Here is a 57671-nt window from a genome sequence, read left to right on the forward strand (position 1 = left end):
ATCGCCGTACCAGTTACCTGTGGTCGAGGTTCCGACCGTTGAGTAATAAGTTTTATCGAACACGTTATTGAGGTTATAGGCCAACGTCCAATTTTCATCCAGACGATATTCAGCCATGGCATTCCAAACGGCGTAACCCGATTGTTTGTAGTCGAAAGGAATCGACAGGTTGTTACCGTTTCCGTCCTGGACGGGGTTACCGTCGCTGCCTATCACTCCCGCAGTGCCGCTGACGAAAGTCGCACTCTGCAGATTAACCCCACCCCCCAGTTTCACATCGTTGAGCACTCCCGGCAGACGGTAGGTGCTCCAGAGCTTGACCATATGCTTGGGGGTAATGGTGCTGAACGCGGAGTTTTTGGTACGGTTCTTGTTGTTGTTATAGGTATAACCAGCAATCAACATCCAGTCGGGCATCACTTCACCCGATATCTCCATGTCGAAGCCTTTGCTGATGACTTTACCTTGCGGCAAGTAGCAGCAGTTGCCACCAAACTGCACCTGGCCCAGTGGATAGCGGGGATCTTCTACGGCCTCATTTTCCCGTTCGGTGTAGTAGATCGCGAAGGAGGTATTAACTGCTCCGCCAAACAGTTCGCCCTTGAGCCCGGTTTCATAGGTACGACCTTCCATCGCCTCGATAGCCGACCCCGGCTGCGGCCCCTGCAGTTTTTGCTGCTGCGGGCGATATTGCTCGGAATAACTGACATAGGTCGACCATTCATCGGTCAAGTCATAGACCAGACCGCCATAAGGTGTGACCTTGGTTGATTCCCGCGTCGACACGTCGGACTCAACCTCCCAGTTCCCGACCTCTGCCCAGTCCGCCGTGTAGAGCTGGTCGAACTTGAAGCGTTGAGCGCGCGCGCCCACTATCAAATGCAGCGGTTCGGCCAGTTGTAGGCGCAGGGTCGAGTACAGCCCGTACTGAACCTGGGAGTTGGGGTTGTAGTCACGGAAGTAATCTTTTCGCGTCGGTGGCTGAGGCCAGGGCGTGGAGTCAGGATCAAACACATCGACATCACCGAGCGCACCTAAACTTCGTTGGGTACCGCGCCAGCGACTGTTGATCTTCTGATGGTCCATACCGAGCAAAAACTCATGGCGCAAACCAAACGCATCAAACTTGCCCGACAGGTTGATATCTGCCGACCCCTGTTCGCTGCGATAAGCCGTAGTATTCCCCTGCCAGTAAGTACCTTTGCCAGTGACCGGGTTTACGCCGTTCAGAGCAAAAGCACTTTTTGAGAGTCCAGATTCAAGGGTCTTGGTGTAAGTCGCGTTTATCTTCCAGTCATCGTTGAGTTCGTGGTCGATCTTGGCAAACAACTCCTGCGAGCGCCCGTCTTGATAGGCCCAACCCTGCGTGAGGCTGGTACGCCTGGATAGACCCAGGTCCTTGCCGTTGCTGTAGCGAGGCAAACCTACGCCTGAGCCATTCACATGAATACGCTCGGAGCGGCCACCGAAGGTCAGCCGTGTGCTGGGCAGGACGTCAGCTTCCAAAACGCCGTAGACCGTGGGTTTTTCGTCGCTCACATGATCCTGGAAAGAACCGTTTTTGCTGTAAGCCGTGACCAAACGCCCGCGTAACTTGCCGTCAAACCCCAGCGGCCCCGTGACATCAAGCTGGGTACGGTAACGATCCCAAGAGCCCGCTGAGGTGTCTATTTTCAACTGGTAGGCATCCAACGGACGCTTACGCACAAGGTTAATCATCCCGCCTGGGTCGCCCGTACCGCCGAACAGACCGGAAGCACCACGCAGAACCTCAACGTGGTCAAACTCCACCAGATCGTAGTTTTTGTTGGAGTAAAAACTCCCTGAGGAGTTACCCAGAGCCATAGGCGCAGCGCCGTCGATCTGAATGTTCTGGATCATGAAGCCGCGAGAGAAGAAGTCTGAGGTACGCACGCTGGTTTTCTGCAAGGTGATCCCGGGTGCTAGCTTCAACGCGTCGTTCAGGTCCACTGCTCTCGTGTCCTGAATCGCCTGTGACGTCACCACCGACACCGACTGTGGCGTCTGCCGCAGACTGGTCGGGGTTTTCGAGCCGATACTGGTCAAGCCAGTGGTGTAGGAGCCGGAGTTTTCCGTCATTTCCCCCATACCCTGGCCCTGGATGGTAGTGGCGCCCAGCTCAATAGTTGAACTCGCACCATTGTCGGGGCCAAGGATGACGGTATTGTTTTCAATCCGGAAAGTCAGCCCCGCGCCTTTGAGCAATGCTTCAAGAGCTGCCTCGGGCTCCAGGGTGCCTTTAACGGCGGTGGACTTCTTGCCAGCAACCATATCCGGCCCGAAAAGCACTTGCAGGCCAGTCTGCTTACCCAGCTCGGTCAGGGCCTTGTCCAGGGACTGGGCTGGCACATTCACCTGCATGGGCTGGGCGAAAGCCCCGCCGCTGACACTGAGGGCCAACCCCAGGACCGCCACCGACACGCAGCTGCGGCAGGACGCCAGGGGGGTGTTGAAGAGTTTTTGCCTGAACCTTTTGCTCTCGCGTTTCATTGTTTGGTTAAGCCCCAGATATGTCATTAATGTCGAAGGCCTTCCACTCTTGAGGCGGAATGACCTGAATTTAGTTAAACCGTCCGGACTCCACTCCCTGTTGCAGAGGGACGGTTTTGGCTTGAATCGGTGTCGAGCCATTAATGAACGTTCGGGATAAAAATAATTTAGAAGGATTCTCAATCACTTTGTAACAGTCGCAAAACCTTTGCCTTAGGTCCACACCTCATCTTGTCAGGCACGCAGGGGAGCACTCACCTCTAAATCATTGGCGAGCTTGGCGCACGCAAAAAAAATCACCTCAGGTGAGGTGATTTTCTACGACGAAAGGAAAGCCTAGAACGTACCCCGCACAGTTAGCATGTAGTTGCGCGGTTCACCGTAGTAATTGCCGTACTCGGAAGTCTTCAGGGTCTCGAAGTACTTGCGGTCAAACAGGTTGTTGCCGTTGAGGGCAACGGTCCAGTTTTCGTCGACTTTGTATTCGACCATCGCGTCCCATACGGCGTAGCCGCCTTGAGCGAAGTCAAAAGGCGTCTCACGGGAAACATCGTAGTAGTTGCCTGTAGGATTTTTTCCATCAACCCGATAAGCAGTTCCGCTGGCATAGCTGGCGCTCTGGATGTTGACGCCACCACCTACTTTCCAGTCAGAAAGGCGATCAGGCAATGTGTAAACGGTCCACAGTTTCGCCAAATGCTTGGGTGTAACCGTAGTGAGGAAAGTGTCCTTGGTACCATTGTCTGTGAGGTTCAAGGTGTAGCCGCCCATCACCATCCACCCAGGCAACACCTCACCACTGGCTTCTAGTTCAAGACCCTTGCTGATGATTTCGCCTTGAGCCAGATAGCAGCAACTGCCGCCATACAAGACTGATTCCGCCACGTACCGCGGATCTTGAATCGCCTCTTTCTCGCGCTTGGTATAGAACAGCGCCGCCGAAACGTTCAGCGTTCCGCCATAGAGCTCACCCTTAATACCGGTTTCGTAAGTCTTGCCAACCATGGGTTCCAGGGCTTTTCCAGAAGTACTTGGGCCTTGCAGTTGCTGGGCCTGGGGCTTGAAGATTTCCGAATAGCTGGCGTACGCCGACCATTCATCATCGAGGGCGTAAACCAAACCACCGAAGGGAACTAACTTGGTCGGTTCACGATGATTGCTCTGGGACTCAATGCCCCATGCACCTGTATCAGCCTTTACGGCCATGTAGGTCTGTTCGAACTTATAGCGCTGCACCCTGGCGCCGATGATCAATTTGAGCGGATCTGTCAGTTGTAAACGCAAGGTCGAGTACAGACCATACTGCTTACGGGTATTGGGGCTGTAATCACGCTCAAGCTTGTTGCCAATGCTGTCAGAAGGTAGAGGCGTGAGGTCTGGATTGTAGACATCAACAGGATAGAAGCCCTGCATAGCTTTCGTTGAGCGCCAACGGCTGTTCACCTTCTGTGCATCAGCACCGATCAGCAGTTCATGCTCACGATTGAACGCCGTAAATTTTCCGGAAACGTTGGCATCGAACAGCGTCTGTTCGCTCCAGTTTCTAATGTAACTCCCTCCCCAGGTAGCACCTTCAAGCGTTACCGGATCAGGTGAGCCCCACAGGAACGCACCTTTGGTCTCGGTTTTATCGAAGGTATTGGTCAAGGAAACGTTCAACTTCCAGTCGTCAGCCAATTCCTGGTCGTACTTGGCGAAGATTTCCTGGGAGCTGTTATCGCTATAAGCCCAGTTCGGTGAGTACCAAGTGCGACGACTGAGCTTCAAGTCCCGCCCGGTGCTGAAGCGTGGCAAACCGTCGCCAGTGCCGTTTTCATGAATTTTCTCGTAGCGCCCTCCGACGGTAACCCGCGCCGTGTCTGTTACATCAGCCTCCAACACGCCGTAAATGAAAGGTTTCTCGGTGCTACGGTTATCCATGAAGTACTGGCGATCGGTATTGGCGACCACCACACGCCCGCGCAATTTACCGTCAAAGGCCATTGGCCCCGTCACGTCGACCTCAGTACGGTAATTGTCCCAGGAACCTGCCGATGTATTGAACTTGAGCTGGAAGTAGTCCAGCGGACGTTTACGCACGGCGTTGATGATGCCACCCGGATCACCAGTACCGCCGAACAGGCCGGACGCCCCCTTCAACACTTCGATATGGTCGAACTCAGCCATGTCATAGGTTTTGTTGGCGTAGAAGGTACCGATACCAGAGCCGATGTCCATCGGCGAGGCACCATCAATCTGAATGTTATCGATACGGAAACCACGAGAAATGAACTGCGGCAGGCGGTAGTTGGCGTTTTTGACGGTGATGCCCGGCGTGCGCCGCATGGCATCGGATAGATCAACAATGCGCCGGTCTTGCAGGACCTGTTGGGTGATGACAGACACCGACTGCGGTGTGTCCCTCAGACTGGTAGGCGTTTTTGAACCGGCGCTGACAAGTCCGGTGGTGTAGGAGCCGGAGTTCTCCGTCATCTCCCCCATCCCCTGCCCCTGAATGGTGGTAGCCCCCAACTCCACCGCCCCTCCCTGCGCCGGTTTTTTTTCAATCAGGATCACATCATCACTGACCCGGGCGCTCAAGCCGCTGCGCAGTAGCAACCGATCAAGCCCCTGCTGCACCGGATAATTTCCCTTGAGCCCGTCCGACTGCTGACCAGCGACCAACTCGCTGACGACCATCAACCGCAACCCGGACTGCTCGGCAAAGCGCGTCAGTACCTGATCCAGTTGGCCGGCTTCGATGTCGTAGGTCCGGATGTCGGTCTTCTGCTGCTGCGCCGCCTGTGCCGGCAGGCTCATTGCCACGGCACTGGCCGTGGCAAGTGCCAGGCTCAAGGCGGTGTGCCTGATCAGATGCTGCATAACGCTCCCCCTGCTGAAATCAGCCAAATAAAAATCAATCTCAACAAGAAAGACGTCAGCCTTCCGAACACCGACAGTGGCGATAGGTATTTATTTTTCGCCACAAACTGCGTTCATGGCGCCCCATCACAGTCAGCCAACGCTGGCATGCGCTCATTAAAAAGCCCGCAATCACGCGGGCTCTTTTTTATCTGCGACTTACCAGAAAGTACCGCGCAAGGTCACCATATGGTTGCGTTCATCGCCATACCAGTTGCCCGAGGACGGTGTCCCCAGTTTGCTGTAGTAGTGCTTGTCGAACAGGTTATTGATGTTGTAAAGCACGCTCCAGTTCTCATCCAACTGATACTCGGCCATGGCGTCCCAAACGGCGTATCCGGACTGGCTGTATTTAAAATCGTAAGACCGCTGATGAGCGTTGAACCAGGTCGTCCCGCTGACATCTGTAGCACTCTGTAGATTAACGCCGCCACCCACCTTCAGGTCGTTGAACAAACCGGGCATACGGTAGGTAGACCAAAGCTTGACCTGATGCTTGGGTGTCACACTGCTGAATACTTTTGCTGCGGTGCGATTGCGGTTGTGGTTATAGGTGTATCCGGCCAATACGTTCCAGTCCGGCAATAGTTCGCCGGTGAACTCCATATCAACACCCTTGCTCGTTACCTCGCCTTGAGGTAGGTAGCAGCAGTTACCGCCGTGCAGCACACTGGACTCTTCGTAGCGGGGATCAAGGACTGCCTCGTTTTTACGGCTGGTGTAGTAAAGCGCAAATGACGTATTGACGGCCCCGCCCCACAGTTCTCCCTTGACTCCCGTTTCATAGGTCTTGCCCGTCATGGATTCGATAGGGCTACCCGGGTACGGCCCCATCAGTTTGGTTTGCTGTGGTTTGAAAATCTCGGAATAACTGGCGTATGTCGACCATTCATCCGTGAGGTCATAGACGATGCCGCCGTATGGCACCACCTTCGTGGGTTCGCGCACAGAAACATCTGAATCAGTACCCCAGACCCCCTTGTCGCGGGAACGATAGAGTTGATCGAATTTATAACGCTGCGCACGAGCACCGATAATCAGATGCAACGGCGCGGCCAATTGCAAACGCAGGGTGGAGTACAGGCCGTACTGCACTTGGGTGTTGGGGCTAAAACGGTGGAAGAAATCTTTGTCGGTGTCGGGCTGTGGCCATGGTGCTGGATTAAAGACATCGATTGGTACACCCGATCCAGTGGCCTGGGCAGTCCCCGCCCATGAACTGGTGATTTTCTGGTGATCCATCCCCACAAGAAGTTCGTGCTGCAACCCCATTGCCTCGAATTTGCCGGCGAGATTCACATCAAACAGCTTTTGATCGCTGCGGTATTTGTTATTGGAGCCCCCGGTGTTGGGCCCTGTCATGGTCGCAGGATCAACCGCGCCAAATGAGAACGCGCTTTTGGAAAACCCTGAGTCCAGGGTCTGGGTATAGGAAACGTTGCCCTTCCAGTTCTCGTTGAACTCATGATCGATCTTGCCAAATATTTCCTGGGAGCGACCATCCAGGTACGCCCAGTTCTGCGTCAGGCTGGCGCTTCGCGATAGGCCTAGATCCCGGCCATCAAGGTAACGCGGCAAGCCGGTGCCTGACCCCGTCTCATGGATGCGTTCAGAACGCCCACCCAGGGTAAGTCGTGTGTCATCCGTGATATCCGCTTCCAACACCCCGTAGAAAATCGGCTTTTCCAGAGCGCGATCATCAGCCATGTATTGGCGATCCGTGTAGGCAGCCACCATGCGCCCACGCAGCTTGCCGTCAAACCCCAAAGGTCCGGTGACATCCATCTGCGTGCGGTAGTTGTCCCAGCTCCCCGCCGAGACATCGATCTTTAACTGGTAGGCATCCAACGGGCGCTTGCGTACCAGGTTGATCATGCCGCCTGGGTCACCTGTGCCACCGAACAAACCGGACGCACCCCGCAAGACTTCAACGTGGTCGTACTCCACCAGGTCGTAGCTCTTGTTGGAATAGAAGCTGCCCGACGTGGTACCCAGGGCCATGGGAGCGGCACCGTCGATTTGGATGTTCTCGATTTTGAAACCTCGAGAGGAGAAATCTGACAACCGGAAGTTATTGTTGGTGACCGTAATGCCTGGTGTGGTTTTCATCGCTTCGGCCAGGTCGGTCATGCGCTTTTCTTCAATAACCTTCGCTGTCACCACTGACACCGACTGCGGCGTCTGTCGCAAGCTGGTCGGAGTCTTCGAACCGATACTGGTGAGGCCGGTAGTGTAGGAGCCGGAGTTCTCCGTCATCTCCCCCATCCCCTGCCCCTGAATGGTCGTAGCCCCCAACTCCACCGCCCCTCCCTGCGCCGGTGTCTTTTCAATCAGGATCACATCATCACTGACCCGGGCGCTCAAGCCGCTGCGCAGTAGCAACCGATCAAGCCCCTGCTGCACCGGATAATTTCCCTTGAGCCCGTCCGACTGCTGACCAGCGACCAACTCGCTGACGACCATCAATCGCAACCCGGACTGCTCGGCAAAGCGCGTCAGTACCTGGTCCAGTTGGCCGGCTTCGATGTCGTAGGTCCGGGTGTCGGTCTTCTGCTGCTGCGCGGCCTGTCCCGGCAGGCTCGTTGCCACGGCACTGGCCGTGGCAAGTGCCAGGCTCAAGGCGGTGTGCCTGATCAGATGCTGCATAACGCTCCCCCTGCTGAAATCAGCCAAATAAAAATCAATCTCAACAGGAAAGACGTCAGCCTTCTGAAACCCGACAGCGGCAGCCAGCGTATTTTTTAAGCCCGGGGTTACTGGCGCGGTGAGTCGTCGCGTTCGATCACGGTCAGCCATGGCAGCAGGCGCACGCGTAATGGCAGCGTGCGTTGCAGCAGTTTCAGTTGGGCGTCAGTGTCGTCGGTGGCGATGATGCCGGTCACGGGCAGATCGCGCAGGCTGTTGTCGCGAACCCAGATTACGCCACGGTGGTAGCGGCCGAGTTGTTCCAGCACCTCGCCCAGGGGTTGGCGGTTGAAGACCAGTTTGTCGCGGCGCCAGGCGGTAGCGGTGGCGACGTCAACCGGTTGGCTGCGCGAGAGGCCGTCCGGGCCGTATTGCACGGCCTGCCCGGCTTCCACATCGGTGGTCTGCGGGTCGCCGTCCAATGTCACGCGCACGGTGTGTTCGGTGACGACCATGCGCACTTGCTCGCCCTCGCGCCGCACGTCGAAGCCGGTGCCCAGCGCGCGCAGGCTGCCACGGCCGGCGCGTACTTCGAATGGGCGCTGGGTGTCGGGGGCGACCTGGACGAACAGTTCGCCGCTATATAAATGCAACACCCGGCGACCCGCTTGCATGTCGATATCCACGCGGGTGCGCGGCGCCAGCTCCAGGTGCGAGCCGTCGGCCAGTGTCACGCGGCGGTGCTCGCCCAGGCCTGTCACTTGGTCCGCCATCCAGCCTTGGTGCTCTGCCTGCCAGGACAAACCGCCGGCCAGGCCCAATGCGACGACCAGCCCCAGTTGCAGCAAGCGGCGTGATGAGCCGGGTGGACGCTCCAGTGCGCTGCCCAGGCTCTCCCACAAGCGTTCCGCCGCGTGGGCGGCACGCTGGTGTTCGGGCGAGGTTTCGCACCACTGCAGGTAGGCGTCCCAGGTAGGTGCCTCGGCGGTGCCCGAATGCAGGTCGACCAACCATTGCAATGCTTGCTCGGTGAGCAGCGGCGAAGGTTTATCCGGAGCAGGCTCGCGCGTCACTCGGTCATCCCAAGACGCCGGGCGCAATGCAGCACCGCGCTCATGATGTATTTGCTGACCATGCTGGGAGACACCCCGAGTTGCTTGGCAATCGCCGCATGGCCCAAGCCGTCGAGGCGGTTGAGCAGCAAAGCCTGGCGGCTGTTATCGGACAATTCTCCCAACGCCTGTTGCAACAGCTGCAACTGCTGGCGCATCTCCACCAGTGCGGCAGGGCCCGGGCATGGGTCGAGCAGCTCGTGCTGCACATCTTCCAGCGAATCCATAGGCCCACGCCGCGTACGGCTGCGGCCCAGGTCGATGATCAGGTTGCGCATGACGCGAATCAGGAAGAACCGCGGATTGGTGATGGTATGGGTGCGCTGCTGCCGGTCGAGGCCGACATAACGTACGAACGCGTCCTGCATCAGGTCTGCCGCCATTTCCCGGTCACCCAGGCGCCGGTAGGCAATCTGCTGCAGTTCGCGATGATAGAGGCGAAACAACCGATCCAGATGATCCAACGCACACTCCATGAGCATCCGTGTGCAGGGCACACATAGGGGGCGCTAGACTACAATTTATGAGAATCGTTCGCAACAGCATAAAATTAGCGGGCGCTGATTGACCGCCAGCGCCCGCCACTGCCTTAGCTCTGCACCGCCGCCTGTTGGCGCGCCCTTTCCAGCAATGCGGCCTTCTCTTCTGGGCTCAATGCATCCAGGCGCAAACGTGCCTGGGCCAGTTTCTCCAGTTGGCCTGGACTGTCTTCCTGGGCACGCAGGGCCTGGGCCAGTGCCCCGGGGCTTGGGTGGTCGAACACGATGCCTGGGTGGACTTCGCAGTGCAGCAGTTTGCGAATCCCCGCCACCAACTTGATCACCAGCAGCGAATGGCCGCCAGCGGCAAAGAAGTCGCGGTCGCGGCTCAGGCGTTCGCGGCCCAGCAACTGGGCCATGCGGCTGGCCAGCAGGGCCTCGAGGGCGTCCAGGGGTTCGACGAAGCTGTCGTCTTCTTCGATCAGCTCCAGGCGCTGCAAGGCCTGGCGGTCGACTTTGCCATTGCCCAGGCGGGGCATGTGCTGCACCACTTGGTACTGACGCGGCACCATCACCGCCGGCAAGTGCTCGGTCATGTGTTGCTTGAGGGTTGGCAGCCACTCGGCAGGCGCGTCCTGGCTTGGCAGTACAAAGGCTACCGGCTCATCCTGCGCCAGCAACACCACGGCTTCGCTCACTCCAGGGGCGCGCAGCAGGTGTTGTTCGATCTCTGCCAGTTCGATACGGAACCCACGCACTTTCACCTGATGGTCGCGCCGGCCATACAGCACGATACCGCCCTGGGGCAGGTAGCGGGCCAGGTCGCCGCTGCGGTAGAGGCGCTCGCCAGGGGCAAACGGGCTGTTGATAAACGCTGCGTCGGTCTGCGCCGGGTCGTTGAGATAGCCACGGCACAATTGCTGCCCGCCGATATACAGCTCACCCAGTTCACCGCTGGCGAGCAGTTGCTGGTCCTCGCTGAGGATATACAACTGGTTGTTGGGCAGGACCCGAGTCAGGGGAACGCCCAGTTGCTGCAAGTCCTGCGGGCGGATCGCATGCACAGCGACGCCGACCGTGGTTTCGCTGGGGCCATAGTGGTTGAACAGGCGGCAATCGGGGCGCAGGTTGAAGATGCGCTCCACCACCCCCTGGCCGATTGCTTCGCCGCCCAGGATCAGGGTAGCAGGCACTTGCGGCTGCGGCGCCTCGAGCAAGGCGGCGAGATGGGACGGGACGATCTTCAGGCAGTCGATGCCCTGGGTCTGGATGAATGCTGCAAAGGCCTGCGGGTCCTGCATCGTGGCTTCATCAGCGATATGCAAGGTGGCACCGTTGTACAGCGCGCCGAACAGGCTGGTATTGCCCAAGTCTGCGGCGACCGTGGAGCCCTGGGCGAAGTGCCGGCAGGCGGCCAGGTCCAGCTCACTGCTAACACCCGCGACATAGTTGAGCAATTGCCGATGCTCCACCACCACGCCCTTGGGCACACCGGTGGTGCCGGAAGTAAACAGCACGTAAGCCGCGTCGTGGCCTTGCAGGTTGGCGCTGGGCCCTTCCGGCAATGGCTGCTGCAGCGGTTGATCGAGGTCCAGCACTGCGCAGCCCAAACCAGCCAGCGCCTTGCCCTGGGTGACGAGCAGTTGCGCGCCAGCCTGTTCCACCAGTTGGGCCTGGCGCGCCGCCGGCCAGCTCGGGTCCAGGGGCAGGTAGGCGGCACCTGTGCGCCAGGCGGCGAGAATGGTCTGCACCTGCGCTATACCGCGCGGCAAGGCCAGGGCGACAATGCTCCCCGCGGTCACGCCATGCTCGCACAGGCGGCTGGCCAGTTGACGCACGCCGCCCTCCAGCTCGGCATAGGTCAATGCTTGATCGCCCGCGACCAGCGCCACTGCATCCGGGGTGATTTCGGCCCAGTTGCGAATATGCTCGGGCAACAGCACCCGCTCTTCCAGCACTTGCGGCGCTGGGTTTAAGGCCAACAGGCGTTGGTGTTCCGCCTCACCCAAAAGACTCAGGGTGGCGATGGCTGCGTCCGGCTGCGCCAGCAAACTGGCGAGCAGCACTTGATACTGCGCCAGCAGCGTCTGCATCGCGGCCTGGCCGTATACGGCCGCGGCATAGTCCAACGACAGGCCGCAGACGGCGCCGCCCTCCTCCACACTGACGGTCAACGCCAGTTCGAACAGCGGCCGACTATCAGCACGGTAAGCGCAGCGCCAGGCGCTGGTGCCCTGCGTGCGTGGGGCCGGTTGCTGGCGTACGCCAAAGCCGTGGGTCAGCGGCAGGCCAGCGTCGAGCGGCGCATATTCCTGCCAGGTGCCATGGCTGTCCAGCACGCCCGCCAGCTGCGCCAAAACGCTGCTGAACGAGGCCGTCGGCGCCAGGTTGAGGTTCAGCGCCAGGGTTCTTTCCAGCAGGCCCACGGTCGGCGCGAAGAACTCATAGTCCTGGCGCGCGTCATGCCGCAGGCCAGCGACAAACCCTTCGCGGCCGCTGATCCGCGCCAGCAGCACCCACCACGCGGCTTGCAAGAGCGTGGTCACTTGGGTGTCGTGCTGGGTGGCGAGCGAGCCCAGGCGCGCCAACACACTCGGGTCGAGGTCGCTGCTCAAGGACTGCCCTGCAGCGTTGCCCTGCACGGTATTGGCGTAGCGGCCCGGCAAGTCCGGTGCCAGCGCGCCCGCTCCCGGCAGGTAGGCTTGCCAATAGGCTTTGGCAGTGTGCGCGTCTTCGTCCAGCACCACTTCTGCGTGCCATTCCAGGTACTGGGCAAACTGCCCCAGCTCCTCGTCCACACTGCAACTGCCCTGCTCATAGGCTGTGCACAGGTCTTGATAGAGGATCCCCAGGCTCGCCTGATCGCCGACAAAACCCGCCAGGCCCAGGGTCAGTTGCCACTGCTGGGTGTCGATACGCTGCAACAGGCCCTCGAAAAACAGCCCCGACGCCAGGCTCACCGGGCGCTGGCACCACAGCGCCAAGACCTGCGCGGTGTTGCTGGCCTCATCCACCGTCAATGCGTCATTCGCCGCACCGGCATCAAAGAACTGTCGCAGGCCACGGTAACCGGGAGCGTTCGCCAAACGCGCGGCCAGCGCGGTGTGACGCTGAGGCAAACCGTTGATAGCCGCCCGCAGGCGTGGCACGTCGAGTGCGCCGCTGATCTGGATCGTCAGCAGGTGCGCGATATCGCCCCAGCTCGCGCCGTCCTGGGCGTCCAGTACCCGCTGTTGCTGTTCCGCGAGCAGCGCCAGGCCTGCATCGTTAAGCGTACTCATGCGTCAGTCCCTTCAGTTTGCATACGTGTGGAGGGCGCTACCGTTTCCAGGTCGCGCCGTTCGATCATTTCGCCCATAGCCACGACGATTTTGCGCGGGCCTTCAAAGGGGTCGCGGGCGTGGGCGGCGAGCATGTTGTCCAGCAGGATCACATCGCCCTTGCGCCAGTCAAAGCGCACCGCGCAGGCCTCGTAGAGTTCGCCCAGTTGCTGCATCACCTCGTCTTCGATCGGGCTGCCGTCGCCGTAATACACGTGGCGCGGCATGCGCTCGGCGCCGAACAGGCCCAGCAGGTCGTCGCGCACGTCGGGGTCCAGGCAGTAGATATGGTGCAGTTGCACCTGGTTGAAGAAGGTTTTTTCGCCGGTGGCAGGGTGAGTGATGATCGCCGGGCACGGGGTGCGGATTTGCAGCTCGTCGTTGTCCAGCCAGGTCCACTGGATACCGGCCAGGGCGCAGCGCTGCTCGACCTGGGCGCGATCTTCAGTCTTGAAGAAGTGCTGCCAGGACACGTCGAGCTTGTCGGCGAAGGTGCGCACATACAGCAGGCCCTTGCTTTCGAAGGTATCGCGCAACGCCTGCGGTAGGCGCTGGTACATCAGCCGGCAATCGACCACCGGCGTGGCCCCGCCCACGGGCGAGGGTTGTTCACAGAAGAACAGTTGCTTGCGCGGCCAACGATCCTGGTGCGAGCTCTCGTTGTGGAACAGGATCATTTTCTTTTCCGGATACGGCGTGGAGCGGTAGGTATTCTTGCCGCCCTCTTTCTTCGGCAAGTCGCCGTACTGGCCGTACAGGCCCGGCTGGACCGCTTCGGCAAAGGCCTCGAAATCGTGGATATCGCGCATGGCAAAGCCACGGAACAGGATCCCCGCGTGCCGCGCGAGTTTCTCTTCGACCAGGGCGCGATTGGCCTGGACCCAGGTCACCAGGTCGAGCCCCGGGTCGTTGGGCTCCATCAGCAACGGGAACACCTGGTCGGCGTTCAACAGCGATTCACGCATGACCGGCAGCGGCGCCCTGGCCACCGGGCTCGACGGTTTCTTGAGGAACTTGCCCAGCTTGTCGGCCTTCGGGCTGGCAGGTGCGGCAGGAGCAACAGCGGTATTCGACGGCATGATGATGTCCCCTAATCGGATGTCTGGATCCATGACAATCTGTTGAAGAATTCCCATCCAGGCGCTCACAAGTTCGGTGATGCGCTCTTGTTTGAATAAGTCATTGGCGTACTGCCAGGTGCCTTGCCACTGCCCAGCCTCTTCGTCGATAAACAGCGCCATATCGAACTTGGAATAGCCGCCCAGGCTGGGCACCATTTCCACGGCAATGTCCGCCAGGCCCGCGCTGTGCACCGGCAGGTTGTTCATCACAAACAGCACTTGCACCAAGGGGTTGAAGCCCTTGTGACGCGGCACGTTGCTGGCTTCGGCGATCATGTCCAGGGGCAAGTCCTGGTGCTCGAAGGCCGTAAGCGTGGTTTCCCGGGCAGCAGCGAGGAAATCGCTGAACCGCGCCTTGGCGTCGAAGCGCGAACGCAGGGGCAGGATGTTGACGAAGAAACCAATCAGGCCTTCCAGCTCGGCATGCTGACGCCCCGCCACATCGGCGCCCACCAGCAGGTCGTCGCTGGCGGCGAGGCGGTGCAGCAACACCTGGAATGCGGCCAACAACGTGGTGTAAGGCGTGACACCCTGGCGTGCGGACAGGCTTTTCAGTGCCTCGCCCAACGCCGGCGGCACGCTGAATGACTCGCTGGAGCCCTCGAAGGACGGCATCGGCGGCCGCGCAAAGTCTGTCGGTAGCAGCAGTTGCCCAGGGTGACCGGCCAGGGCGTCCTTCCAGTAGCCGGCCTGTTGCTGCAACACCCCGGCCTGTTCCAACGCCAACTGCCATTGGGCGTAGTCGCTGTATTGCACCGGCAGCGGCGGCAGATCGATGCCACGCCCCTGCTTGAGCGCGGCGTAGTGCTGCACCAGTTCACCCACCAGCACCGCCATCGACCAGCCATCGGAGATGATGTGGTGCATCGAATACAGCAGCACATGTTCATGGGCGCCCAGGCGCAGGATCTGCCCACGGAACAACGGCGCCTGTGCCAGGTTGATCGGGCGCCGGGTGTTGTCGAGGGTGGCCTGGGCGACCTGGGCTTCCTGTTCGATACGGTCCATGTGCGACAGGTCGACCAGGGCGAAGTCCACCGTCACGTCAGGTGCGATCACCGCCAGGGGATCGCCGTCATCGTCGGCGACATAAGCGGTGCGCAGCACCTCGTGGCGTTGCACCACGCACTTGAGGCTTTCCATCAGCAACGGCACCGAGACTTCGCCCCGCAAGCGCAACGCCAACGGCATGCCATACGCGCCGTTGCCGGCCGAAAACTGCTCGGCCACCCACAAGCGGCGCTGGGCCAGGGACAAGGGCGCAGTGCTGCGCGGGCCATGGGCGTGCAAGGCGATCTGCGCCGGGGGTGCGGCCGAGCGGCTTGCCAGCAATGCGGCAAAGTCTTCCAGCACCGGGGCATTGAACAGGTCACGCAAACCCGGGCTACTGGCCAGGGTCGGCTTGAGCCGCGCGATCACCTGGGTGGCCAGCAGTGAGTGCCCGCCCAACTCGAAGAAGTTGTCGCTCACCCCCACCTGTGCCAGGCCCAGCACCTGTTGCCAGACCTCGGCGATCTGCTGCTCCAGGGTGTTGCGCGGCGCGATGTAGTGCTGCTGCAAGGCACTGGCATCCGGCGCCGGCAACACCTTGCGGTCGAGCTTGCCGTTGGGGGTCAGCGGCAGGCTATCAAGGAACACCCAATGGCTGGGCACCATGTATTCCGGCAGGTCGCCCTTGAGCTGACGCTTGCAGGCGTCACGTAACGCCTGCTCATCACTCACCGCTTGCATGGCGACCACGTACGCCACCAACTGCGGATGGCCTGCGACGTCCCGCACCACCACGGCCGCTTCGCGCACCTGTGGTTGCTCCAGCAGTCGCGCTTCGATTTCCCCCAGTTCGATCCGCAACCCACGGATCTTCACCTGGTGATCCACCCGACCGATGTACTCGATCACCCCATCCGCGCGGTAGCGCGCCAGGTCACCGGTGCGATACAGGCGCGCACCGGGAGCGCCGAATGGGTCGGGCAGGAAGCGCTCGGCGGTGAGTGCCGGACGCTGGAAATAACCCCGCGCCAGGCCGTCGCCGCCAATCAACAACTCGCCGGCGACCCCGACTGCTACCGGCGCCAGGTTATCGTCGAGGATAGACAGGCTGGTATTGGCAATCGGCCCGCCGAGCCAGGGCTGTGGCTGGGTTGGCGCGAGTGGGTACTGCGCCGACCAGATGGTGGTTTCGGTCGGCCCGTAGAGGTTCCAGACCTGGGGCGATAGCGCCAAAAGGCGGGTCGCCAGTTCCAGGGGCAGCGCTTCGCCGCCGCACAATATCTTGCAGCCCTTGAGGGCATCCGCCTGGGGGTGATCGAGCAGCATGCGCCATGTGGAAGGCGTGGCTTGCAACACGCTGATGCGCTGCTGTTTGACCAGGGTGAGCAAGGCTTGCGGGTCGAGATTGATGTCCTGCCCGGTCAACACCAGGGTGGCGCCGACCAGCAGCGGCCCGTAGATTTCCAGGCCGAAAATATCGAACGAGAAGGTGGTCAGCGACAGCAACCGATCATGGGCGCCCAGCCCCGGCTGGCGGGCCATGCTGCACACGAAATTGGTCAGGGCGCCATGGCGCACCATCACCCCTTTGGGTTTACCCGTGGAGCCGGAGGTGTAGATCACATAGGCCAAGTGTTCTGCGGTGCTGCGCGGCAGCGGGTTTTCCACGCTGTAGCCATCGAGCCACGCACCCGGCTGGTCCAGGGCCAACGCAGTGACCCCGGCCGGGATCGGCAAGCGCGCGAGCAACGGTGCCTGGGTCAGCAGCAGGGCCAGGCCGCTGTCTTGCATCATGTAGGCCAGGCGATCCTCGGGGTACGCCGGATCCAGCGGGATATAAGCGCCACCGGCCTTGAGAATCGCCAGCAGCCCGACCACCAGGTCGACACTGCGCTGCACCGCGATGCCCACTAGCACATCCGGGCCCACACCGCTTTCGATCAGGCGATGAGCCAGGCGGTTGGCCTGCTGGTTGAGCTGGGCAAAGGTCAGCGATTGGGTATCAAACACCAATGCCAGCGCATCCGGGGTACGGGCAGCCTGGGACTCGATCAACTGGTGGATGGCGCTGTCACGGGGGTAGTCGGCGGCGCTGGCGTTCCAGGTTTGCAGCGCCAGGTGTTGTTCGGCGGCGCTGAGCATCGGCAATTGGCCGATGCGCTGCCGGGGATCATCGACCATGCCCTGCAACAAGGCCTGCCAGTGCCGCGCCATGCGCTCGACGGTCGAAGCGTCAAAGATATCGGTGGCATAGGTGAGCGCCGCCGACAGGCCGTCGGGGCCGTCGAAGGTGTTGAGGGTCAGGTCGAACGGCGCACTGAGGTTTTCCGAGTCGACGGGGGTACACAGCAGCCCCCCCAGGGGCTGGCCATCGGCAAACCGCCCGGCTTCCATCTGGTGGTTGAACATGACCTGGAACAACGGCGTGTGCAGGCTATTGCGCTCGGGTTGCAGCGCCTCCACCAATTGCTCGAACGGCAGGTCCTGCCAGGTCTGGGCCTCGTGGGCGGCCGCCTTGACGGTTTGCACAAAATCCGCAAACGGCTGCTGGCTGTCGAGCGTGGCCTGCATCACCTGGGTGTTGACGAAAAAGCCGATGACCCGCTCCGTCTCGGCCCGGTTGCGGTTGGCGGTGGGCACGCCGACCCGGATATCCGACTGGCCGCTGTAGCGGTGCAACAGCACCTGAAACGACGCCAGCAACAGCATGAACGGACTCACCCCTTGCTGCTGCGCCAAGCCCTTGAGGCCATCGCTCAAGGCGCGGTCCAACGCCAGCGGCAGTGTCGCGCCGCGCTGGTCCGGCGGCGCCAGGCGTGGGCGATCCACCGGTAGCTCAAGCAACACGTGCTCGCTGCCCAGCTTGGCGCGCCAGTAATCCAGCTGTCGACGCCCTTCCCCGGCCTCCAGCCACTGTCGTTGCCAGGCGGCGTAGTCGGCGTATTGAATGACCGGCGCCGGCAACTCACAAGACGTGCCCGTGACCTGGGCGATATACAGCGCCAGCAGCTCATCGATCATGATCTGCATCGACCAGCCATCGGTGATGATGTGGTGCAACGTCAGCACCAGCACATGCTCATCGTCCGCCAGGCGCAACACTGCGGCACGCATCAGCAGATCATGTTGCAGGTCGAACGGTTGGCTGCTCTGCGCCTGGACAAAGGCCTTGACTGCGGACTCGGGGTCGCCCGCCGCAGCGTCCTCTACCACGAGTTCCAGCGCTTCGATGGGCCGGACAATGCAACGCACCTGCTCATCCTGCTGCACAAAGCCGGCGCGCAAGCCTTCATGGCGCGCCAACAGCTGCGACAGACTGCATTGCAGCGCCTCGACATCCAGTTGGCCCTTTAAACGCAATGCCGCGCAGATGTTATAGGCACTGCCCTGAGGGTCGAACTGCCAGAGAAACCATTGCCGCTGTTGGGCATACGACAGTTGCTGAGGCCCGGTTTCGCTCGCCGGCACAATCGGAAAACGCGCGACGTTGACGCCCTGTTGCTCCAGCTTGCTGAACAGTTGCGCGCGCTTGGGTGCGCTCAAGTCCTTGATGCGCGCCACCAGTTCCGCGGTTTTGTTAAGCATTGCTTGCCTCCAGGTTTTCCTGCTCCAGCTCATCGAGGGCATCGAAGATCAGGTCAAAGTCATCTCCCAGGCCATCGTCCTGGACCGCGTCGGCCAAGGTTTTAGCCAACGCCCCAAGGCTGCCATGGGCATAAAAGTCCTTCACCGCCACGTCCACCCCAAGCACCGCCCGCACGCGGGACAGCATCACCACCACTTGCAGGGAATGCCCACCGAGGTCGAAGAAGTTGTCGCCAAGCCCCACGCGCTCGACCTTGAGCACGTCCTGCCAGATGTCGGCCAGTTGCTGCTCAAGCGGCGTAACCGGCGCCACGTAGGCCTGTTGCATCTGGCTGACGTCCGGGGCCGGCAGGGCCTTGCGGTCCAGCTTGCCGTTGGGGGTCAAGGGCATCTGTGGGACAAACACCAGGTGCGTCGGGACCATGTAGTCGGCCAGGTGCTGCTTGAGGCCGGCCTTGATCGACTCGCGCAACGCTGCGTGTTGTTCGGTGCTATCGGTAGGTTCGGCGAGCACCACATAGCCCACCAGTTGTGGCCCGCTGGGGCCGTCCAGGGCGACCACGGCCGCTTCACGCACCGTGTCCTGGGCCTGGATGCGCGCCTCGATTTCCCCCAGTTCGATCCGGAAACCGCGGATTTTCACCTGATGGTCCAGGCGCCCGAGGTACTCGATCACCCCTTCGGCGCGATAACGCGCCAGGTCGCCGGTGCGGTACAGGCGCTGGCCGGGGGCACCGAATGGGTCTGGCAGGAAACGCTCGGCAGTCAGGCCGGGGCGCTGGAAGTAGCCGCGCGCCAGGCCATCGCCGCCGATCAACAGCTCGCCGGGCACGCCGACCGGGGCCAGCGCGCCGTCCTGGCTGAGGATGTACAACGCGGTATTGTCGATGGGCCGGCCCAGCCATGGCTGGCCGTCGAGGCGATGGGCGGCCGACCAGATAGTGGTTTCGGTCGGCCCGTAGAGGTTCCACACCGCGCCGCCGAGGGCAAGCATGCGTGCCGCCAGTTCATCGGCCAGGGCTTCGCCACCGCAGAGCAAGGTGCAGCCCTGCAACGCCTCCACCTGCGGGCTGTCGAGCAACATGCGCCAGGTCGAGGGCGTGGCTTGCAGGGTGTTGACGCGCTGGGTCGCGACCGTGGTGAGGATTGCGTCCGGGTCGAGGGTGGTGTCTTTGTCCACCAGCACCGCACAGGCGCCGACGGTCAGCGGCAGGTAGATCTCCAGGCCGAAGATGTCAAACGAGAACGTCGTCAGCGAGAGGATCCGTTCACCCGCCGCAAGCCCCGGTGCACGGGCCATGCTCGCAATGAAGTTGCCGAGGGCGCCATGGGCCACCATCACGCCTTTGGGCTTGCCGGTGGAACCGGAGGTGTAGATCGCATAGGCCAGGTTGTCCGGCCCCGCCGACGCGGGAGGGTTGTGGCTCGGATAACCGGCGAACCAGCCCGCCTCACCCTCCAGCACCAGCGCCTGCACACCGCCCGGAATCGACAGCGCGCCGAGCAGCGGCGCCTGGGTAATCAGTAAGCCCAGGCCGCTGTCTTGCATCATGTACGCCAGGCGATCGGCCGGGTAAGCCGGGTCCAGCGGCACGTAGGCGCCACCGGCCTTGAGGATCGCCAGCAGGCTGATGATCATCGGCAAGCCACGCTCCACCGCAATCCCCACCAGATAGTCCGGCCCGACACCTTCGGCCAGCAACCGGTGGGCCAGTTGGTTGGCCTGGCGGTTCAGCTCGCCATAGGTCAGCGACTGTTGGCCAAATACCAGGGCGACGGCATCGGGCGCGCGCTCGGCCTGGGCCTCGAACAGTTGATGAATGCACTGCCCGCGCGGGTAATCCACCGCTGGCGGATTCCATTGCGCGACCACCTGCCGTTGGCGGGCCGCGCCTTGCATCGACAAGTCACCCAGCGCCAGCTCGGGCTGATCGAGCATGCCCAGCAGCAGGCGACACAAATGTTCGCTGAGTTCGTCGATGGTGCCGACGCCAAAATGCGCATGGATAAAGCGCATATGCACCGTCAGGGTCTCACCCAGGCTGACCAGCAGACTCAGCGGGTAGTTGGTCTGCTCGACACTGCGTACCTCACCGAACACCAGCCCCTGGGGCGCACCGCGCTTGAGGGTTTCGGCCACCGGATAGTTTTCAAATACCAGCAGGCTGTCGAACAGCGCGTCACCGCTGTGCCCGGCCCAGCGCTGGATATCGAACAATGGCGTGTGCTCATGCTCGCGCAGGGCCAGGTTTTGCGTCTGTACGGCATGCAGCCATTGGCTGACGGTTTGCTCGGCGCGCGGGCTGGCAATCACCGGCAAGGTGTTGATAAACAATCCAACCTGCTGCTCGATACCCGCAAGGTCTGCCGGGCGGCCGGCAACCGTGGCGCCAAAGACCACGCAGTCCTGCCCGGTATAGCGTTGCAACAGCAGCAGCCACGCGGCTTGCACCAGGGTGTTGGGGGTGACTTTCTGCTGACGGGCAAACTCGCCCAGGCGGCGGGTTTGCTCCACATCCAGCGTCAGGTAGTGATCGCCATGGCCACTGCCAAGCGCCGGGGCGCTGACCGCCTGGGCCAGCAAGGTCGGCTCTTCCAGTGCCGCCAGGTTGGCGCTCCAGAACTGTTGGCCAGCCTGTTGATCCTGGCGTTGCAGCCAGGCGATGTAATCGCGATAACGCCCCACCGACGGCGTCGGCACCTGCCCGTCATAACGTTGCAGCACCTCGCCCAACAGCTGGGAATTGCTCCAGCCATCCATCAGGATGTGGTGGTGGGTGTAGAGCAGCTCGCTACGACGCTCATCCAGGCGCACCAGCACCAGGCGCAACAGCCCGGGCTGGTTCAAGTCAAAGCCCTGGGCCAACTCGGCAGCGGCCAGCGCTTGCAGTGCCGCCGGTTGATCGTTGCGGTCACGCCAGTCGAGCACGCTGAACGGTACTTCAAGCTGCTTGTGCACCACCTGCACCGGCTGCGGCAAACCACCCTGCCAGGCGAAGGCCGTGCGCAGGATCGGGTGAGCATCGACCACCGCCTGCCACGCCGCACGGAAGCGTTCGGGATCGAGGCCATCGATGCCGACCTGCATCTGGTTGACATAATCGCCGCCGCCCTGCTCCAGCAGGCTGTGGAACAACATGCCTTGCTGCATGGCTGACAGCGGATAAATGTCCTCGATGGCTGCAGGCACGTCAGCCAGCGTATCCACTTGCACCTGGCTCAACGCCGCCAGCGGGAAGTCCGACGGCGTCACGCCGTGTTCGCCACGGGTCGTGCAATGCTCAATCAGCGCCTTGAGTTCCACGGCCAGGGCATCGGCCAGTGGCTCAATGGTCGCGACGTCGAACATCTGCTGGCTGAAGGTCCAGCCCAGGCACAGCTCGCCGTCGAACACCTGGCCGTTGAGGGTCAACCAGTTGCCCAGTGGCGCATCCGGGTGCTGTTCCAGCCCGGCGTGTTCACCACTGGGTACGAACAAGGCTGCTTGCCCGCCTTCGAGGCTGCTGTCGAACTGGCCCAGGTAGTTGAAGGTAATACGCGGCACCGGCAGTGCTGCCAGGGTTTGCTGCACGGCAGCGTCGCCCAGGTAACGCAAGGCGCCAAAGCCTACGCCCCGATTGGGAATGGCGCGCAGTTGCTCCTTGACCTGCTTGATCGAATCGCCCAGCGCCTCGGCAGGTGCCAGGCGTACCGGGAACAGGCTGGTGAACCAGCCCACGGTGCGGGTCAGGTCCTGGTTGTCGAACAGCTCTTCACGGCCATGGCCTTCGAGCTGGATCAGCACTTCGTGGCGCCCGGTCCAGCGCGTGATAACCCGCGCCAATGCCGTCAGCAGCAGGTCATTGACCTGGGTGCGATAGGCCGCGGGTGCCTCCTGCAACAAACGCCGGGTCAGGTCGGCATCCAGGCGGGTGTCGAGCGTCACGCCATCGCGACTGCGCAGGCTGGCACCAGGCTTGGCGCCCGGCAGAGGGTTGGCGGTTGCGTGCAGTGATTGCCAGAACGCGATCTCGGTTTGCAGCGCGGGGCTGCGGGCAAGCCCCTGCAGTTGCTCGGCCCAGGTTTTGAACGCGGTGGTCTTGGCCGGCAGGCCCACAGCGGGCTGGCGGTACGCGCCCTGCAGGTCTTGCAGGAGGATGCGCCAGGACACGCCGTCGACCACCAGGTGATGGATGATCACCAGCAGGCGCTGGCTGCCATCGGCCTTATCGAACAATACCGCGCGCAGTAGCGGGCCGTGTTGCAGGTCCAGGCTGGCCTGGGCTTGATCCGCCAGCGCCTGCAGCTCGGCTTCATCGTTGACCCGGTGCTGCCACAGCAGCGCGGGGGTTGACGCCTCGCCGTGGCTGGCGAGCCATTGCTCGCCGTCGTGCTGGAACCTCAGGCGCAACGCATCGTGATGGGCAACCAGCACCTGCAAGGCCTGGGCAAGTCGTGCGCTGTCCAAAGGCTGCTGGGGCGTCAGCAGCACGGACTGGTTCCAGTGCTGACGCTGGGGAATATCCTCGTCAAAAAAGGCCTGCTGCACCGCCAGCAACGGCATGCCACCGGCCACCGGCCCCTGATCGATGCTCGGCAAGCCATCGCCGCTGCGGGTTACAGTGGCCAGGCCGTGAATGGTCTGCTGCTCGAACAACGCCTTGGCAGTAAAGTGCAGGCCCGCCTGACGGGCTCGGCTGACCACCTGCATCGACAGGATCGAATCGCCGCCCAGTTCGAAGAAGTTGTCGTTCAACCCCACGCGCGGCAGGTTCAACACCGTTTGCCAGATAGCCGCCAGTTGCTGTTGCAGCGCCGTGACCGGTGCCACGTAATCGTGTTGCAACAAGCTGGCGTCCGGCGCTGGCAGGGCCTTGCGGTCGAGTTTGCCGTTGGGGGTCAGCGGCAAGTGGTCGAGCAACATCCAGCAGGTGGGCACCATGTAGTCTGGCATGCTCGCCTTGAGACTGGCCTTGAGCCGCTCGCGCAAGGCCGGCTCGGCTTGCGCCGGCACGATATAGGCCACCAGTTGCTGGGCGCTTGCGCCCTGATGGGCCAGCACCACTGCGTCACGGACACCGGGTTGTTGCAGCAGCCGCGATTCGATTTCGCCGAGCTCGATACGGAACCCACGGATCTTCACCTGATGGTCGATCCGCCCGCAGTAATGCACCACGCCCGCTGCGTCCCGGCGCGCCAGGTCGCCGCTGCGGTACACGCGGCTGCCAGCCACGGCAGCGAATGGGTCGGGAATGAAGCGCTCGGCAGTCAGCGCCGGACGCTGGTGATAACCCTGGGCCAAGCCCTCGCACGCGGCAATGCACAACTCACCGACCACGTCATCGGGCAGCGGGTTGGCGTCGCGATCCAACACATACAGCGCCCGCCCCGGCAAGGCACGGCCAATCGGCACGCCATTGGCCGCGTCGGCATCCATCCGTTGGCACAAGTGGGTGCTGGATACCACCGTGGCTTCGGTCGGGCCATAGGTGTTGAGCAAGCGCACGCTGCCAAGGCCGGCGGCGTGCCAGAGCTTGAGCCCTTCCACCGACATTGCTTCGCCACCGACATGCACCTGGCGCAATTGCCCGCGACTGCGCTGCGGGTCCGCTGCCCAGTCCTGGGCCAGCAGGAACCAGTACGCCGCCGGCAAGTCAGCCAGGGTCACACCGTGCTCGATGATCTGCTCGTACAGGGTCGCGGTGTCCCAGGTGTCGTCACCGCGAAGCACCAGGCAGGCGCCTTCGCACAGCGGTGGGAAGCATTGCTCGACAAACCCGTCGAAGCTGAACGTGGCGAACTGCAGCACCCGCTCCTGCGGAGTGAGTTGCGAGTATTCGGCGGCGATCGTGCAGAACTCGCGCAGCGCGCCATGGGCGATGGACACGCCCTTGGGCTGCCCGGTGGAGCCGGAGGTGTAGATCACGTAGGCCAGGTGCTCGGCCAGCGCCAGGTTGACGAGGTTGGTACACGGGTAGTCGCGCTCCGAACCGTCGAGCAGCAGGCACGGCACGCGGGCATCGGCCAGGGCGTCGTCGAGCACACCAGGCTGGCGCACCAGCAAGTCCATGGCGCTGTCATCAATCATGTAGGCCAGGCGCTGGGCCGGGTAATCAGGGTCCAGCGGCACATAGGCGGCACCCGCCTTGAGGATCGCCAGCAGGCTGGCAATCATCGCCCCACCGCGACGCACCGCCAGCCCGACTCGCTGGCCGGGCATCACACCCTGCTCGCGCAGGCGGTGGGCCAGGCGGTTGGCGCGCTGGTTGAGTTCGGTGTAGGTCCAACGCTCGTCACCGCTGATCAAGGCCAGGGCATCCGGGGTCGCCGCGGCGCGCCGTTCGATACGCTGGTGCGCCAGCAGCGGGTCGAGCGCCGGCTGCACTGCGCCTTGCTCCAAGGCTGGATCGCGCAGGCTCAGGTTGCCCAATGCCTGGCCGTTATCCTCGACAAACTGCTCAAGCAATTGCAGCAGACTCGTGCCGATAGCGTGTATCTGTTGCGGGCTGAAGTCGGCCTGGGCGTAGCTGAAATCCAGGCTCAGGGTTTCACCCAACTCGATGCCCAGGGTCAGCGGATAGCTGGTCTGTTCATGGTTGTGCAGCCCGCTGAAGCTCAAGCCGGCCGGAGCACCGGCTTGCAGCGCCTGGGACACCGGGTAGTTTTCGAACACCAGCAAGGTGTCGAACAGTGCGCTGCCGGGCTGCCCGGCCCAGCGCTGAATGTCGTACAGCGGCGTGTGCTCGTGCTCACGCAGGGCCACGCTGTGCGCCTGCACCTGTTGCAACCAGCTGGCGACGCTATGGGTGGCATCCGGGCTGCAAATGATCGGCAATGTATTGATAAACAGCCCGACTTGCTGCTCGATCCCCGGCAAATGGGCCGGACGCCCGGCCACCGTCGCGCCAAAGGCCACGCTTGGCTGGCCGCAATAACGTTGCAGCAAAATCGCCCATGCCGCTTGCAGCAGGGTGTTGAAGGTGACTTTGTTGTGCCGGGCAAACGCCCCGAGGCGCGCCGTGGTGTGGGTATCCAGCAACAGGTGGTGACTGGCATGGCCGCTGCCTGAGCGCGGCGCCGGCAAAGCGTTGGCCAGCAGGGTCGGCGCGGCCAGCGCTTGCAGGTGCGCGCTCCAGAACTGTTCACTGGCGCGGGCGTCCTGGGCCAGCAGCCAGCCCACATAGTCGGCATAACGCCCGCTGACCGGCGCAGGCACGTGTCCTGCGTAACGTTGCAGGACTTCCCCAAGCAACTGCGCGTTGCTCCAGCCATCCATCAGGATGTGATGGCTGGTGTAGATCAGCTCATAACGCTGGCCCGCCAGCGGTACCAACACCAGGCGCAACAACGGCGCCTGATGCAGATCGAAGCCTTGTTTGCGTTGTTCGAGGGCCAATCGATCGAGGTCGTCGGGGGCCTGGTCCAGCACCGTCAGCGGCAGTTGCGCCGAGCGCTGGATCGCTTGCAACGCCTGCGCCTGGCCTTCCCAGACGAAGCGCGCGCGCAATACTTCATGGCGCTCCAGCACCGCTTGCCAGCATTGGCCAAACCGCTCCACGTCCAGGCCATCGATGGTCAGGCGCAGTTGGTTGATATAGGCATCGCCACCGGCGTCGTAGGCGCTGTGGAACAGCATGCCCTGCTGCATCGGCGACAGCGGATAGAGGTCCTCGATCTGCGCCAGGGGCAGGCCCAGGCCTTCCAGTTGCGCCTGGTCGAGGCTGACCAGGGGAAAGTCCGAAGGTGTGGCGCCGCCCTGTTGTGGATCGAGGCAATGTTCGATCAACTCGTGCAAGGTCTGGGCGCAGTGATCCACCAGGGCCTGAATGGTCTGGCGACGATAGACTTCGCCACTGAAGCTCCAGTCCAGTTCCAGCTCGCCAGCGTATACCCGCCCTTCCACGCTCAGCCAGTTGGCCAGGGGCGCCTCCAGGCTCTGGGCCTGGCCGCCGCCTTCGCTGGCCGGCACGAACAGCGCATCCTCGCCAAACTGCTGGTCGAACTGCCCCAGGTAATTGAAGGTGATCCGTGGCTGGGCCAGCGCCGCCAACTCGTCAGCCGCAGCGCCGTAGCGCAGCACGCCGTAGCCAATGCCCTTGTGGGGCACCTGGCGCAATTGCTCCTTGATCGCCTTGAGGGTGTCGCCCAGCTCGCCGCTGGGGGTCAGGCGCAATGGATACAGGCTGGTGAACCAACCCAGGGTGCGTGTCAGGTCGATATCGTCGAACAGTTCTTCGCGACCGTGGCCTTCCAGTTGGATCAGCGCCGAGGGTTGGCCGGTCCATTGGCAGACCGTGCGCGCCAGGGCTGCCAGCAGCAGGTCGTTGACCTGGGTGCGGTAGGCCGCAGGCGCCTGTTGCAGCAGTTGCCGAGTCTGTTCGCGGCCCAGGCGCAGGCGGATATGCTCAGCCACTGCCTGGGTTTGCCGGCCTTGCGGGTTATCCCGAGGCAAGTCGGTTGCCACGCCCTGCAATTGCTCGCGCCAGTACGGCAACTCGGCCAGCAGCGCCGGGCTGCGGCTGTAGTCGTCCAAGCGCGCGGCCCACTGCTGGTAGGCACTGGTCTTGTGTGCCGGCACCAGGGGTTCGCCGGCCACGCCTTGGGCGTAACCGCGCTGCAGATCTTCCAGCAGCACACGCCAGGACACCCCATCCACCACCAAGTGATGCAGCACCAGCAACAGGCGCTGGCTGCCGTCGGCCATGTCCACCAGCATGGCCCGCATCAATGGGCCGCGTTGCAGATCCAGGCTGGCCTGGGCGAGATCACATTGCTCACGCAAGGCCTCGACGCTGGCGGCCTGGCGCTGCCACAAGTCCACCGTGGCCGATTCCGCGTGCGCCTGCTCCCAGCCTTCCCCGCGCTCGACGAAACGCAGGCGCAAGGCATCGTGCTGGGCCACCAGTGCCTGCAACGCGGCCGCCAATGCCGCGACGTTGACCGGCTGCCGGGGGGTGAGCAGCAGCGACTGGTTCCAGTGCTGGCGGGCGGGAATATCCTGGGCAAAGAACCATTGTTGGACCGGGGTCAGCAACACCGGGCCCTGGGCCGGCCCTTGCTCGATGGTCAGCGTCGACACTTCGCGGGCGGCAGCGGCCAGGCTACGCAGGGTCTGGTGGCGGAACAGGTCGCTGGGCGCCAGTTGCAGGCCGGCCTGACGGGCGCGGCTGACCACCTGGATCGACACGATGGAGTCGCCGCCCAACTCGAAAAAGTTGTCATCCAGGCCGATCTGCGGCAGCCCCAGAATGTCCTGCCAGATCCCGGCCAGCAGCAACTGCCGGGGCTCCTGAGGCGCACTGAACGCCTGCACCTTGGCCTCGCCGGCCCGTGGCAAGGCCTTGCGGTCCAGCTTGCCGTTGGGGGTCGCGGGGAATTGCGCCAAGGCCATGATCACCGTGGGCAGCATGTATTCGGGCAGGGTGTCGGCCAGGTGCGCGCGCAAGGTTTGTTCGAACGCGGCTTGATCCTGCGGCATGGCCGCCGGCACCACATAGGCCACCAGCAACCGGCCATCCTGGGCGATCACCAGCGCTTCCTTGATCTGCGGGTGGCTGAGCAGACGTGCCTCGATTTCCCCCAGTTCAATACGCAGGCCGCGAATCTTCACCTGATGGTCAATGCGCCCGACGTATTCGATGACGCCGTCAGGGCGGTAACGGGTCAGGTCGCCGGTGCGATACAGGCGCTCGCCGGTGGTGGAAAATGGGTTGGGTACATACTTTTCGGCGGTCAAGGCTGGCTGGCCGAGATAGCCCCGGGTGATCCCGGCACCGGCCAGGTGCAACTCGGCAGCGGACCCGGTGGGTACGGGCTGCAAATCGGCATCGAGGATGTAACCCTGGGTGTTGCTCAACGGTCGGCCAATGCATGGCTGGCCCCCCGCTTCGCGGGGCGTCCAGGTGGAATAGGTGGTGTCTTCGGAGGGGCCGTACAGGTCATAGACCTGTTTGATCGACGGCTGCTGATAGAGGCTATCGACCAGCGACTGCTTCAGTGGCTCACCCGCGAGGTTGATGATGCGCACGCTCTCGGGGATCTGCCCGGCACGCTGCAAGGCATTGATCGCCGACGGCACGGTGTTGATCAGGCGCACCTGGTCGCGGGCCGGCAAGTCCGGCAGTTCCAGGGCATTGCGCGCGAGAATCAGCGAGCCACCGTTGGCCAGGGTGACGAAAATTTCCCACACTGACAGGTCGAAACACACTGAGGTCGAGGCCAGCACGCCCTGGATATCTTCACGGCTGTAGACCTGCTGCGACCAGTGAATCAGCGCCAGTACGTTGCCATGGGCAATCGCCACGCCCTTGGGCTTGCCGGTGGACCCGGAGGTGTAGATCACGTAGGCCAGGTTGTCGGGCTCCACCTGCGTGACGGGTGCCGTCAGCGGGTAGTCGGCCAGGTTATCCATCAACAGCACCTGGGCCTGGGTCTCGGGCAAGTCTGCGAGCAGCTCGGCCTCGGTCAGCAGCACCTGGGCGCGGCTGTCTTTGAGCATGTAGGCGACGCGGTCGGCGGGGTAATCCGGGTCCAGCGGCACATAGGCGCCACCGGCCTTGAGCACGCCAAGCAAGGCGATGATCAAGGCGTCGGAGCGCTGCATGGCCACGCCGACCCGCACTTCGGGGCCCACGCCCAGTTCGATCAGTTTGTGGGCCAGTTGATTGGCTTGGCGGTCCAGCTGGCGATAGCTCAGGGTCTTGGTGCCATAGGTCAGGGCCAGGGCGTCGGGCTGGCGCTCCACCTGCTCGGCGATCAGTCGATGAATACTGCGCTGTTGCGGGTACTCAGAGGCGGTGGCGTTCCAGTCATGAATCTGCTGCTGGTAGTCTGCGGCATCCAGCATGGGCAACTCGGCCACACGCTGCTGCACGTTGTCGACCATGCCGCCCAGTATGTGAATCCAATGACGGGCCATGCGTTCGATGGTGGCGGATGTGAACAGGTCCGTGGCAAAGGTCAGCGCAGCGCGCAGGGTGCCACCCTGCTCCCAGGTGTCGAGGCTCAGGTCGAATTGGGTGGTGCGGCTTTGCCACTCCACCAGGCTCAGGGACAGCCCGGACTCCAGCACCAGCGCCTCAAGATCAGCCACTTGCGGCTGGTGGTTGTACAGCACCTGGAACAGCGGCGTGTGGCTCAGGCTGCGCTCTGGTTTGAGGGCTTCGACCAGGCGTTCGAACGGCAGGTCCTGGTGGGCCTGGGCACCATTGACCACGTCCTTGAGCACCTGCAGCAAGTCGCTGGCCCGCGCCTGCCCATCGACGTGCGCCGCCATGACCTGGGTGTTGACGAACAGGCCGATCAAGCCTTCGGTTTCACCCCGGTGCCGGTTGGCAATCGGCACGCCCACCCGCAGGTCGGTCTGGCCGGTGTAGCGAAACAGCAGGACCTTGAAGGCGGCCAGCAACACCGTGAACAACGACACGTTCTGCTGGCGCGCCAGCAAGCGCGCGCCCTCGGCCAATTGCGCCGGCACCGCGAACTCAAAACGCTGGCCCTGATGACTGGCCACGGCTGGACGCGCAAAGTCCAGGGGCAACTCCAGCACCGGGTGCTCATCGCCCAGTTGCTCGCGCCAGTAATCCAGTTGTCGCGCCTGCTCCCCGGCTTCCAGCCAGCGGCGCTGCCACAGGGCGTAGTCGCTGTACTGGATCGGCAGGGCCGGCAATTGCGGCGACTGCTGGCGTTCAAAGGCGTCATAGCAACGGATGAACTCGTCGATCAGCACGTTCATCGACCAGCCGTCCGAGACGATGTGATGCAGGGTCAACAGCAACACATGCTCCTGCTCGGCAAGCTTGAGCAATTGCACACGCAGCAACGGGCCGGTGGCCAGGTCGAAGGGCTGCAGCGATTGCGCGGTGGCGGCGGCCATCACCGCCTGTTCGCGCTCGGCCGGCGGCAAGTTGCAAAGATCCAGAGGTTCGATCGCCAGCGCAGGCTCGCAGGGCACTTGCAACAGGCGCTCATCGGCCTGGCGCTGGAACACCGTGCGCAGGGTTTCATGTCGCGCGATCAGGCTGGCAAACGCCTGCTCGATCGCCGCCAGGCTCAAACGCCCCTTCAGACGCACCGCTCCCGGCAGGTTGTAGGCGGCGCTGGCCGGATCCAGTTGCCACAGAAACCACATCCGCTGCTGGGCGTAGGACAACGCCTGGCGATCCTCGGCCTCGACCTGGGCCGGAATCGGAAAACGCGAGAAGTCGATCCCTTCTTTTTGCAGCGCCTGGAGGAACATCTGGCGTTTTTCCAGGGGCAACCCGATAAACCGGCGAGCAAGTTTCAAGGAGTCTTCAGCGTTCATTTCTTGGGATCCGGAGCAATAGGCAGGAAGCACAAAGGCACGTCGTCCCTATAAAACGAATCCAGACGGGAAAAATTAGCGCAGGCGGGTGCAGTCATCAGGCGTTACATCAAAGCCGGGAGAAGTCCGCAAAGCGGTCCTATCATTGACGCACAACCATATTTGCAACTACATTTAGTTACACGCAGGGAACGCCGTGTCCAAAAATGAAAAGCTGCTCGCCAAACTGCTCAACCTGCAGATGGCATTCACCTGGCCTGAGCTCGTCACATTGCTGGGCTGGCTGGGTTATCGACAAATCGAAGGGGCTGGGAGCCGCGTCAAGTTCGACATCGGCGACCCGAGTGCAATGATCACCTTGCACAAGCCCCACCCTGGCAATGAGCTGAAACACTACATTCGGCGCCAGATCATTGAACAGTTGGAATCAGGAGGCTTGCTTCAATGAGCAACCAGTTGAAATACAAAGGCTACATCGGCTCCATAGAAGCCAGCGTCGAGGACAATTGCCTATTCGGCAAGCTGCTGTTTATCCGCGCCCTGGTCAGCTACGAAGGCCAGACCGTGGCCCAGTTGGAAGCCGCCTTTCGCGAGGCGGTGGAGGATTACCTGGCTACGTGCCAGACCTTGGGCCAGGCACCAGAAAAGCCCTGCAAAGGCTCATTCAATGTACGGGTGGGCCATGATCTGCACCTGGCCGCAGCCCTGGCGGCGACGCAGAAAAAGGTCACACTCAACGACCTGACGCGCCAGGCCTTGAACGAGTTCCTGCGTCATCATGCGGCAGACAGTCACCCCGCCCTGGGGTGACTTAGCCCAGGCGGCGGTAGCCCAGCACGGCGGCCGCCAGCACCACCGCCCCGGCCACCAGCGCCACCCAGAACCCGCTGGGGGCGCCGAATTGATCGATCATCCAGCCGGAACTTGCCGCACCGATGGCCACGCCGATGCTCAGGCCGGTGATCAGCCAGGTCATGCCTTCGGTCAAGCGGCTGGGGGGGACGACCTGCTCCACCAGCGCCATGGACACAATCAGCGTCGGCGCAAAAAACAGCCCGGACACAAACACCGCCAGCGCCAGCCCAAGGATATCCCCCACCCACAACAACGGCAGCGTGGTCAACGCCGTGGCCAGGCCACAGAGCAGGAACTGCCGGGGCAACGGCATGTGCAATTTCAACGCCCCAAAGGCCAGCCCCGCCAGGCACGAGCCAATGGCATACACCGACAGCACAATACTCGCGGCTGCCGGTTGGCCCTGATGCTGGGCGAACGCTACGCTGACCACGTCCACCACACCGACAATGGTGCCCATGGCCATCAGCAGGATCATCAGCACCAATACCGAAGGCTGGGTAATCAACCAGCGGCCCTGCTGCTCAAGCTGAGCGTGAATAGCCGGTTCAGTCTGTTTTTGCAGGACGAAGGTGGTCACGCCGACCGCCAGCAAGATCGCCCCCACCAGCGGGCCGGCTTCGGGAAACAGCAGCACGCACAGCCCTACCGATATCGGTGGCCCAAGGATAAAGCACACCTCGTCCAGCACCGACTCCAGGGCAAAGGCGGTTTGCAAGCGGGGCTGGCCACGGTAGATCTCGGTCCAGCGCGCACGCACCATGGCCGACATATTGGGCATGCAACCGGCCAGGGCGGCGAAGATAAACAGCGTCCAGTCCGGTGCCTGCAAGCGGGTACACAACAACAGCATCAACAGCGCGCCCCCGCCAATCACGGCCGCCACCGGCAATACGCGGCCCTGGCCGTAACGGTCTACCAGCCGTGAAACCTGCGGCGCGCAAAACGCCGTAGCCAAGGCAAAGGTGGCCGCCACTGCGCCCGCCAGCCCATAACCACCGCGGACCTGGGACAACATGGTGATCAACCCGATACCGGTCATGGAAATCGGCATGCGCGCGAGCATGCCGGCCGATACAAAAGCCCTGGAACCTGGCGCCTGAAACAGCTCGGCGTAGGGGTTTGCCATGGTGCGTGTCCTCTTGCTGGGAGCCCTGGAGCTTGCCATTCAAGGCAATCCGGGCGAAATATATACGGTGCGTATGTGACAAATCATGAGTAACATACGCGGCGTATGTCAACTACCCACCTGACCAGGACGAGCATTTTCCATGAGCCGAGCCCGCGCCGAGATGATCGAAGAAACCCGCGCCCGCTTGCTAGCCAGCGCCCGCCACGCCTTTGCGACCCAAGGTTTTGCCCATACCTCCATGGACGATTTCACCGCGCGCGCCGGCCTCACGCGAGGGGCGCTGTACCATCACTTTGGCGACAAAAAAGGCTTACTGGCAGCGGTGGTCGCGCAACTCGACAGCGAAATGGATGAGCACCTGCAACAAATCAGCGCCCAGGCCGCAAACCCCTGGGAGGGTTTTTGCGAACGCTGTCGCGCGTATTTGCGCATGGCCCAGGATCCGGAAATCCAGCGCATTGTGCTGCAAGATGCGCCGGCAGTGCTGGGTGCTGACGTCGGCGCCCAGCAGCAATGCATCGACTCACTGCGTCGGCTCCTGGAGGGATTGATGCAGGTCGGATTGATTGAACAGGCCCCCAGCCTGGCGCTGGCCCGATTGATCAATGGCAGCCTGGTGGATACGGCGCAATGGATTGCCCATGCCGAACGCCCGGATGAATGCCTGGAGCAAGCGCTGCAAGGCTTGGATTTGCTGCTTCGGGGGTTGAAGCCTGTGGCCTGAGCCCCTAGCAAAGGGGGCTGCAGTGGCGAGGGGGCTTGCCCCGCTGGGTTGCGCAGCGACCCCAAAAAATGGGCCTGCTGCGCAGTCCAGCGGGGGACAAGCCCCCTCGCCACAACAGGGCCCCTCTCCACAGTAGGCCCCTAACTACAACTACCCCTGGAAACGAGGCTCAGGTTCGCCGCAACAACAGCGCCGCCACCGCACACAACGTCAGCGCCACACACGCCAGGTAGAACGCGTCGCTGTAAGCCATCAAGAAGGACTGGTGCCGTACGCCCTGATCCAGCAACCCCAGCACCTGCTGGTGCTGCGGCCATTGTTCCTGCAGCAAACCGCCGCCCGGCAAGCGTTGTTGCAAGGCCGGCTCGAAAATGTTCAGCGATTCACCGATCCGCGCCGAATGCACCTGCTCGCGTACCACCACCAACTGTGCCAGCAGGGCCGTACCCACTGCGCCGCCCAGATTACGCAACATCGAGAAGACCGCCGAGGCCGAGCCAGACTCGGCCTTGGCCAGCCCATGCACCGCCAGCACCGACAGCGCCACCATGATCAATGGTTGGCCGATGCCGCGCACCACGATCGAGGGGATGATCACGTTACTGGCGCTGTCGGCCGACAAATGCGCGCCCATCCAACAGCCCAGGGCCATGATCGCGAAACCTGAAGCCACGAGGATTTTCGCGCTAAACCACTTCATCAGCTGCGGCAAAAACGGCGCCAGCACCAGTTGCACCATGCCGTAGGCAATCAGGCTGATGCCGATTTCGCTGGCGTTGTAGCCCTGCATCTGGGACAGGTAGTTGGGCACCAGGAATACCAGGCCATAGGTGCTGGCACCGAAGATAAACATCGCCACGCTGGCCACGCCAAAGTTGTAGTGCGCCAACAATCGCAGGTTGATAAAGCTTTTGCTGCCCCACAATTGGCGACCGATAAACCCTGCCAGCCCGACCACCGCCGCCAGGCTCATCCAAACAATAAAGGCCGAGCCGAACCAATCCTTGCGCCCGCCCTCCTCCAGCACGATCTGCAACGCGCCCAGGCCCAGCACCATGCACGCGATGCCCAGCCAGTCGCCTTGGCGCAACAACCCAAGGTTCATCGGCTGGCGATCGATGGACCAGGCCACTGCCGCCAACAGCGCGATGCCGGGGAACAGCTGCAGGTAGAAGATCCAGCGCCACGAATAGACATCGGTCAACCAGCCACCAATAGACGGCCCTGCGGCCTGGGCCACGCTGTTGGCCAGGCTGAACAGCGCCATGCCCAGCGGGATCTTGCTGGCGGGCAACTCGGTAATGATCAACTGGAACGATAGCGGAATCAGCACCGCTCCTGCGGCCCCTTGGATCACACGGATGATGATCATCACCGGCAGGTTCGGCGCCATCGAACAGGCCACCGAGGCCACCAGAAAGACCCCGGAGCCCCACAGCATTACCCGCCGTAACGAGAACACCTGCACCAGCCATGCGGTGAGCGGGATCATGATGATTTCCGCCACCAGGTAGGCCGTGGAAATCCACGATCCCTCCTCAAACGTAGCGCCCAGGGCCCCTTCGATTTCCGGCAACGCGGCACTGGTGACATGCACGTTCATGCCAGCCATGAAGCAACCGAACAGACCACCGATCACCGCGACCCAGGCGCGAAACGATACCGTCGAAGTGCTGCGCGCATCAGCCGCCATGGGAACTGTCCTGCTGGCGGGCCGGACGCGTATCCACCGTGGCGATCACTGACATTCCCGGCAAGATCGCGGGGCCGTTGACCTCGTCCGCGACCAGGCGGATCTTCACCGGAAAACGCTGCACGATCTTGGTGAAATTGCCGGTGGCGTTGTCCGGCGGCAACAAGGCGAATACCGCGCCGGAACCGGGGGCGATACTTTCCACCTGGCCGCGCCAGCGCTGGCCGGCAAAACTGTCCACCGCAATATCCACCGATTGCCCCGGCGCCATGTGCTGCAACTGGGTTTCCTTGTAATTGGCGATCACATAGGCCTGCTCCACCGGCACCACCGCCAGCAACGGCAGGCCCGGCATCACGTACTGCTGGCGACGGACCTTGCGCTGGCCCACGACCCCGTCGAACGGCGCGCGGATTGCTGTGTCATTCAAGGCATTGCGGGCCAGGGCCAGATTGGCCTGGGCCTCGCCCACCCGGGCCTGGGATTCGGCGATGCGCGCTTGGGCCTGTTGGCGACGCGCCTGCAAGACTTGGCACTGAGCCTGCTGCCGGGCCACTTGGGCACGGGCTTCGGTCACCGCCGCCAGAGCCTTGGCCTGGCCGGCACTGGCGGTTTCCAGGCGCTCACGGGTAGCGATCTGCTGGTCCACCAGATCGCGATAACGCAGGTAGTCCAGGCGCGCACGATGGGCCTCGGCCTCGTTGCTATGCAAGGCCGCCTGGGCCTGGGCGATGCGTTGCTGCTGCTCGGCCAGCCGCGCGTCCAGGGTATGCAGGCTGGACTGGCGCGCCGTCGCCGCTGCCCGGGCTTGCTGCAACTTCGCCTCGGAGCTGCGCAACTGCTCGATAAAGTCCCGGTCATCCAACTGCACCAGCACATCGCCCGCCTTCACCGGCTGGTTGTCCTCCACCAGCACCTGGGCCACGTAGCCGGCGATGCGCGGGCTGACCGCCACCCAGTCGGCACGGACGTAGGCATCGTCGGTCTCTTCAAGGAACCGCCCCCACTGCCACCAATACCCGGCAAACAGCCCCAGCCCCAGCAGCGTCGCCAGGGAGGCGCCTGTGAGCAGTGCGCGGCGATGGCGTTGCATCAAGCTGGGAGTGGATTGCAGGATGGCGGGTTCAACAGCCTGGTTCATGGCTTGGCTCCAAGGGCAGCAAGGGGTAAGGGTTGAGGTTGATCGTCACGTTGCCAGCCGCCACCCAGAGCCTGGAACAGGTCGATCTGGCGGTTGACCAAGCGCAGGTCTGCCTGGGCCAGGGTGGCCTGCAGGCTGACCAGGCTGCGCTCGCTGTCGAGCAATTGCAGGGCATCAAGGGCACCGGCCCGATAACTGCGGGTGGCCAGTTCAAACGCCTGCTGGCTGTTGTCCAGCGCGGCTTGCAGGGCCTGACGACGCTGCTGTTCGCCCTGGTACAGCGCCAGGGCTTGTTCGACCTGTTTCAAGGCGCTCAGTACCGTGGCGTCGAAACGCGCCTGGGCCTCGCGCGCCTGGGCCTGGCGCTGGCCCACCCGGGCCTGGGCGACGCCGCGGTTGGGAAAGCGCCAGGACAACAACGGCCCCACGGAATACACCAGCGCCTCACTGTCCCCCAACTTGCCCAGGCTGCTCGCCGAAGACTCAAGTGCAGCACCGAACGTCACTCGCGGGTACAACTCGGCGCGTGCGACGCCAATGGCCAGCGTGGCCGCCTGCAATTGGCGCTCGGCACGCCGGATATCGGCACGCCGTTGCACCAGCGCCCAGCCGTCCCCCACGGGCAGCGGCGCCTGCAATTGCGGGGGCTGGGCACAGCTGTTGCGGGCCACGTCCTGGGGCCGCATGCCACTTAGCACCGCCAATTCATACAGTGCGGCCTGATGGCGGGCAGTCAACATGGGCAACGGCGCACGGGTTTCTTCCAGCAGGCCATTGAGGCGCGCCAGGTCCAGAGCGGTGGCCGCACCGGCCTGCTGCAGTTTGCGAGTGACTTCGACACTGCGCTCCAACACCTGCACCGAATGACGCTGCACCTGGCTGCTGAAGGCATAGACGCACGCCTGGCCATAGGCCCGCGTGGTTTGCGCGGCCACCGTCACCCGCCACTCGTCCTCCAGCGCCCGCGCTGCCTGCGCATCGGCGCGGGCGGCAGCCAGGCGGTAACGCACCTCGCCCCACAGGTCCAGGGTGTAGCTCAGGGAGAATCCGGGAGCATGGCTCCACTCGGCATCGGCATGTTCACCGGTGGCCTGGGCCAGGGTCTGGTCGTCGCGACTGCGGCCATAGCCCACGCCGTAGGTCAGCAAGGTCGAGGGCTGGCGCTGGCGGTCGACCTGCTCCAGGCGGGCCAGCAGCGCATCGACGTGCGCGGCGGCGGCCTCAAGGTCTTTGTTGTGGCGCAAGGCCTGCTCGACCAACAGGTCCAGTTGCCGGTCGCGGTAAAGCTGCCACCAGCGCTGGGGCAGCGCCTGGGTTGCCGACCCGCTGGACAATTGCGGTATCGCCTGGGCCGCCAACGGCGCTGCAGGTTCGTCGGGCAGGCCGCTGCATCCGGCCAGCGCGCCCAGCAGAAGCAGCGTCAGGGCTGCCGGGGATCGATTGCTAGTGGGGGGATGAACGACAAGGCTGGGCATCACAAAGCTCGCTGAAGAATGAGCTTTGCAGATTAGGCATGCGCCCTGGCGGATTCGCCCGCGCCAGGGCCATGTATCGTCGCCAAATGGACAATAGGGTTACATGAAGCAACATCAGGCCCCAGGGCGGAAATGACTCGGCGGATACCCCAGCGAACGACGGAACATCGCACTGAACGCGCTGGGGCTTTGATAACCATGTTCCAGCGCTACTTCCAGGATGGAGGCGCCCTGGGCCAGTAACTTGAGGCTCAACGCCAGGCGCGCACGCTTGCGCCATTCGCCAAAGCTCATGCCCAGCTCGCGCTGGAAAATCCGGCTCAGGGTGCGTGCGCTCATGTTCAGGGTGTCGGCCCAGGACTCCAGGCTGCTGTCATCGGCCGGGTTGCGGATGAACCGCGTACACAACCTGGCCAGCCGTGCGTCGCCGGGCACCGGTACGTGCATCGCCACCACCGGCGCGGCCAGCAACTCCATGCGGATCAACTCCACCATCGCCAGCAGGCGCGGGTTGTTGACCTGACCGGCGATCAGCGTGGCGGCCACGATCAGCTCCCGCAACAGCGCGGACACCTCGATCACCTGGCACGTGCGGCCAAGGCTAGGCTCCACCTCAGGCATGAGAAACAAGGTGCGCATGTGCACCTCGCCGGCCATGCGAATTTCGTGGGGCGTCCCGGCGGGCACCCACAACGCGTGCCCGGACGGCACCAGCCAACTGCCCTGGGCCGTACTCACCACCATTACCCCGGTGACGCCGTGAATCAGTTGCGCCTGGGTATGACAATGGGGATGGACCACTTCGTCGTTGCGGTAGTTGTCGGCATAAGCCTCAAGCCAAGGCCGGGGCGCAGTTGTCATGGGCAGCGTCTCACGTCGTTAAGCCAGTGATTCTAACCAAAAGCCCAATGGCGAAAACGATAGATATAGACAGCCATCGTCGCATTTCGGACAAGCCACTGAACTTGTGCCGCGCACCGTCAGTCAGCTCAATGGACTCCCGCAATAAAGGTTGGGTGGACAATGCGCATCTCGTTGGAACAACAAGTGGCCGTGGTCACCGGCGCCAGCTCCGGCATCGGCGCGGGCGCCGCCAGGGCTTTGGCCGCGGCCGGCGCGGCGGTAGTGGTGAACTACAACCGTCAGGCAGAGCCCGCCCAGGCCCTGGCGGCGCAGATCAACCAGAGTGGCGGCCGGGCCCTGGCCATCGGCGCCGATGTGTCCCGGGAGGACGATGTCGAGCGCCTGTTTGCGCAGGCCCTCGACGCCTTCGGTCATCTCGACATTCTGGTGGCCAATTCCGGCCTGCAAAAAGACGCCGCCATCAGCGACATGACCCTTGAGCAGTGGAACACGGTGATCGGCGTCAACCTCACCGGGCAGTTCCTCTGCGCCCGCGCCGCCCTGCGCATTTTCAATCGCCAGGGCGTGCGAGCAGGCGTATCCCGGGCCGCCGGCAAAATCATCCACATGAGCTCGGTGCACCAGTTGATCCCATGGGCCGGCCACGTCAACTACGCCGCGTCCAAAGGCGGCGTCGAGATGTTGATGCGCAGCCTCGCCCAAGAAGTCAGCCACCAACGGATCCGCATCAACGGCATCGCGCCGGGGGCGATCCGCACGGCCATCAACCGCGCCGCCACCGAGGGCGATGCCGAGCAGGCGCTGCTGAAACTGATCCCCTATGGCCGCGTCGGTGACGTCGAAGATGTGGCCAACGCCGTGGTCTGGCTGGCCAGTGATGCCTCCGACTATGTGGTGGGCAGCACCTTGTTTATCGACGGCGGCATGAGCCTCTACCCGGAGTTCAAAGACAATGGTTGATCTGAAAAACGAAGCTCAAAGCGCCATCGATGCCCACGGCATCATCGGCGACATGCGCAGTGCGGCACTGATCAACGACCAGGGCAGCATCGACTTTTTCTGCTGGCCGGAATTCGACAGCCCGTCGATCTTCTGCTCACTGCTGGACTCCCCCGCCGCCGGGATCTTCCAACTGACGCCGGACCTGCCCCAGGCGCGTCGGGAACAGATCTATCTGCCGGACACCAATGTCCTGCAAACCCGCTGGTTGAGCGATGAAGCGGTGGTGGAAATCACCGACCTGCTGAGCATCAGCGACGATGTCGACGACCTGCCCCTGCTGATCCGCCGTGTGCGCGTGGTGAGCGGCAAGGCCACCCTGCACATGCGCTGCGCGGTGCGCCATGACTATGCCAGGGCACCCACGCGGGCCACGGCCGATAACGCTGATGTGTGCTTCGAAGCAGCGGGCCTGCCTGGCCTGCGCCTGGCCAGCAGCCAGCCTTTGCAGATCGACAATGACGCCGCCGTCGCCTGCTTTACCCTGGACCAGGACCAAGGTGCCGAATTTGTCCTGGGCGGCCTGGACGATGTGCGCGTCGACAGCAGCGGCACCGACCTGTGCCTGCAGCACACCCTGGCGTTCTGGCGCGGCTGGCTGGCCCAGTCCAACTATCGCGGGCGCTGGCGGGAAATGGTCAATCGCTCGGCCCTGACCCTGAAGTTGCTGACCTCACGCAAACACGGCGCGATCCTCGCTGCGGCCACCTTCGGCCTGCCGGAAGCCCCAGGTGGCGAACGCAACTGGGACTACCGCTACACCTGGATCCGCGACGCCTCGTTCACCGTCTACGCCTTTATGCGCCTGGGTTTTGTCCAGGAAGCCAATGACTACATGCGTTGGTTGCGCGGGCGCGTCAGCGACTGCTGCGGGCAGCCGATGAAAATCAACATCCTGTATGGCATCGACGGCCGCCAACAGCTGCCGGAAACCGAGTTGACCCACCTCAGCGGCCATGGCGGCGCGCAACCGGTGCGCATTGGCAACGAGGCCTTTGACCAGGTGCAACTGGATATTTTCGGCGAACTGATGGACGCGGTGTACCTGGTCAACAAGTACGGCGAAGCCATCTCCCATGAGGGCTGGAAACATACCCTGGAAGTGGTGGACCAGGTGTGCGAGACCTGGAACCAGAAAGACGTCGGCATCTGGGAGATGCGCGGCGAGCAACATCACTTCCTGCACTCGCGCCTGATGTGCTGGGTCGCCCTCGACCGCGCGATCCGCCTGGCCTCCAAGCGTTCGCTGCCGGCACCTTTTGCCCGCTGGGACCAGACCCGCCAGGCGATATATGAAGATATCTGGAGCAACTTCTGGAACGAGGAACGCGGGCATTTCGTGCAGCACATCGGCAGCACCGCCCTGGATGGTTCGATGCTGTTGATGCCACTGGTGCGCTTCGTGGCAGCCACCGACCCGCGCTGGTTGTCGACCCTGGAGGCCATCCAAAAAAGCCTGGTGCGCGATGGCATGGTGTACCGCTATCGCAATGACGACAGCCAGATTGATGGCCTGCAAGGCACTGAGGGTGCGTTTACTGCCTGCTCATTCTGGTATGTCGAATGCCTGGCTCGCGCAGGCCAAGTGGAAAAGGCCCACCTGGAATTCGAGCAACTGCTGCGCTATGCCAACCCGCTGGGGTTGTATGCCGAGGAATTCGACAGCCAGGCGCGACACCTGGGCAACACACCACAGGCCCTGAGCCATTTGGCGCTGATCAGCGCGGCGACGTTTCTGGATCGCAAGTTGAGTGGAGAGAAAACGGTGTGGCAGCCTTGATCCGCTGGCTTTACAGCGCTGGGCTCACTGGCTGTGGCGAGCGGGCTTGTTGTGGCGAGCGGGCTTGCCCCGCGCTGGGCTGCGAAGCAGCCCCAAAACCTGTTTTCGCGATCTGCCTGAGGGAACTCGGTGGCCCTATTGGGGCTGCTTCGCAGCCCAGCGCGGGGCAAGCCCGCTCGCCACGACAAGCCAGCTCGCCACAATAAGCCCGCTTGCCATTGGCATCGCAGAACCTCGACTTCTTTCATAATCGGAAAAAGCCAGGTATATACCGCTCCTCCTGTGTTCAAGGAAGAAACATGATGCCCGATAATGCTCGGCTGTCCCCCATTCTCTCCATCCTCATCCACGTACCCGACTGGCGTGCCGCGACCGACGGGTATGCGGCCGCCTTACCTGGTCACTGCTGTCACACGAGCATTGAGCTGACTCAAGCCGGCGCCGAAAACCGCTCGCGGTAAACCTGCGGGGTGATCGACAAGGCGCGCAGAAAACTGCGGCGCATGGTCTCTTCGCTGCCAAAACCACATTGCGCGGCGATGCGCTTGATTGCTACGGCGCTGTCGGCCAGTTGCCGGCGTGCGGTTTCCACGCGGATCAACTCGACTGCTCGCGCTGGAGTTTGCCCGGTCTCGGCGCGGTAATGGCGCACGAAGCTGCGTTCGCTCATGCCGCACGCCGCCGCCAGGGTCGGGATGTTCAAGTCCAGGTGCAGGTGTTCGGCAATCCACGCGTGCAACTCGCTGAAGCGGCTGCCGCCCTTTTGCAGGGACAGGGTGACGCTGAACTGCGACTGCCCACCGGGGCGCTTGAGAAATACCACCAGGTGCCGCGCCACCTCCAGGGCGACCGCGCGGCCCAGGTCCTCTTCCACCAGGGCCAGGCACAAATCGATACCGGCGGTGACCCCCGCCGAGGTCCAGACCGACCCCTGCTGGATAAAAATCGGATTGGCCTCGACCTGCAGACTCGGGTATTTGCGCGCCAATTCCTCGCAGCGCGTCCAGTGGGTCGCGACACGGCAGCCGTCCAGCAGGCCGCTGGCAGCCAGCAGGAAGGCGCCGGTACACACCGACGTCACGCGCCGTGAGTGCCGGGCTTTATCCTGCACCCAGGCCACCAGGTCCGGGTCTTCGGCCGCGCCATACACTCCCCAGCCGCCAGCGATCACCAAGGTGTCGCAGGGCGTCTCGGCGCCAGGCAACGGCTCGGCCACCAGGGCCAGGCCGGCAGAGGTCATCACCGGCTCGGCCTGGGCGGCAATCACGTTGACCGCATAGGGCAACGGCAAACCCTGTTGGCGCGCCAGGTCGTTGGCCGAGGCAAACACCTGCAAGGGGCCGGTGACGTCAAGCACCTGCACATTGGCAAAGGCGAGTACATGGATGATTTTCGGCATGATTGGCGTGATTCGTGGGCTCAATGGCGTATGCGCCAAAGCCTAGGCCACTAGAGTGAAGCCGTCCATCCTCTTTCCTGGAGTTTCACCATGACCTTGCAGATCGGCTTTGTGTTGTTCCCCGGCATCCAGCAACTGGACCTCACCGGCCCCTACGACGTGCTGGCGTCATTGCCGGATGTGAAGCTGCACCTGATCTGGAAAGACCTGGCGCCACTGACCTCCAGTAGCGGGTTGGTGCTCAGTCCGACCATCACCTACGACGACTGCCCGGTGCTGGATGTGATCTGCGTACCGGGCGGTTCAGGGGTAGGACCGTTGATGGAAGATGAGCCGACCCTGGGCTTTCTGCGCCAGCAATCCCAGACCGCACGCTATGTGACGTCGGTGTGTACCGGCTCGCTAGTATTGGGTGCGGCGGGCTTGCTGCGCGGGCGGCGGGCCACCACGCACTGGGCCTATCACGACATGCTGGCCACCCTGGGCGCGATCCCGGTGCAGGAGCGCGTGGTGCGCGACGGCAACCTGTTTACCGGTGGCGGTATCACGGCGGGGATTGATTTTGCCCTGACCCTGGCCGCCGAGTTGTACGGCGAGGCGGCCGCGCAACTGGTGCAACTGCAACTCGAATATGCGCCGGCCCCGCCCTTCAACGCCGGGCGGCCAGACAGCGCACCACAGCCTGTGCTGGACGAGGCCAACAAGCGCACCGCGCAATCACGCAAGACCCGCGGCGAAATTACCGCACGGGCAGCGGCGCGGCTGGGCTAAAGGCCGAACTAGTGTGGGAGCGGGCTTGCCCGCGATGGCGTCGTGTCAGTCACCGAATGTTTTGGCTGACCGCTATCGCGGGCAAGCCCGCTCCCACAAGGAGATACACCTGCGCGCCATCTACACCGTGCGCGGCATCAACGCCAGGCGCACAGCCAGTACCGTCAACACCGTGGCCAGCCCCCATTTTTGCAGGCCTGCGGTCTTCTCACTGCCAGCAAAAAACCGGCTGATCGCCCCGCCAAAAATTCCCAGCACCGCGTGAAACACGCCCGCAATCAACGTCAGGACCAAGCCCAATTGCACCAATTGCAGGGCAATGGGGCCGGCCTCGGGCTTGACGAATTGCGGCAGGAACACCATGAAAAACAACAGCGCCTTAGGGTTGAGCAAGCTGTTGAGCATAGCGCGCATAAACACCCCGCCCAGGCGCACCCGCACAACCTGGGCGGTGTCCAGGGACGGCTTTTTCTGCAAGGTCTTGAACGCCAGCCACAGCAGGTACACCACGCCGGCATAGCGAATCAAGTCAAAGGACGGAGGCCAACTGGCCACCAGGGCGGTGACGCCCGTAGCAGTCAACGCGGTCAGCAGCAGGTCCGCCACGCCGATCCCCAGGCCGGCCGCCACCCCACCCCGCCAGCCGTAGCTCACGCCATGGCTGATGACAAAGGCCATGTTCGGCCCGGGCGACAGCAACAACAGCAGCACAGAACCAGAGAAAACCGCCAGGGTTGCGAGATCGATCATGCTCAGCTCATCCGCCAGGGAAAGCCGTAGATTAGTCCTACCTCAGCCGCCGATGCCAGCGCAGGCGATACCGGCCTTGAAGCCATAGCTGTGGGAGCCGGCCCAAGGTTCAGCCCGCGCCCTTCCTACATTGCGTCAAAAAAGGGATTTCCCTCCCCGCAGGAAAATTCCCGTTTTTGTTCCTACACTCCAAAAAGCCATCACTTATTCTCGATAAATCTGAGAACCCCCACAAAACATGTCAACAAACCGTCACAACAAGAGTATCTTATGAAGCTCGACGGCGAGAACCCTGATAAAAGTCAAAACCTTGACGAACCTATCAGAAGGAGCCATCATTTAGACATTATCGAGCAAAAATACCTGCGAGCAGACAGGTAATTGCGTTTTACCCAGCGAAAGCAGTCGTTCGCATTGCACCACTTATAAAGCAAACCTGCCTTATGGATGAGCATACGAACAGGGAAGTCCTGGTGGTGCATTGAGGGATGATTTATGCGTGACAAGTCGTCAGTCGACAGCCTGTTTCTGACTCGTACCGGCTTTGTTGAATTCTTCGTGGTTTTCGTCAAATTACTGCACGGCCTGACGGCGGTCCTGCCGGCGATGATCCTGTTGTTCTATCCGGATCCGGTGGACCCGCAAATGCGTAGCCACTACCTTGGCCTGCTGCTGTTCTTTGCGATTCTGACCATCATTCTGTTCCAGGCCCTGGGGGTGTACTCCGAGGATCTGTTCAGCAACCGCCTGCGTTTTCGCGTGATGTTGGTCGCCTGGATTTCCGCGTTTTGCATCCTGCTGTTCATGTACCAGATCCTGCTACTGTTCCCGCAGTTGAGCCCGCGCAACCTGATGTTCTGGTTCACCCTGAGCCTGATGTTGTTTGGCGTGGAACGCATCCTGATGCTGCGCCTGTATCGCAACCTGATGAAGAACGGCAAGTTCCTGCAACGCACGGTGATCCTCGGTTTTACCGACACCGCCGTGCATGTGGCCGAACACCTGTCGCGCAACAGTGATATCCGCTCCGGCCTGATCGGTTTTATCGACGACCGTACCGAGCGCATCCCCAAGGAATTGAGCAACCTGCCGCTGCTGGGCAACACCCGCGACCTGGAAAAGCTGATCAGGTCCGAACAGGTCAACCAGGTGATGATCACCCTGCCCTGGGCCGCCGAGCAGCGCATCAACGGGCTGGTCAAGCGCCTGCGGCAGATGTCGGTCAACGTCATGCTGGTGCCCGACATGGCTGCCCTGCGCTATGGCCACAACCGCATCACCGATGTCGGCGGCATCCTGATGTTCAACACCTCGCAACTGCCACTGCGCGGCTGGTCACCCTTTATCAAGCGCTGCGAAGACCTGTTGCTGGCCAGTGCCGGGCTGCTGCTGTTTTCCCCGATCATGCTGGTGACGGCCATCGCCATCAAGCTCGATTCCAAGGGCCCGGTGTTGTTTCGCCAGAAGCGTTTTGGCTACAACGACAACCTGATCCGGGTGTTCAAGTTCCGCTCGATGTACGTCGACCAGACTGACCGCAATGCCGAATGCCAGACCACCCGCCTCGACCCGCGCATCACCCGCGTCGGGCGGATTATCCGCAAGACCAGCATCGACGAGCTGCCCCAGCTGTTCAACGTGTTGCTGGGCAACATGTCGATGGTCGGCCCCCGCCCCCATGCCACTGCCACCAAAGCCGCCGGGATTCCTTTCGAGGAAGCCGTGAGCGAGTACAGCTCGCGCCACCGGGTCAAGCCAGGCATCACCGGCTGGGCGCAGATCAATGGCTACCGCGGTGAAACCGACACCCTGTTCAAAATTCAGAAACGGGTCGAGTACGACCTGGAATACATCGCCAAATGGTCGGTGTGGTTTGACCTGTACATCGTTTTCATGACGGTCCCGGCCGTCCTTTCCACCAAGGAAGTCTATTGATGAACACCCTCAACGGATTGATTCCCTGCATCATTTCCGGTGGCTCGGGCACGCGGCTGTGGCCGGTTTCGCGGCAGAACATGCCCAAACCGTTCATGCGTATGCGCGACGACCAGAGCCTGCTGCAGAAAACCTTCCTGCGCGCCAGCCACCTGCCGGGGGTCGACAGCGTGCTGACGGTAACCAACCGCGACCTGCTGTTTCGCACCCTCGACGATTACCGCGCGGTCAACACGGCCCAATTGGGCCTGGACCTGTTGCTCGAACCGTTTGGCCGCAATACCGCCGCCGCCATCGCGGTCGCGGCCTTGCATGTGCAAGAGTTTTTCGGCGGCGACGCACAGTTGCTGGTGATGCCGGCCGACCACCTGATCCTTGATGAAAGCGCCTTCGCCCAGGCCGTGGCCCAGGCCCGCGAATTGGCCGAAGCGGGTTACCTGGTGACCTTCGGCATCCAGCCCGACCGCCCCGAAACGGGCTTTGGCTATATCGAACAAGGTTCGGCCCTGGCACAGGGTTTTCGCGTCCAGCGTTTCGTCGAAAAACCCGACCTGGCCACCGCCCAAGGCTACCTGGACGGCGGCAAGCACCTGTGGAATGCCGGGATGTTCTGCTTCAAGGCCGCCACCGTGCTCGACGAGCTGGCGACCCACGCGCCAGCCGTGCTCGACGCCGCCAAAGCCGCGCTGGCGCACAGCACCAGCCTGCAGAACAGCAGTAGCCGCCAGCGCGAACTGAACCCGCAAGGCTTTGGCACCGCGCCAGACATTTCCATCGACGTGGCCCTGATGGAGAAATCCGCACAGGTCGCCGTGGTGCCCTGTGACATTGGCTGGAGCGATATCGGCTCCTGGGAAGCCGTGCGCCAGTTGACCGCCAGCGACGACAACGGCAACCAGATCAATGGCGAAGCGATCCTGCACGACGTGCACAACTGCTACATCGACTCGCCCAAGCGTGTGTTGGGGGCGGTCGGGGTCCGTGACCTGATCATCGTCGACACCCCCGACGCCCTGCTGATTGCCGACGCCAACCGCAGCCAGGACGTGCGCCATATCGTCGCCGAGCTCAAGCGCCAGAACCACCCGGCATTCAGCCTGCACCGCACCGTCACCCGGCCGTGGGGCACCTATACGGTGCTGGAGGAAAGCTCCCGTTTCAAAATCAAGCGCATCGTGGTCAAGCCCAAGGGCTCGCTGTCTTTGCAGATGCACCACCACCGCAGCGAACACTGGGTAGTGGTCAGCGGCGCCGCCATGATCACCAATGGTGAGCGCGAGATCCTGCTCAACATGAACGAGTCCACCTACATTCCCGCCGGGCACAAACACCGCCTGACCAACCCCGGCATCATCGATCTGGTAATGATCGAGGTGCAGAGCGGCGAATACCTGGGCGAAGACGACATTGTGCGCTTCGATGATATCTACGGCCGCGCGCCCGGCAGCGAGCCCCAGCCCTGATGCGTACCTCCCTGATCATTCCGACCCGTAACGCAGCCAGCCACCTCGACCGGCTGCTGCCGGCGCTGCGCATGCAAACCGTGCAACCCGACGAAATGCTGGTGGTCGACAGCGCATCGAGCGACGACACAGTGGCGCGCTTTCGCGAGTTCGGCGCCCGTGTCGAAGTGATCGACGCCCGCCACTTCAACCACGGCGGTACGCGGCGCTGGGCCAGCGAACAGGTGGGCGGCGACGCCCTGATCGTGATGACCCAGGACGCGATCCCGGCCGAACCCGAGACGTTCGCCAAGCTGCTCGAAGAGCTGCAACTGGACCCGCTCAATGGCGTTGCCTACGGCCGGCAACTGCCGCACCCCGGTGCCGGGGTGCTGGGTGCGCAGTCGCGGCACTTCAATTACCCGGCGCACAGCCGCAGCAAAAGCCTGGCCGATGCGCCGCAGTTGGGGATCAAGACGTGCTTTAGCTCCGACTCGTTTTCGGTGTACCGGCGCAGCGCCCTGCAGGCCGTGGGTGGATTCCCGGCCGATGTGATCGGCAGCGAGGACGCCTACGTCGCCGCGCGCATGCTACTGGCAGGCTGGAAGGTGCAGTACGCCGCCAGCGCCCGGGTCTATCACTCCCACGACTACCGACTCATGGATGAGTTTCACCGCTACTTCGACATTGGTGTGTTCTACGGCCGCGAGCCATGGATTCGCCAAGCGTTCGGCGACGCCGGCGGCGAAGGTAAACGCTATGTACTGGCCGAATTACGTGCCTTGCGCGAGGCCAACGCCTTGCACCGCGCCCCCGAAGTGGTGGTGCGCAGTGCCTTTAAATTGCTGGGCTATCGCCTCGGCCACCTTGAACGCTACTTGCCCAACTCGCTCAAGCAGCGCCTGGGCATGTTTTCCACCTACTGGACTTGAGCCGTCATGAAGACTACCAACCGACGTTCCCGTCTTACCCTGTTCAGCCTGTTGACTGCCTCGATCTGGCTGGCTGGTTGTTCGACCCCTGCGCGGGTGCCGCTTCCTGATAACAATACGCTCAAGGCCGGCCATCAAGCGGCGCTGACCTTGGCCGACCTGCCGCCCCCACAGGTGCTGATCCAGAGTGGCGACCTGTTGCGCATCGTGCGCGATGCGCAGGAGCCCGCGGCAGCCGACGACATGACGGTATTTGTCGTGCGTCCCGACGGGGTGATCTCAATGCCCAACATCGGTCGGATCAAGGCGGCATTGCGCACGCCTGAAGACCTGGGGAAGGAAATTACCGACAAGTACAAGCGCATCTACCGCGAGCCAGCAGTGACAGTGAACATCGCCAGTGCACCGAGCAATAAGGTGTTTATCGGTGGTGCGGTGCCTAACCCGGCGTTTTTTGACCTGGCGGGCAATGTCAGTGTGGAGCAGGCGTTGCTGAGTTCCGGGGGAGTTTTGCCGTCGGCTGACAGCTCCAACGTGGCGTTAATGCGCACCGGCCCTGATGGCAAGTACCGGACGTACTTCATCAGTCTGAACAGCATGTTGACCAACCCGAACCATCCCAGGGTTGCGCTGCAACGTGGCGATTTGATCTTTGTGCCGCAGTCGGGCATTGGCGCAACCGTGGAGGCGGTGGATATGTACTTCACCCGCCTGTTCCCGATCAACAAGGGTATTGGTATTGGCTTGAATTACGACCTCAACGACAGCGGCGTGAAGAACAGCGGGAATACGACCAACAACACCAGCATCGACAACGTCAACATCCCTGGGGTCCCTTAGCAATGGAACGCGTCTTTGAAACTTCGATGCCTGCACCCAAGCCCCATCTTCACCTCCCTATCAATGGAGTGATCCTGTGATCGAAATCCGCTCTCTACGCGACCTCTTGCGGCTGTTTTTCATCTTCCGCCGCGAATTCAAACTGGCCGTGATCACCACGATTGTGGTGGCCGTGTTGGGTGCCTTCCTGCTGCCGGCTCGCTACGAGTCCGACGCGCGCTTGCTGGTCAAGCCAGGGCGGGACAACACCACATTGCCGATCGAAGCCGCCAACCGCCAGACGCTGATTGCACCCAGCACCCAACACGATCCGATCGTGGATGAAGAGAAGATGCTCACCGGCCGGCCCATCGTGCATATCGTTGCCGAGCGCTACCTGGCGATGACGTCCGAGCCGCCACAGGGCTTCTGGAAAGTCACCAAGTTCTACGTCAAGAAAGCCGCGGGTGAAGTGCTCGATGCGGTGCGCAGCGTCCTGCAATTCGTGGGCCTGGCCGAGAAGCAAAGCCCGCTGGAACGCCTGGCGACCAAGCTGGAGAAGAACTTCGAAGCCGGTCACGAACCGGGCTCCTCGGTGATCGAGATTTCCTTCACCTGGGACGATCCGGTCATCGCGCAAAAGGTCGTCGAGACCTGGGTCGATGCCTACCTCGAAGAGCGGGCGCGGATTCTCGGGCGCAAGAGCCTGCATACCTTCTATGAAGCCGAGCGCACCAAGGTCGCCACCAACATCCAGGGGCTCAAGGATGAACTGCAGGGTCGCTTGAAGCAGATCGATTCGATCAGCGTGGACGCGCGTCTGAAAAACCTGACCAACCAGATCGACCGCGTCACCGACGCCAAGGTCACCGCACAAAACCAGATCGCGGGGATCCGCAGCTTCCTGGCCAACGCCAGCCAGCAGATCAAGAACCAGCCAGCGGAAGTGGTAACGGCCCGGGAAACCAGCCTCAACCCGACCCAGCTTGACCTCAAGCGCCAGCTCAACGCCCTGCAAGTGGAACGCGCACGCCTGCTGCGCACCTACCTGCCAGGTACGCCGCAGGTCAACCAGATCGAGCAGAACATCCGCGACATGGAAGCTCTCAGCGCCCAGGAAGCAACACGCCTGGAACGCTCGCAAAACACCGCGCCCAACAGCCTGGTGATCAACGTCAAGCAGCAGATCATCGACGCCCAGTTGCAGGAGCGCAAACTGGCCGGGGAAATCGAGAACTACGACAAGACCCTCGCCGAACTGCGCGCCCAGCGTGACCAGGCGATGACCGATGAACCCGAACTGAACAAGCTGACTCAGCAACTGCGCACCGCCGAGAAAAGCTACGCGCTGTACTCGGAAAACCTCGAACAGGCGCGCATCGACCACGAACTGGACAGCAGCCAGATCAGCAACATCGCCCTGATCGAACACGCCACCCTTAACCCGGCGCGCGTGTTTCCCAAGAGCCTGCTGATTCTGTTGTTCACCATTCCCGCCGGCCTGGCCGTCGGTTTGCTGACCATCTATGTGCTGTATCTGCTGGACCAGCGCATCCACGATGGTGCGCGCTTGCAGGAAGTGTTCGGTGTACCGCTGTGGAGCAGCATCCCCGATGTGCAACACGCCACGCCGGCAGCCCTCACCGCCAGCATCTATCGCCTGTACAGCCTGCTGCCCGCCGAGCGCATCGCCAGCGAGGGCTTTGCCCTGGGCCTGACCTCGGCACGGCATGGCGAAGGCGTAAGCTTTATCATCGAGCAACTCAAGCGTCTGCTGGAAGAACGCGGCCACCGGGTCTCGGTCAACGGCAGCGACGCCGCGAAGCCGGGTGAAGTGCTGCTGTTGGATGCGTCTGCCCTGTCGTCCAACCCGCAGGCATTCCTCACCCTGCGCCGCGCCGACCAGATCGTGCTGGTGATCGAAGCCCGCACCAGTACCGTGCCGACCATCGAGAACGCTCTGTCGTTGCTGACCACTGCGTTCGGCAAAGTCGACGGAATGATCCTCAACCGCCGCCGTTTTGAAGTGCCGGCCAATGTCCTGGCGCGGATCAACAGCTGGCGCGGTGCGGCCTGATGCGCATTGCGCTGCTGGCGCCACTGCCGCCGGAGCAGACCGGGATCGCCGACTACGCTGCGCATTTGCGCAGCGCGTTGCGCGAACAAGGCCTGGAGGTGCTGACGCCGCTGGAGGGTTGCCTGGACCTGGCGCAACAGCTGCAGCGCCTGCAAGCCTTTGACTGGCGCGGCGTGGACCTGGTGCATGCCGAGCTGGGCGGCGGGCGCTTTGCCGAGTTTCAGGCCCTGGACTACCTGCGCCGCACCCAACCGCAATTGCCGCTGACCGCCACCGTGCACGACCCGGAACGCCTGATCTGGCGCCGGGCCAAGCTGTTTTTCCCGCTGACCCTGCTCGAACGCCTGCCCCACCCGCTGCCCCAGGCGGCGGCGTTGCTGGCCGATCCATTGACCCTTTACGAAGAACGGCGCCTGGCCAAAAGCATGCGCCGCCTGATCACCCTCACCCGCCTGGGCGGCGACTGCCTGCGCCAGCGCATGGGCCTCAAACCCGAGCAAGTGGCGGTGATTGCCCACGGCAACCTGCCCATCGCCCCCGTGGCCTTGCCGCCGTTGCAACCGCTGCGCCTGCTGTACTTCGGCTTTATCTACCGGGGCAAGGGCATCGAAGACCTGCTACAGGCCCTGGCCCGCACCCTGGCCGCCCACCCGCAATGCCGTGGCCAGGTGCGCCTGACGCTGGCCGGTGGCACCGCGCCGGAAATGACCTTCGACCCGGCCGGCAACTACCTCGATGGCCTGCGCCAACTGATCGCCACCCTGCACCTGAGCGATGTGGTGGACTGGCAACTGGACCTGCCTTCGGCCGATATCCCGCACACGATCCAGGCGCACCATGTGATGGTGCTGCCTTACCGCGAATCGAAAAAACTCGGCTTCCTCGGCCAGATGCGCGGCACCAGCGGCGCGCTGTCCTGGGCCAATGCCTGCGGGCGCGGGGTGATTACCTCTAACGCCCGCGCCTTCGCCGAAGAAGTCGCCGGTGGCAATGGCATCACCTATCAACAGGGGGATATCGCCTCGTTGAGCGATGCCTTGAGCCGCCTGATCCTCGACCCGCAACAGGCCCGCCAGTGGGCCGACCACGCTGCCGATATCGGCCGGCAGCGCCAGTGGGCCAGCACCGCCCAACGCTTTGCCGAGTTGTTCCAGGCCGTAGTCAAGGAGCCTTTGCGATGAACACGTCCTCTACTCGCCCGATGTGGCGCTACTTGCCATTGGTCATTGCCCTGGCCGTGGGCGGCGCGCTGCTGCTCAGTGAAAAGGTCGACGCAGAGCCGGTCAACCTGGCGCCCCAGCGCACCGTGGTGTGGCGCGAGTTTTTGGGGGTGAACGCGCACTTTCTGTGGTTCAAGCCCGAGCAGTACCAGAAGCAGATCCGCCAATACCAGAAACTGGGATTGGACTGGGTGCGCGTCGACCTGCATTGGGACCGCCTGGAACCCAAGGAGGAAGACTATCAACTGAGCACCTTCGATGAACTGGACCGCACCCTGACCGCCGAGAAGATCCGCTCGGTGTTCTACCTGGTGGGCTCGGCGCCGTTCATCACCACCGCCCCCAGGGGCGCGGAATTCCAGGACCAGTACCGCCCACGGGATGCCAACGTGTACGCCCTGCGCCTGGCGCTGTTGGCCCAGCGCTACCCGAATATCAACGCCTGGCAGGTGTGGAACGAACAGAACCTGCCGAACAATTGGCGCCCGCAAGTGAATGCCGAGGAATACGCGCGCTTGCTGCTGGCCAGTCACCAGGCACTGAATATCGCCGCCCCGGACAAAATCCAGGTGATGGGCGGCATGGCCTACTACAGCCAGATGCCGCCGCGCGGCAAAACCCTGATGTTTGAAGCCCTCGGCAAAATGGGCGTACAAACCCTGGGCATGGTGGCGGCGTATCACCCGTATTCGATGACGCCGGAAACCGACGAACCAGGCAAGAACGAAGTCCTGCTGCGCGGCGACCAGCTCAATGCGGTGCTGCACGGTGCCGGGGTCAAGGATGTCTGGGCCACCGAGTGGGGCTGGTCCAGCTATAGCGGGCCCAAGGAAATGCAGGACCTGATCGGCGTCGACGGCCAGGCCGACTTCACCTTGCGCCGCCTGGCGTTGATGGCGTCCCAGGACTACCAGAAGATTTTCCTGTTTGCCCTGTCCGACCTGGATGAACGCGCCTCCGTGCGTGACCAGCACTACGGCCTGCTCGACCTCAACGGCGAACCCAAGCCGGTCTACAGCGCCCTCGCGCGCTTCCTCGAGATCACCGGGCCGACGCTCAAGCCGGGCGTCACCCCGGTGCTGGAAGACGTACCCAAGACTTTTTACAGCGTGGCCTGGACCCGCGAAGACGGCAAACACCTATTGATGTACTGGAGCGCTGAAGGCACCAGCATCACCTTGCCCAAGGTACAGCGCGCCGAGTTGCTGGACCCGCTGACCGGCGCCAGGCAGGCCCTTAACGATTACAACGGCATTCGCCCCGTGGTGAAACCGTCGTTGCAGATACTGGTGTGGTAGCACGCCCAGGCATGGAGAGCTGCACGTGAGAATCCTGTGGATTGTGCCCTATCTGCCGTGGCCGATGACCAGCGGCGGCAAGACCCGGCAGTACCATTTGCTGCGTACCTTGAGTGAGCGCGGGCACCGCATCACCTTGCTGGTGCAATCAAAGACGCCGGCCGACGCCGCCGTGCACGCCGCCCTCGAGCCCCTGCTCGAACGCTTGATCGTGGTACCACGCCGACCGCTGAAACACCCCATGACCCTGCTCGCCGGAGTGTTTGCGCCCTGGCCGTTGCTGACCACGGTCAACGGCCTGTCACCGGTGTTGCAGGCGCGCTTTGGCGAACTGCTGGACGAAACCTGGGATGTGATCCAGGTCGAGCACAGCTACAGCCTGCAACCGTACTTCAGTGTCCTGCACCAGCAATCGCGGGACTTCGTGCTCACCGAGCACAACCTGGAATCCAGCCTGGGCGGCGCCACCTATGACCGTTTCCCGAGGTGGGCCGGGCCGTTCGTGCGCTACGACCAGTGGCGCTGCCGGCAGTGGGAGCGCAAGGCGTTTGATGCGGCGTGCCATGTGGTGGCCGTGACCCAGGCCGACGCCCAGGCCATCGGCCAACTGACCGCCACCCCGGTGAGCGTGGTGGTCAACGGGGTCGACAGCCGTGCGTTCAGCACGGTCAGCGCCGATGCGCAGAGCCAGCGCCTGTTGTTTGTCGGCAACTACGAATACGCACCGAACCTCGATGCGGTGCAGTGGCTGCTCGACGAAATCTTCCCTAGGGTCTGGTTGCAGTGCCCCAGCGCCCGCCTGGCGGTAGCTGGCTTTGGCTTGCCCGAGCACTGGCGTGAGCGCTGGCCGGACGAACGTATTGAATGGCAGGGCTTTGTCCCCGACTTGACCGCCTTGCAACGCCGCTGCGCAGGTTTTGTCGCCGCCCTGCGCCATGGCGGCGGCTCCAAACTCAAAGTGCTGGAGGCAATGGCCGCCGGGCTGCCGCTGGTGAGCACCGCCCAGGGCGTGTCCGGGCTGGCGGTCGAGGCGCAAGCACACTATCTGCCTGGCGAAACCACCGAAGCCCTGGCCGACGCCATTGTGCGCCTGCTGGACGAGCCGGCGCTGGCCAGCCAACTGGCGGATGCCGCGCGGGACTACGCGCGCAACTATCACGACTGGGCGGTGGCCGGTAACGAACTGGAGCAGATCTACCGCACCTTGCCCACCCATCAGGAGCCCCAAGCATGCGCGTAGCCCTGGATTACCGCCCCGCCACGGTCGCGCCTTCGTCGGGCATCGCCCGTCAGGTCCTGGCCCTGGAGCAAGCCTTGCGCGCCCGGGACAACACTGAAGTGGTGCTGTTCAGCGAGGCGCCGCTGGATCATCCCCAGCGCGACACAGCGGTTTGCCCGCCCTGGGCCAGCCCGCTGGAAGGCCTGCAACGCCCCCAGGTACGGCTGCGCTTTGAACGCGGTTTTTTGCCCCGGGGGATCCACGAACAGCGGATCGAGTTGTACATCGCCACCGCCAATATGGGCTTGCCCTTGTGCCGCAAACCCGCCGGCACCCGCTATGTGCTGGTGCTGCACGACCTGTTCCAACTGACCCATCGCAACTTCCATCGCTCCCGGCTCAAGGCCGTGGCCTACCGCCTGATCGATGGCGCGTCGATTGCCTGGTCGGTGTGGCAGGCGGACCGGGTGTGGTGCCCGTCGCAGTTTTCGTGCGATGAAGCCGCGCGCCTGTTCCCCTGGGCGCGGGCCAAGTTCCGGGTGTTGCACAACTTGGTGCCGCAGTTCACCGAAGCCCCCGAGCCGCTGCCCGAGGGCTTGCCCGCGCGCTACTGGCTGGTGGTGGGCACCCGTGAGCCACGCAAGAACATGGCGTTCTTTCTTGCGCAATGGCAAGCCAGCCGCGCCAGGGACCCGAACGTGCCGGACCTGGTGCTGGTCGGCCACGCCAGCGATGTGCCGGCGCCCCTCGGCGACTTGCCCGGCCTGCATTGGCGCAACGGTCTGTCCGACGGCCAGTTGCAGGCGCTCTACCGGCATGCCGCGTACCTCTGGCAGCCTTCCTATGCCGAAGGATTTGGCCTGCCAGTGGTGGAAGCACTGAGTGTCGGCACGCCGGTGGCGGTGGCCCGTGGTTCGGCGCTGGATGAAGTGGCGCCCCCCACGGCGGCGCGCTTTGCGCCCGACGACGCCGGGCAACTGCAAACATTGATGGTGTCACTGGCAGCGCCCGGGACCAAGGCCGACCCCGAATTGCAACGCACGTGGGCCCGGCAATTTGCCGAACCGGCCTACCGCCTGCGCCTGGATAAACTGCTCAAGGAATTGAACCGCTAATGCTGCCAGGAAAACTCGTTAGTCTGCTCCTGGGCCTGATCTTCGGTGGCTTGCTGTTGGCACTGCCGCCGATGAAGGTCTTTATGATCGTGGTCGGACTGGGCGTGGCGCTGACCTTGATCCGCAAACCCCTGTGGGGGCTGCTGATCTTTGCCGTCTTGGCCACCAGTATTCCCTACACCACCTTGCAGTTGGGGATCCGCACCACCATCAGCGAAGCGGTGCTGGGCCTGACCTGGGCCGGGGTGTTCTGGCAATCGTTTATCGGCAAGACCCGTGGCTTCATGGTCTGGCGCCCCACGGAGCGGGCCTTGATGTGGCTGATGCTGTTCAGCACCATCCCGTTTATCTGGGGCATGATCATCATCCACGCCGAGGGCAATGGGCCGGTCAACTGGGTGCGCTGGCTGATGAACCTGTCGCTGCTGTTTATCGTGCCGCTGCTGCTGCGCACCGATGCCGACCGCGACAAAGTGGTGGTCGCCCTGCTGCTGGGCAACCTGGCGATGCTGTCGCTGTCGATCTTCATGTTCCTCAAGACGCGCAATGCGATGTCGATGATCGACATCCTCACCGACCTCAAATACGCCCACCCCGAGGCGGTGAAGGACATCTTCTCGGCCAACTACAAACGCATGGCCTCGCCCTGGGTCCACCCGAACCTGACCGGTGGCGTGCTGGTGCTGTTCATCCCTCTGGCGCTGTTTTACGGCTGGACCCGCACCGGCTGGCGCCGTGCCCTGGGCCTGGCGGTGGCGGTGCTCGGTTGCGCCGGCCTGCTGCTGAGTATCTCCCGGGGCGCGATTGTGGCCCTGGCGCTGATCCTGATCTGGCTGACCTACAAACGCGTGCCCCACAGCGGGCGAATTATCGGCATCGGCGTCGCCTTTGTGATCGCCCTGGTGATGTTCTATCCGCCGTTGCAGGACCGTTTGATGACGATGTTCTCGACCACCAACGCCAGTACCGAGATCCGCTTCGATGAGTACGCCGGGTTCCCCGATGTCATGGCCAAGTACCCGCTGGGCATCGGCTTCAAGATCGACCCACCGGTGCCGGGCAGTAACCTGCTGGGGATTTCCAACCTGTGGCTGAACTTCATCT

31 protein-coding genes (2 of these 31 cut by a window edge) are annotated in these 57671 nt (G+C 62.8%); 16 read left to right on the forward strand and 15 right to left on the reverse strand.

Features of this window, described 5'->3' with window-relative positions; genetic code table 11:
* The 8 genes from FIV38_RS12855 to FIV38_RS12890 form a co-directional block, all read right to left on the reverse strand.
* On the reverse strand, nt 1–2511 hold the 5' portion of the coding sequence (locus FIV38_RS12855; protein WP_092235455.1) for a TonB-dependent siderophore receptor. Its footprint begins 42 nt before the window's first position; only the first 2511 of its 2553 coding nucleotides appear in the window; the start codon lies at nt 2509–2511; its stop codon lies off the left edge, out of view.
* Between the two features lie 336 nt (nt 2512–2847).
* Nucleotides 2848–5373 carry a TonB-dependent siderophore receptor gene (locus tag FIV38_RS12860; protein ID WP_092235452.1) on the reverse strand — a complete coding sequence of 842 codons (2526 nt, stop codon included), beginning with the start codon at nt 5371–5373 and terminating at the stop codon, nt 2848–2850.
* A 198-nt stretch (nt 5374–5571) separates the two neighbouring features.
* Nucleotides 5572–8058: a TonB-dependent siderophore receptor gene (locus tag FIV38_RS12865; protein ID WP_092235449.1), complete on the reverse strand. Its 2487-nt coding sequence runs from the start codon at nt 8056–8058 to the stop codon at nt 5572–5574.
* Between the two features lie 107 nt (nt 8059–8165).
* Nucleotides 8166–9110 carry a FecR family protein gene (locus FIV38_RS12870; RefSeq protein ID WP_029293150.1) on the reverse strand — a complete coding sequence of 315 codons (945 nt, stop codon included), beginning with the start codon at nt 9108–9110 and terminating at the stop codon, nt 8166–8168.
* Nucleotides 9107–9613, reverse strand: a complete 507-nt coding sequence (locus FIV38_RS12875) for an RNA polymerase sigma factor (RefSeq protein ID WP_224791175.1) — start codon at nt 9611–9613, stop codon at nt 9107–9109. The genes FIV38_RS12870 and FIV38_RS12875 overlap by 4 nt, the downstream gene beginning before the upstream one ends.
* 125 nt (nt 9614–9738) lie before the next feature.
* Entirely contained in the window at nt 9739–12909 is a 3171-nt protein-coding gene (locus tag FIV38_RS12880) for a non-ribosomal peptide synthetase (RefSeq protein ID WP_092235446.1), read from the reverse strand.
* The gene (locus tag FIV38_RS12885; protein ID WP_235861019.1) at nt 12906–18644 is read right to left on the reverse strand and encodes a non-ribosomal peptide synthetase; all 5739 of its coding nucleotides are present in this window, start codon (nt 18642–18644) and stop codon (nt 12906–12908) included. The genes FIV38_RS12880 and FIV38_RS12885 overlap by 4 nt, the downstream gene beginning before the upstream one ends.
* Nucleotides 18637–30927: a non-ribosomal peptide synthetase gene (locus tag FIV38_RS12890; protein ID WP_092235440.1), complete on the reverse strand. Its 12291-nt coding sequence runs from the start codon at nt 30925–30927 to the stop codon at nt 18637–18639. Before FIV38_RS12890 ends, FIV38_RS12885 begins: the two co-directional genes overlap by 8 nt.
* Before the next feature lie 196 nt (nt 30928–31123).
* On the opposite strand from FIV38_RS12890, the gene FIV38_RS12895 reads away from it, so the two are divergent.
* Nucleotides 31124–31375 (forward strand): type II toxin-antitoxin system HicA family toxin, encoded by a 252-nt coding sequence (locus FIV38_RS12895; protein ID WP_029293161.1) that lies wholly within the window; start codon nt 31124–31126, stop codon nt 31373–31375.
* On the forward strand, nt 31372–31737 hold the full coding sequence (locus FIV38_RS12900; RefSeq protein ID WP_029293163.1) for a type II toxin-antitoxin system HicB family antitoxin: 366 nt from the start codon (nt 31372–31374) through the stop codon (nt 31735–31737). Before FIV38_RS12895 ends, FIV38_RS12900 begins: the two co-directional genes overlap by 4 nt.
* A 1-nt stretch (nt 31738) precedes the next feature.
* Here the strand turns inward: FIV38_RS12900 and FIV38_RS12905 are convergent, their stop codons facing one another.
* Nucleotides 31739–32911, reverse strand: coding sequence for an MFS transporter (locus FIV38_RS12905; RefSeq protein ID WP_070995595.1), 1173 nt, complete (start codon nt 32909–32911; stop codon nt 31739–31741).
* 142 nt (nt 32912–33053) lie between these two features.
* Between FIV38_RS12905 and FIV38_RS12910 the strand changes: the two genes are divergently transcribed.
* Entirely contained in the window at nt 33054–33638 is a 585-nt protein-coding gene (locus FIV38_RS12910) for a TetR/AcrR family transcriptional regulator (protein WP_070995594.1), read from the forward strand.
* Between the two features lie 169 nt (nt 33639–33807).
* On the opposite strand, the gene FIV38_RS12915 is transcribed toward FIV38_RS12910, so the two are convergent.
* The 4 genes from FIV38_RS12915 to FIV38_RS12930 all read right to left on the reverse strand — a co-directional run bounded on the left by FIV38_RS12915 (nt 33808) and on the right by FIV38_RS12930 (nt 38808).
* On the reverse strand, nt 33808–35331 hold the full coding sequence (locus tag FIV38_RS12915) for an MDR family MFS transporter (protein ID WP_092235438.1): 1524 nt from the start codon (nt 35329–35331) through the stop codon (nt 33808–33810).
* Nucleotides 35321–36472, reverse strand: coding sequence for an HlyD family secretion protein (locus FIV38_RS12920; protein WP_092235435.1), 1152 nt, complete (start codon nt 36470–36472; stop codon nt 35321–35323). The genes FIV38_RS12915 and FIV38_RS12920 overlap by 11 nt, the downstream gene beginning before the upstream one ends.
* Complete coding sequence (locus FIV38_RS12925) at nt 36469–37947, reverse strand: efflux transporter outer membrane subunit (RefSeq protein WP_092235432.1); 1479 nt, start codon at nt 37945–37947, stop codon at nt 36469–36471. The genes FIV38_RS12920 and FIV38_RS12925 overlap by 4 nt, the downstream gene beginning before the upstream one ends.
* A gap of 114 nt (nt 37948–38061) precedes the next feature.
* Nucleotides 38062–38808, reverse strand: a complete 747-nt coding sequence (locus FIV38_RS12930; protein WP_029293175.1) for an AraC family transcriptional regulator — start codon at nt 38806–38808, stop codon at nt 38062–38064.
* Between the two features lie 162 nt (nt 38809–38970).
* On the opposite strand from FIV38_RS12930, the gene FIV38_RS12935 reads away from it, so the two are divergent.
* Together FIV38_RS12935 and FIV38_RS12940 are read left to right on the forward strand one after the other, a co-directional pair.
* Entirely contained in the window at nt 38971–39771 is an 801-nt protein-coding gene (locus FIV38_RS12935) for a glucose 1-dehydrogenase (RefSeq protein ID WP_092235429.1), read from the forward strand.
* Nucleotides 39764–41590, forward strand: a complete 1827-nt coding sequence (locus FIV38_RS12940) for a glycoside hydrolase family 15 protein (RefSeq protein WP_092235426.1) — start codon at nt 39764–39766, stop codon at nt 41588–41590. Before FIV38_RS12935 ends, FIV38_RS12940 begins: the two co-directional genes overlap by 8 nt.
* A 430-nt stretch (nt 41591–42020) precedes the next feature.
* Here the strand turns inward: FIV38_RS12940 and FIV38_RS12950 are convergent, their stop codons facing one another.
* Entirely contained in the window at nt 42021–42989 is a 969-nt protein-coding gene (locus FIV38_RS12950) for a GlxA family transcriptional regulator (protein WP_092235423.1), read from the reverse strand.
* Nucleotides 42990–43079: 90 nt separating this feature from the next.
* Here FIV38_RS12950 and inhA point away from each other — a divergent pair, with 90 nt between their 5' ends.
* Nucleotides 43080–43760: an isonitrile hydratase gene (inhA, locus tag FIV38_RS12955; RefSeq protein ID WP_070995585.1), complete on the forward strand. Its 681-nt coding sequence runs from the start codon at nt 43080–43082 to the stop codon at nt 43758–43760.
* 120 nt (nt 43761–43880) lie between these two features.
* Here inhA and FIV38_RS12960 read toward each other — a convergent pair whose 3' ends face one another.
* Nucleotides 43881–44510: a LysE family translocator gene (locus tag FIV38_RS12960; RefSeq protein WP_029293185.1), complete on the reverse strand. Its 630-nt coding sequence runs from the start codon at nt 44508–44510 to the stop codon at nt 43881–43883.
* Between the two features lie 495 nt (nt 44511–45005).
* On the opposite strand from FIV38_RS12960, the gene FIV38_RS12965 reads away from it, so the two are divergent.
* The 10 genes from FIV38_RS12965 to FIV38_RS13010 all read left to right on the forward strand — a co-directional run.
* Nucleotides 45006–46445 carry an undecaprenyl-phosphate glucose phosphotransferase gene (locus FIV38_RS12965; RefSeq protein WP_092235420.1) on the forward strand — a complete coding sequence of 480 codons (1440 nt, stop codon included), beginning with the start codon at nt 45006–45008 and terminating at the stop codon, nt 46443–46445.
* Nucleotides 46445–47908, forward strand: coding sequence for a mannose-1-phosphate guanylyltransferase/mannose-6-phosphate isomerase (locus FIV38_RS12970; RefSeq protein ID WP_092235417.1), 1464 nt, complete (start codon nt 46445–46447; stop codon nt 47906–47908). Before FIV38_RS12965 ends, FIV38_RS12970 begins: the two co-directional genes overlap by 1 nt.
* Entirely contained in the window at nt 47908–48819 is a 912-nt protein-coding gene (locus tag FIV38_RS12975; protein WP_092235414.1) for a glycosyltransferase family 2 protein, read from the forward strand. Before FIV38_RS12970 ends, FIV38_RS12975 begins: the two co-directional genes overlap by 1 nt.
* 6 nt (nt 48820–48825) lie before the next feature.
* The gene (locus tag FIV38_RS12980; RefSeq protein ID WP_092235411.1) at nt 48826–49659 is read left to right on the forward strand and encodes a polysaccharide biosynthesis/export family protein; all 834 of its coding nucleotides are present in this window, start codon (nt 48826–48828) and stop codon (nt 49657–49659) included.
* 76 nt (nt 49660–49735) lie between these two features.
* Nucleotides 49736–51715 carry a GumC family protein gene (locus FIV38_RS12985; RefSeq protein WP_092235408.1) on the forward strand — a complete coding sequence of 660 codons (1980 nt, stop codon included), beginning with the start codon at nt 49736–49738 and terminating at the stop codon, nt 51713–51715.
* The gene (locus FIV38_RS12990) at nt 51715–52896 is read left to right on the forward strand and encodes a glycosyltransferase (RefSeq protein WP_092235405.1); all 1182 of its coding nucleotides are present in this window, start codon (nt 51715–51717) and stop codon (nt 52894–52896) included. The genes FIV38_RS12985 and FIV38_RS12990 overlap by 1 nt, the downstream gene beginning before the upstream one ends.
* The gene (locus FIV38_RS12995) at nt 52893–54233 is read left to right on the forward strand and encodes a glycoside hydrolase 5 family protein (RefSeq protein WP_092235402.1); all 1341 of its coding nucleotides are present in this window, start codon (nt 52893–52895) and stop codon (nt 54231–54233) included. Before FIV38_RS12990 ends, FIV38_RS12995 begins: the two co-directional genes overlap by 4 nt.
* A gap of 25 nt (nt 54234–54258) precedes the next feature.
* A complete protein-coding gene (locus FIV38_RS13000; protein ID WP_092235399.1) occupies nt 54259–55473 on the forward strand; it encodes a glycosyltransferase family 4 protein in 1215 nt (404 codons plus the stop codon).
* Nucleotides 55464–56567, forward strand: coding sequence for a glycosyltransferase family 4 protein (locus tag FIV38_RS13005; RefSeq protein WP_092235396.1), 1104 nt, complete (start codon nt 55464–55466; stop codon nt 56565–56567). The genes FIV38_RS13000 and FIV38_RS13005 overlap by 10 nt, the downstream gene beginning before the upstream one ends.
* A protein-coding gene (locus FIV38_RS13010) for an O-antigen ligase family protein (RefSeq protein ID WP_092235393.1) crosses the window boundary here: on the forward strand, nt 56567–57671 show its 5' portion. It continues 329 nt past the right edge of the window; 1105 of the gene's 1434 nt are visible here — the first part of the coding sequence; it begins with the start codon at nt 56567–56569; its stop codon lies off the right edge, out of view. Before FIV38_RS13005 ends, FIV38_RS13010 begins: the two co-directional genes overlap by 1 nt.

Origin of the sequence: Pseudomonas proteolytica (assembly GCF_007858275.1) — a bacterium.
GTDB classification, from domain to species: Bacteria; Pseudomonadota; Gammaproteobacteria; order Pseudomonadales; family Pseudomonadaceae; genus Aquipseudomonas; species Aquipseudomonas proteolytica.

Bases quoted from the DNA above. Each gene is read 5' to 3' on its own strand.
- FIV38_RS12925 (WP_092235432.1), bottom strand. From the start codon at position 37,947: ATGCCCAGCCTTGTCGTTCATCCCCCCACTAGCAATCGATCCCCGGCA.
- FIV38_RS12960 (WP_029293185.1), bottom strand. From the start codon at position 44,510: ATGATCGATCTCGCAACCCTGGCGGTTTTCTCTGGTTCTGTGCTGCTG.
- FIV38_RS12920 (WP_092235435.1), bottom strand. From the start codon at position 36,472: ATGAACCAGGCTGTTGAACCCGCCATCCTGCAATCCACTCCCAGCTTG.
- FIV38_RS12860 (WP_092235452.1), bottom strand. From the start codon at position 5,373: ATGCAGCATCTGATCAGGCACACCGCCTTGAGCCTGGCACTTGCCACG.
- FIV38_RS12865 (WP_092235449.1), bottom strand. From the start codon at position 8,058: ATGCAGCATCTGATCAGGCACACCGCCTTGAGCCTGGCACTTGCCACG.
- FIV38_RS12990 (WP_092235405.1), top strand. From the start codon at position 51,715: ATGCGCATTGCGCTGCTGGCGCCACTGCCGCCGGAGCAGACCGGGATC.
- FIV38_RS12965 (WP_092235420.1), top strand. From the start codon at position 45,006: ATGCGTGACAAGTCGTCAGTCGACAGCCTGTTTCTGACTCGTACCGGC.
- inhA (WP_070995585.1), top strand. From the start codon at position 43,080: ATGACCTTGCAGATCGGCTTTGTGTTGTTCCCCGGCATCCAGCAACTG.
- FIV38_RS12940 (WP_092235426.1), top strand. From the start codon at position 39,764: ATGGTTGATCTGAAAAACGAAGCTCAAAGCGCCATCGATGCCCACGGC.
- FIV38_RS12970 (WP_092235417.1), top strand. From the start codon at position 46,445: ATGAACACCCTCAACGGATTGATTCCCTGCATCATTTCCGGTGGCTCG.
- FIV38_RS12910 (WP_070995594.1), top strand. From the start codon at position 33,054: ATGAGCCGAGCCCGCGCCGAGATGATCGAAGAAACCCGCGCCCGCTTG.
- FIV38_RS12885 (WP_235861019.1), bottom strand. From the start codon at position 18,644: ATGCTTAACAAAACCGCGGAACTGGTGGCGCGCATCAAGGACTTGAGC.
- FIV38_RS12975 (WP_092235414.1), top strand. From the start codon at position 47,908: ATGCGTACCTCCCTGATCATTCCGACCCGTAACGCAGCCAGCCACCTC.
- FIV38_RS12980 (WP_092235411.1), top strand. From the start codon at position 48,826: ATGAAGACTACCAACCGACGTTCCCGTCTTACCCTGTTCAGCCTGTTG.
- FIV38_RS12995 (WP_092235402.1), top strand. From the start codon at position 52,893: ATGAACACGTCCTCTACTCGCCCGATGTGGCGCTACTTGCCATTGGTC.
- FIV38_RS12905 (WP_070995595.1), bottom strand. From the start codon at position 32,911: ATGGCAAACCCCTACGCCGAGCTGTTTCAGGCGCCAGGTTCCAGGGCT.
- FIV38_RS13005 (WP_092235396.1), top strand. From the start codon at position 55,464: ATGCGCGTAGCCCTGGATTACCGCCCCGCCACGGTCGCGCCTTCGTCG.
- FIV38_RS12930 (WP_029293175.1), bottom strand. From the start codon at position 38,808: ATGACAACTGCGCCCCGGCCTTGGCTTGAGGCTTATGCCGACAACTAC.
- FIV38_RS12950 (WP_092235423.1), bottom strand. From the start codon at position 42,989: ATGCCGAAAATCATCCATGTACTCGCCTTTGCCAATGTGCAGGTGCTT.
- FIV38_RS12900 (WP_029293163.1), top strand. From the start codon at position 31,372: ATGAGCAACCAGTTGAAATACAAAGGCTACATCGGCTCCATAGAAGCC.
- FIV38_RS12880 (WP_092235446.1), bottom strand. From the start codon at position 12,909: ATGAGTACGCTTAACGATGCAGGCCTGGCGCTGCTCGCGGAACAGCAA.
- FIV38_RS12890 (WP_092235440.1), bottom strand. From the start codon at position 30,927: ATGAACGCTGAAGACTCCTTGAAACTTGCTCGCCGGTTTATCGGGTTG.
- FIV38_RS12915 (WP_092235438.1), bottom strand. From the start codon at position 35,331: ATGGCGGCTGATGCGCGCAGCACTTCGACGGTATCGTTTCGCGCCTGG.
- FIV38_RS12935 (WP_092235429.1), top strand. From the start codon at position 38,971: ATGCGCATCTCGTTGGAACAACAAGTGGCCGTGGTCACCGGCGCCAGC.